This window comes from Collinsella aerofaciens (assembly GCF_015553355.1).
Taxonomy (GTDB): Bacteria; Actinomycetota; Coriobacteriia; order Coriobacteriales; family Coriobacteriaceae; genus Collinsella; species Collinsella aerofaciens_V.
In genome coordinates, this window is the sequence record NZ_JADNGN010000015.1 from 1 (window position 1) to 43716 (window position 43716).

Here is a 43716-nt window from a genome sequence, read left to right on the forward strand (position 1 = left end):
GGGTATCGGGTTCCCACATTCATCCGTACATGTACGGATGAATGTGGGAGGTGTTCGGATGAAGTCGATAATCAAGGCGTCCCAAAAAGACTGATTGGGAGCTGGGGCGTGTCGATGCGATAGTATTACGTGGTGATATTCGACAAACCGTGGGCTTCATCCGAGGGCTTTATGGAACAACACCAGCATTATCAGAGCCTGCAAGACCAGGCATACAACGCATTGCGCTCCAAGATCATCTATGCCGAGCTCAAGCCTGGCACGCGCCTTTCGGCGATTGGTCTGGAAAAGGAGACGGGAATCGGGCGCACGCCCATTCGCGAGTCCTTTGTGCGCCTGCGTGAGCAGGAGCTGGTGGAAACGCGTCCCAAAAGCGGCACTTATGTCTCAAAAATCAGCATGGAGCGCGCCGAGAACGCCTGTTTCTTGCGCGAGAAGCTCGAGAGAAGCGTGCTCATTAAATGTTGTTCGGCTGCTACGCCCGAGCAAAAGCAGCGGCTTGAGCAGATTCTTGCCGAGTCCGAGTCACTCGACCATAGCGAAACACGTCGCTTTTTCGATCTGGACAACTTGTTCCATGAGACATGTTTTGAGATTGCCGATCGTCACATGTTGTGGGATTGGATGAAGAGCATCAACACGCATTTTGAGCGATACAACTGGTTGCGTATGGTGTCGCAGGATCTGGATTGGGAGCCGATTCGTCGGCAGCATCGCCGGATTCTCGAGGCCATTAAGAGGGGCGATACCGATGCGGCGAGTTATCTGGCAGAGACGCACTTGCACCTGATGCCCGAGGAGCAGGGCCCGGTTATCGCCTTGCATCCCGACTACTTTGAGCTGCCTAAAGACTCGTCTATCTAGCCCATCATCGCATCTGCTCGAGACGTAAAAACGACGCTGCTCACCTACAGCGTTTTGCAACCGAGATTTTTAAAAAAATGCCTAAAATGGCTCAGACTGCTGACAATTGGGAAACGGGGTGCGCCATGGCGCAGATGAGAATCAAGGACATTGCCGCCGAGGCGGGCGTGAGCCCGGCCACGGTCTCGCGCTATCTCAACAACCGCCCCGGGCAGATGACCGAGGAAACCCGCGCTCGCATCGCGGCGGTTATCGAGCGCACCGGCTATCGCCCACGTGCTGCCGCGCGCAATCTGCGCAGCTCGCGCACCAACCTCATCGGTGTGATCCTGGCCGACATCGCCAACCCGTTCTCCAGCGCTATGCTCGAGGGCCTCTCCGCCAGTGCCGCCGCGCGCGGCTGCTCGCTCATGACGGCCATTAGCGGCAACGATCCCGCCAAGGAGGCCGAGTCGCTCACCAGACTTATCGATGCCGGCGTGGACGGCCTGGTCGTCAACACCTGCGGAGGCAACGACAAGGCGATCGCCGCGGCCGCGGGGCGCCTGCCCGTTGTGCTGCTCGACCGCGACGTTGCCGACGGCGGTGTCGATCTGGTGACATCTAACAACCGTGAGCTGGTCGCCGGCCTGGTAGACGCCTTGACCGCCGCTGGCAGCGAGCGCCTGTGCCTGCTCACCGAGGCAAGCGACGACAGCCCCGTGCGTCGCAAGCGCGCCGAGGCCTTTACCGACGAGCTTTTGCACCGCGGTCTTGCGGGCGAGGTCGTTACCCTGGCCGATGGCGGTGCCACGGGCGTTGGCCGTTTGGACGAGACCATCCGCGGCTATGCAGGTAAAAAGCTCGGCCTCATTGCCGTCAACGGTCTGGTCTTTCTGCGCCTGACCGAGGCACTGGCACAGCTTGGTCCCTCGCTGCCGGCAGGGCTCAAGATCGCGACGTTTGACGACTACCCCTGGAACCATGTGCTCTTTGGCGGCGTGACCACGGCCGCGCAAGACACCCTTACCATCGCCGAGCGCGTGGTCGAGCGCCTGTCCGAGCGCATCGACGTCGTCACCACCACGGTGGGTGAGGCCGCAAAGCTGGCGCCCAAACGCATCGAGATCCCCGGCCACATCGAACACCGCGCCTCGACCTCTCGCTAGTCTGTGTGATAATATATAGACAATGTCATACAGGAGGTATCCATGGCTGCGTCTGTGCTGAGTGTGCGAGTGGACTCGTCAATTAAAGACTCATTTGCTGAGCTGTGCGAAGAGCTTGGCATGACTTCGTCTGTTGCGGTCAATATGTTTATGAGGCAGATGCTGCGCGAGCGCTCTCTGCCGTTTGTTCCTTCACTTGGTAAAAGCTCTGCGAGCGAAAGCGCCGCGACGGGCATTTTGGATACTGCCCAGATTGAGTCCGCCGTCCGCGAGGCGGCCAGCTCGATTCCCGCCATCAAAACCGTGATTCTTTTTGGTTCGTATGCCCGTGGCGAGGCTCATGCCGATAGTGATATTGACTTGCGTCTCGAAGTCGATCGCGAGCAGGGCTTTGGTCTTTTCGCGCTGTCGGCATTTGGTGAGGCGGTGCGCAAAGAAACCGGGAGGCAGGTCGACCTCGTCTCGAGTGACTGTCTTGATGACGATCTTGCCGCGGCGATCGAGCGCGAAGGAGTGATCCTTTATGATCGCGCGTAAGTCAGACTGCCTTCGCGCCCAAGAGGTTTTGGAGGCCATCTCCGAAACGAACGAGCGCATCAAGGTTTTTGATATCACCGAGGATCAGTTTCTGCATGCGAATGACGTGCGGACAAGGGCGTTGGCGGACTCCCTTTTGATGTGTGCGCTTAGGGTGACGGAAGAGGCGGGCAAGTTGTCAGAACGCTCGCAGCGGCTTCATCCCGAAATTGAATGGCGTGGAATTATCGGCATGAGAAATTATCTTGCGCATGATTACGGCAATGTCGACCGCTCGGTTGTTTGGGATGCAGTGACGATGGAGTTCCCTGCGCTGGAACGAGCCTGTAGGCAAATTGTCTCCGAATCTGAACGATAGTCACTTGTCATATCTGCCTGTTCGCACACGTTTTTTGAGCGCTTGATACGCTTTAACCCTGCGGAAACATTTTTCTGCGATAGTATCTGCGATATAGACCAGTCGAAACCCGCCCGAAAGAAAGGGGAGCGACATGAACCAGCAGAACATCGATTACGTACTCCGCTCCGTAGAGCAGCGTGACATCCGCTTTGTGCGTTTGTGGTTTGTCGACATTCTCGGCCGCCTCAAGAACTTTGCCATTAGCCCCGAGGACCTTGAGGTCGCTTTTGAGGAGGGTATTGGCTTTGACGGCTCCGCCATCGAGGGCTTTGCCACGCCCGAGGAAGCCGACATGCTCGCATTCCCCGATGCTTCGACCTTCCAGATTCTGCCGTGGCGCCCGAGCCACAACGGCGTCGCTCGCGTGTTCTGCGACGTGTGCACTCCCGATTGCAAGCCGTTTGCCGGCGACCCGCGCGATGCCCTGCGCCGCATGTTCCGCAAGGCCGAGAAGGCCGGCTATCTGCTCAACGTGGGCGCCGAGCTGGAGTATTACTATTTCCCCGACGAGCACACCCCCGAGCCGCTCGACAACGTGGGCTACTTCGATCTTTCGGTAAGCGATGCCGCCCGCGACCTGCGTCGCAACACGGTCCTCACGCTCGAGAAGATGTCCGTGCCCGTGGAGTACACCTTCCACGCCGCCGGCCGCTCGCAGCACGGCATGAGTCTGCGCCACGCCGAGGCCCTGAGCATGTCCGACGCCATCACCACGGCCAAACTCATCATTAAGCAGCAGGCCTACGAGAGCGGTTGCCACGCCTCCTTTATGCCCAAGCCGTTGGCGGGCGAGGACGGCAGCGCCATGTTCCTGTGCCAGTCGCTATTCGACCACGACGGCAACAACGTCTTTTGGGGCGAGGACGACGAGAAGTATCACCTCTCCGATATCGCCAAGCACTACATGGCCGGCATTCTGGCACACGCGCGCGAGATCAGCGCTATTACTAACCCCACGGTCAACTCGTACAAGCGCATCACCACGGGCGGCGATTCCGTGCCGCAGTACGCCACGTGGGGCCTGCGCAACCGCGCGAGCATGGTCCGCATTCCGGTCTACAAGCCCGGCAAGCAGCTGTCCACGCGCATCGAGCTTCGTAGCCCCGACCCCATGGCCAACCCGTACCTGGTCAACGCCGTCACGCTGGCGGCTGGTCTGGACGGCATCGAGCGCAAGCTGGAACTCCCGCCCGAGGCAACGGCCGAGACGCTCAAGCTTACCGACCGTCAGATGCTCGAGGCCGGCTACACGCCGCTGCCGCGCTCGCTCAAAGAGGCGCTCGACGTGTTTGAGGACTCGCAGTTTATGAAGGATGCCCTCGGCGAGCACATCCACAGTTTCTTCCTTAAAAAGAAGCGCGACGAGTGGCATAAGTTTGAGTCTACGATCACCGAGTGGGAGATTAAGCACTACCTGGCGAACTCCTAATCGCGCTGGCTTGTTTCAGTACGATTGAGCTCATTTCCTTGGAGGCCGATATGTCCGATAAGAGTGCCCTGTTCATGGCGCGCACGACGCGCTTCCACGAGTTTGCCCGCAGCTTGACGACCACCCTGGGTGTCGAGGTGAGCCTGGCAACCCCCGATTCGCCGACTGCAGCGCACGACTTTGACCTGCTGATTCTCGATTCCGATGGCATCCGCAGCGACCGTATCGATCAGATTGCCAAGTGGCTTGACGACCGCGGCGGCGTCCCCATGTTGGTGATCGTCGACGACGAGGCGCTCGGTACCTTGCGCCTGCCCAATCACGCGCATGCCGACTTTGTATGCCCCACGGCGACACCCAACGAGCTCAAGGCTCGTGCGCAGCGCCTGATGGGCGAGGAGGAGACCGTCACCGCCGACGATGTGCTCAACATCGATAACCTCGAGATTAACCTGGCTACCTACCAGGTGACGCTCGATGATGAGCCCATCGACCTGACGCTGATGGAGTACTCGCTGCTGAGCTTTTTGGCGACGCACCCCAACCGCGCCTACAGCCGCGAGGTGCTGCTGCACCGCGTGTGGGGCTTTGAGTACTGCGGTGGCACGCGCACCGTCGATGTGCACATTCGACGCATCCGCTCCAAGGTAGGCCCGCAGATCGCGGCACACATCACCACCGTCCGCGGCGTGGGCTATCTGTTTAAGGACTAGATTTCCACCACAAAGGGGACAGGCACCTTTGTGGTGGTTTTGCCGTAGGCCGGGTCCTTTCGGGTCTGCAGCAGAACTTAAGCCTTCCTAAAAGATTGCGTTCTCATACACGTTCGCCCGCATATTGGGGTACAACTCAACGTGAACAATGATGGCCCGCCACATGTTTGGCGGGCCTTTGGTTATTTGACGAAAGGATCGCAGCTATGAGCGAGTACGATTCCCAGCGTCCCCAGGATGCGGGCAACGCCGGCGAGACCCAGCAGCAGCCGCGTGTGCAGGTGGAGTCGACGCCTGCCGGTAGCAACATTCCCTATGTGCAGGCCTACGACACGCAGACCGGCCAGCCGCTGGGCGGTCAGCAGGTTGTAAACAAGCACACGGTGGTCAAGACCAAGACTAAAAAGCTGCCGATCTTTATTACGGCACTCGCCGGCTGTGCCTGCGGCGCCCTGCTGGTCATTGCGCTCATTATGAGCGGCACGCTCGATATCGGCGGCGGCAAGAATGCCGTGACGGCGGGTGCTTCGGGTTCGTCGACGCAAAAGATCACGATCGACTCCGAGGACACCACGCTGGCCGAGGCCGTTTCTGCCAAGGCCCTGCCCTCCGTCGTTTCCATCACCGCCACTTCGAGCGGTAGCCAGAATGGCTCGCTTTCGCAGTCTGCCGACGAGTCGGATAGCTCGGGCAGTGTCGGTTCGGGCGTGGTGCTCGATACCGAGGGCCACATCCTCACCAACAACCACGTGGTCGATGCCTATGACCAGTACGTGGTGACCATGGACGACGGCACCACCTACGAGGCCGAGTTCGTGGGCAACGACGCCTCGAGCGACTTGGCCGTCATCAAGCTCAAGGACGCCGACGCCTCCAAGCTTACGCCGATCGAAATTGGCGACTCCTCCAAGCTCAACGTTGGCGAGTGGGTTATGGCGATCGGCTCGCCGTTCGGCAACGAGCAGTCTGTCTCCACGGGCATTGTGTCGGCGCTGTATCGCTCCACGGCCATGAGCTCTACCAGCGGTAACACTATCTACGCCAACATGATTCAGACCGATGCCGCCATCAACCCGGGCAACTCCGGCGGCGCGCTCGTCAACGACAACGGTGAGCTGGTGGGCATCAACTCGCTCATCGAGAGCTACTCGGGCTCCAGCTCGGGTGTTGGCTTTGCCATTCCGGTCAATTACGCCAAGAACATTGCCGACCAGATCATCGACGGCAAGACGCCGGTGCATCCGTACATGGGAGCTACGCTTTCGAGCGTCAATGCGCTTAACGCCCGCACCAACAAGCTGAGCACCGATAGCGGCGCGTATGTGGCGAGCGTCGTTGAGGATGGTCCTGCCGCCAAGGCCGGCATTCAGGAGGGCGATGTCATTACCAAGCTGGGCGACGACGAGATTACGAGCGCCGATGGCCTGATCATCGCGCTGCGCAGCCACGAGGTGGGCGAGAAAGTCGAAATCACGCTCATGCGCGGCAAGGAAGAGAAGAAGGTCACCGTCGAGCTGGGCTCCGATGAAGAGTTGCAGAACCAGCAGCAGGACGACAGCGCGACCGACACCGGCAACGGCGGTATTACCGACGAGCAGCTGCGCCAGTACCTGGAGGAGCTGCTAGGCCAGCAGGGCCAGGGTCAAGGCTACGGCCAGGGCTACTAGCGAGCCGTTTCGCTCATACCGATGCCAGAGGGGCTGTCCCGCCAAGTGTGGGACAGCCCCTCTTTTCTTATTGATCCGTTGGGGACGGAGGAAAACGGATCGCTTGGGGCTGACAAGAGGCCTGGTCCGGAATGGTCTGGACAGTTAGTTCAGATACGTATAAATCTGGGGCAGCTTGGGATGCGTTTTGAGCACTTTTTGATTGGGATGGGGCTCGAATGGGTGTTTGGAAGGGAGAACGGGACGTTTACATGGTCTCGAGGAGCCCAAATTAGTTGAAACAGGGGTGTTCGTGCCTGATTCAGCTCTAGGATTTATACGTATCTGAACTAACTGTCCACTCCAGTCTGGCGGCTGCCGATTCGGTGCGGTTCGAGACCGCTATTCGGTCTCATTGCGACCGGTGGTACTCTAGTATCCGTTTGAAATCGAGCGAAGGAGTGCCGCTATGGAGCAATCGAGGCTGTTTGGTGACGGCGTGGACATCGATACCGAAACGCCCGCGAGCGCGGATGCCACCGCACCGGTCGACGCCCGTGCCCAGGCGGCAGCGCGTGCGGCCGAGTTGCGCCACGAGCTCGATTACCACGCCTATCGCTACTACATGCTCGATGCGCCCGAGATCACGGACGCCGCCTTTGACAAAATGCTCGTTGAGCTGCAGGAAATCGAGGCGACCTACCCCGACCTGGTGACGCCCGACAGCTATACTCAGCGCGTAGGTGGCTACGTGAGCGAGCAGTTTACGCCGGTCACGCACATGGCACGCATGTATTCCATGGACGATGCCATGGACCTGGACGAGCTCGACGCGTGGCTCCAACGCACCGAGGATGCGCTCGGCGCCGGTAGCGTCACCTATACCTGCGAGCTCAAGATCGACGGCCTGGGCGTGGCCCTTACCTACCAAAACGGCACCTTCGTACGTGCGGCCACACGTGGCGATGGCACCACGGGCGAGGACGTGTCGCTCAACGTGCGCACCATCAAGGATGTGCCCATGCACCTGTCCGAGCCAGCGCTTGTCCACATGGGCGCCGACCGCGAGCGCACCATTGAGGTGCGCGGCGAGGTCTATATGCCCAAGGGCAGCTTTGTGCGCCTGAACGACGAGGCCGATGCCGAGGGCCGCGACCCCTTCGCCAACCCGCGCAACGCCGCCGCCGGCAGCCTGCGCCAAAAAGACCCCAAGGTCACGGCGCGCCGCGATCTGGCCACCTTTATCTACGCCATCGCCGATACCGACCCGCTGCACGTCCACAGCCAGCGCGAGTTCCTCGATTGGTTGCGTAGCGCCGGCTTTAGCGTCAACCCCAACGTGGCTCGTTGCGCCACACCGGCCGAGGTCCACGAGTTCTGTGCCCAGGCGCTCGAGCACCGCGGCGACCTGGACTACGACATCGACGGCGTGGTCGTAAAGGTCGATAGCTTTCAGCAGCAGCTCGACCTGGGCTTTACCGCCCGTGCGCCGCGCTGGGCCATTGCCTTTAAGTTCCCGCCCGAGGAAAAGCAGACCGTCTTGCGCGAAATTCGCATCCAGGTGGGCCGCACCGGTGTACTCACGCCGGTCGCCGAGTTCGACCCGGTGACGGTCGCCGGCTCTACCATCGCGCGCGCCACGCTGCACAACATCGACGAGATCCGCCGCAAAAACGTGCGCGAGGGCGACACCATCATCGTGCACAAGGCAGGCGACGTAATCCCGGAGGTCGTAGGCCCGGTGCTCGACAAGCGCCCGGCCGATTCGGTCGACTGGCACATGCCCGAGGTCTGTCCCGTGTGCGGCAGTCCCGTGGTCCACGAGGACGGCGAGGTTGCCTACCGTTGCGTGTCCATCGACTGCCCGGCGCAGCTCAAGGAGCGTCTGCTCCACTGGGTGAGCCGCGGCTGCATGGACGTTGACGGCCTGGGTGACGAGATCGTCGACAAGATGATCGCCGCCGGCCTGATCCACGACGTCGCCGACTTCTACCAGCTCACGGTCGACGATATCGCCGGGCTAGACACGGGGCGTACCTATGCCAGCTCCAACAGCAAAAAGGGCGTCAAGAAGGGCGACCCCATTCCGGTAGGCCTTAAGACGGCCGAGAAAATCATCGCCGAGCTCAACAAGTCCAAGAGCCAGCCGCTCGGTCGCGTGCTGTTTGCCCTGGGCATCCGCCACGTGGGCAAGAGCGTGGGCGAGGTTATCGCCGAGCGATTCCTGTCGATTGACAAGCTCATCTTGGCGAGCGAAGAGGATATTGCCGAGTGCGAGGGCATCGGTCCCAAGATTGCGGCGAGCGTCAAGCAGTTCCTGGCCGTGCCCGAGAACCTTGCCGTGCTGGAGCGCCTGCGTCAGGCTGGTCTGTCGCTCGAGGTCGACCTGGGCGCCGCGCACGCGCAAGCCGCAGCCGATGCTGGCGTGGCGGGCGAGCTTGCTGATGCGCAGCCGCTCGCGGGCCTGACCTTCGTGCTCACCGGCACGCTCGTCAACCGCACGCGCGACGAGGCGGGCGCGGCGCTCAAGGTGCTTGGCGCCAAGGTCTCGGGCAGTGTTTCAAAGAAGACGAGCTATCTGGTCGCCGGCCCCAAAGCGGGCTCCAAGCTCACCAAGGCCGAGCAGCTGGGCGTACCCGTGCTGGACGAGGACGCACTCGAGCAAATCTTGGCTACTGGTCAGGTGCCCCAGGCTTAGTGCATCGATAACCAAATTGAAGAACCGACCGGAAAGCATGATGCCTTCCGGTCGGTTCTTATTTGGACGGGGCAACCGGCACCGTGATCTGCGTTACGTAGGTCGCGGGGTCGTCGCTGACGATATTGTCGATGAGGGCGATCCTGCGAACCGGTGCCACCCCAGAGCGATAAGAGATTCATGCAGGGCAGAGGGACCTCACAATGACGGTTCTCCATTGCGGCGGTCTTTATATATAAACATTAACATTAACGTGTATATTTAGCAGTGAAGATATATGTTGAGAGGAGCAGTTATGGTTACCGTCGCGTTTTCGGAACTGCGCCAAAACCTTACGCAGGTGGCCGAAAAGGTTGCCAATGAGGGCGAGGAGGTTGTGGTCTTCAAGCGGAGCAAGCCGTTGTTCAAGATCGTGCCGCTCGACTATGAAAGCCCCGTTGCGGTGGAATATGACGCTGCCCAGGAGCGTGGGGGCGCAAAACCGACGTGCGGCACGGGCAAGCCCAAGTGCGACGTGGGTACGATGTGGCATCCCAAGATCACCTGGAAGGAGATCCGCGAGATGCTTGCGGAGAATGAGGACTACCAGGAGTATCTCGATATCGTGGCTAACATGCCAAAGGGAACGCCGCTCGATACGATGACGGTTGAAGATGAAAAGCGCGTCGCGAGGGAGCGCTACCTATGAGGGCATTTCTCGATACCAGTTTTCTGCTTGATTGCGTGCTTCCGGGCCGGCCGGAGCACGCAGCGGCGCAAACGATCAAGGGGCTCGTTGACGTGGGACTTATCGAGGGTGTTGTTTCGGCCTGCTCTCTCAAGGACGCGTACTACATTCTCACTAAACAGGCAGGCGAGGCGCGCGCCCGCGAGGTAGTGCGCGACTGTCTTAAGAGCTACTCGGTAGAGCCTCTCGACCAAGAAGCTTGTTTTACCTCCGCCTATTCCGATGAGCCGGACTTTGAGGACGGCTGTATCCGTGCAATGGCCGAGCGTGCCGGCGTGGACTTTATCATCACGCGTGACCGCGCCGCTTTTGTGCGCTCGACCATCAAGACCTTCTCGCCTGCAGAGTTCATCCGTGCGTTTCCGATTCCGGAGGAGTAAAACCGCCATATCGGGGACTGTCCTCGACATGGTAGTTCTCCTGTAGCCGACGCTCGTTAGCTGAGCTATACTTCATAATTATGTACACAATTATGTTAGGAGTGTGCCATGCCTGTTTGCGTTCCAATTAAAGATATGCGGGACACCGCGAAATTCTCGGAGCTCGTTGAAACTACTACTGGTCCAGTGACTGTTACAAAAAACGGCTATAGCAAATTTGTTGTACTTCGATCCGAGGACTACGACCTCATGGTTCAGGAACAGGCTAAGGCTCGCCTGATGGCTCGTATAGCTGTGGCCGAGCGGGAGCGTGCTGCCGGCACGGCGCGTGATGCCTTTGAGGCCCTCGATGACCTTGAGGCAAAATATGGCCTATAACGTCAAGATTCTGCCTACAGCTGAACAAGAAGTTGACGATATTGTTGATTATCTATTGGGGCATGGTATTTTTACCGCCCGGCACTTTCTTGATAAATACCGTAGTCAGCTCCAGCTTCTTCAAAGTGGTGTAGTTGACTACGGCTTATCGAAGTTACCCGAGCTTGCAGTGCTTGGTTACCATGCTTGCCTCGTTAATTCTTATGTAATGCTTTATTACTACGATAACGAGGACGTTGTGATTGCCCATGTTTTTCACCAAAGCCAAGATTATGCCGCATTGGTGATATCTAGAAATCGATTCGAGTTGCTGGATGATGATTAGTAAGAACCGCCTGGAAGCGCGATGCCTTCCGGGCGGTTCTTACTTTGCAGGGACAACCGGCACCGTGATCTGCGTCACGTAGGTTGTGGGGTCGTCGCTGATGATGTCGTCGATCAGGGCGATTTCGCGTTGCCCCGCTACGCTGCCAACTTGTCAAAAGCCCCGCGCCGGTTGAGCACGGTAAACGCGACAACACAGATGACTGCCGACAAAATCGATCCGCACGGCGAAGCGATGCCCATGGGAAACAACGTATCGGAATAGGCGTTCGACAGTAGCCACGCGCCGGGCACGCGAATGAGCGCCACGGCCAGCACGTTGTGCGCAAAGCCGATGTAGCTCTTGCCGTATGCAGCGAAAAAGCCGCTAAAGCAAATGTGGATGCCGGCAAAAATTGCGTCGAAAATGTAGCTGCGCATATAGCCGGTGCCGGCGGCGACCACCGCGGGGTCCTTGGCAAAAAAGCCAATAAACGCCGGCGCCACCAGCCACATCAGCACCGTGATCAGGCAACCGTACACCACCGAGATCGTCATGGCGTCCTTGAGCACCTGACGCGCGCGGTCGCCCTTGCCCGCGCCGGCATTCTGCGCCGTGAGCGCGCTGACGGTGGCGCCCATGGAACTCGGCACAATGAACAAAAAGCTGATCATCTTCTCGACCAGGCCCACGGCGGCGGCGTCGACGAGCCCTCGGTGGTTGGCGATGACGGTGATAAACATAAACGCCACCTGGATGCAGCCGTCCTGCACGGCCACGGGCACGCCGATCTTAAGAATACTACCGAGCACCTCGGGCTGGGGGCGCAGGTCGCTGCGCTTAACATGGATGTTCGTGCGGCGGCTCCTGAGCCACACGAGCGCGAGGGCAACACTGGCCGTCTGGGCGGTTACCGTGCCGAGCGCCGCGCCCACGGGGCCGAGTCCCATGTGGCCGATAAACAGAAAATCGAGCGCGATGTTGATGATGCACGCCACGCCAATCACGTACATGGGCGAGCGCGAATCGCCCAGGCCGCGAAAGATGGCCGAGAGAATGTTGTATGCGGCGATAAACGGAATGCCGACAAAGCAGATACGCAGGTAGGCGGCGGTGCCTTCGACTGCCTCGGGCGGCGTGCCAATGAGCGCTACAACCTGCGGACACAATGCAAACAGGACAGCAGCCAGCACCACCGAGACGCCCATAAAGAGCGTAATGGTGTTGCCGATGGCGGTCTCGGCGCGGTCGAAGCGACGCGAACCCACGGCGTGGCCGACGATGACCGTCGTTCCCATGGCTAGGCCCACGAGCGTCACGGTAATGATATAGAGCGTCTGAGCGCCATTGCCCACGGCGGTGATGCCGGCAGCGCCGCTAAACTGCCCCATCATGTACAGATCGGCCATGCCGTAGAGCATCTGCAAAAAGTACGAGAGCATATAGGGCAGGGCAAAGACCGCGATGGTCTTGAGGACATTGCCGTGTGTGAGGTCGTGTTCCATGGGCGGGGCACTTTCTGGCTCGGTTCGTTTAGCTACCAGTGTAGTGAAAACCCTACAACGATTGTAGAGTCAAGGTTTGTGTTGGTAGTGGGGCGAAAAAGGTCACGCTTCGAGCACGATGCCTTGATCTCTCCGTGCCCCTCACCTCGACTCAAACCATCACAACATTCGACGTTTTTTGCCAAAAACGGGAAAAGCATCGAATGTTGTGATGGTTTTTCTGCCACTCGACCGGGTGGAATCGCTTTCTTACGCACGAAGGTGTGCGGACCCGTGGGCAGGGGAATAAGGTTGGTTATCCGACTCCATTGGAGGGCTCATGGACCTGCCGATCGTCCTGTCCCATAAGACTGCCTGGCTGTACCACAACGTGGCGCGCCCGTCCGAGCCGCTCTCGCGAGCAAGCAGCCTATACGATGAGGACTCGCTTGCTAACGAGGCGGAGCCGACCGCGAGCCTGCCCAAATTGGGACTTGATGCCAAAGGGCTGAGGGCTTCAACGGCAGTTGGGATCGTTGCCGACTATCTGGTTTCGCTTGGTATTCCACGAGAAGAGCTCGATCATATCGACACGCTCGTCAACTTCGATTTTGAGCGCTCGACGCCGGCTGGATTTAGGTGCCACGTGTTTGGAGCGCCGGTACCTCCAGGCCATCTTATCGAGGTGGCAGAAGGCCTTCTGGTGGTTGATGAGGTCATGTGCTTTGTCCAAGCGGGTTCGTGGATGAGTGAGTCCGAGCAGCTGGAATATGGGTATGAAATCTGCGCCCGATACCATTTGAATCACCTGTCGACAGGCGACTATATCGAGATGGGGCAGAGGTATACCGTTGCCGACTTGATCGCTTATTGCAATGAGAACCGATCTCGTCAGGGGGCTATACGCGCGGCCGCCGCGCTCAAGCGCGTGCACGATGGCGCGCGGTCGCCCATGGAGACGGCCACCGCAATCATGGTTGTAGCAAAACGTTCCCAGGGCGGGCTGGGATACGCCAAGATCGAGCTCAACCATCGGGTCGATGTTCCCAGCGAGTTCAAGTATCTCGCAAAGGCCGGGTATTTCGAGATTGACGTATATGCGCCTGCGAGCGGTACGGGGATTGAATACAACGGCTCGGATCATCTTGATAAACAGCGCAGCGCGTCGGATGCGGAGCGTATGACCGTGCTGAGCGCGCTGGGCTTTAGGATGATCGTCCTCACCGGGACTCAGTTTGCCCACCAGCTGCAATTGCACCGGGCGATGAACGCCATCGCGCTCGCTATGGGTCTCAAGTGCGACCGAAGCGAAGCGTTCCAGAAACGTCAAAATGACCTGCGAGAATTCGTGATTCGGCACTGGGACGGCGGCCTTTAGGGGCGCTTTGGTCCTTCTGCGGGGTGCCGTGGGCAGGCAAACCATCACAACATTCGACGTTTTTTGCCAAAAACGGGAAAAGCATCGAATGTTGTGATGGTTTGCATGTTGAGGATGGGCTTGGTTAGTTCGTCTTGCTCGAAGCGGCCTGTCCTGTCGTACGGGTGTCGGCATGATTCTCTCGTGGGGTATTATGTTTTCCGAAGAATAAAAATGCCGCGTGAGGGGAGGGCTGCGTGGACGGGCGCGTGCAACATGACGGCTTTGGCCGCGATATCAACTACCTGCGCATTGCCGTTACCGACAAGTGCAATTTCCGCTGCATCTATTGCATGCCGGCCGATGGCGTGGCGCCCCGCGCGCACGACGAGCTGCTCAGCGCCGAGGAAATCGCCCGCTTTGTGCGCTTGGTGGCGGGGGAGGGCATTCGCCGCGTGCGTCTGACGGGCGGCGAGCCGCTGGTCAGCCGCCGTATTATTCCGCTCATTCGCGACATCCGCGCGATCCCGCAGATCGAGGATATCTCGCTCACCACCAACGGCGCCCTGCTGCCCAAGCTGGCGCCGCAGCTCAAAGAGGCGGGACTTAACCGCGTTAACATCTCGCTCGACACGCTCGACCCTACGCTCTTTGAAAAGATCACACGCCTGGGTCGGCTCGAGCAGACCATGGCAGGCATCGACGCGGCACTGGCTTGGGGCTTTGGGCCCGTTAAGGTCAACTGCGTTGTTGTGCGCCGGCTCAACCAGGATGTGGCGGCCCTCGCGCGGCTTACGCTCGACCGTCCCATCCACCTGCGCTTTATCGAATACATGCCCATCGGTGACGAGCGCACGAGCTCGCATTGCGCTGTGGACCCGCATGCGCCCGCGCTCAATCCCGAGTTGTGGGACGCGAGCGATACCGTGCCGAGCGATGAGCTGCGGGCGCGCATCAATGCCGGGGCCGCCGCGGCGGGGCTGGGCGAGCTCGAGCCGCTCGACATCAACGACGCTCCTGCCGGCGCGGGCCCTGCGCGCTATTGGCGCTTTCCGGGCGCGGCGGGAACGGTTGGCTTTATTAGCGCCATGTCCAACCATTTTTGTGCGAATTGCAACCGCCTGCGCCTGACGGCCGATGGCAACGTGCGTCCGTGCCTGTTCAGCGATGCCGAGTATTCGGTGCGTGAGGCGCTGCGCCGTGGTGATGATATGCAGGTACTTTCGATTTGGCGCCATGCCGTGGCCCACAAACCGCAGGAACACGCGATAATTGAGGGCACGCAACGATTTATGTCTCAAATCGGAGGATGATCATATGGCCAAGAGCAGGTACGCCGATGCCACCAAGGCCGCTCGCAGGGCCGCGATGTCTGCCCACAAAGTCACGGCTGCGGACAGCGATGCCGTTGCAGGCGCGCAGCCGGCTGCCAGCGCTGCCACCGAGCCCGCCCGTGACGCCCGTCGCGACAAGCTGACGCACGTGGACGCCAAGGGCGAGGTACGCATGGTCGACGTGTCCGACAAGGCCGAGACCCATCGCATCGCCATCGCCGAGGGCACCATCCTCATGCATCCCGAGACGCAGGCCATGGTGCTGCAGGACCGCGCCAAAAAGGGCGACGTGCTTGCCTGCGCACGCGTGGCGGGCATCATGGCCATCAAGCGCACGAGCGACATCATTCCCATGTGCCATCCGTTGCTCATTACCAAGAGCAAGTGCGACATTGTGCCCATCGCTCCGGCGGGGACGCCGGCCGAGGACGTGCCCGAGGGCTGGGCGCCGGCGCGCGCGGACGGGCAGGTTGGCTTTCACGTACTGGTTACGGCCGGCGTGACGGGCAAGACGGGTATCGAGATGGAGGCGTTGACCGGCGCGAGTGCCGCGTGCCTAACCATCTACGACATGTGCAAGGCCGTCGATCGCGGCATGGAGATCGTCGACGTGCGCCTGCTGCACAAGGAGGGCGGCCGCTCGGGCGTGTGGGACCGCGCAGAGCGTCAGGCCGCTGCCGTTGAGGCCGTGGCCGCTGACGGTGCCGCGCCCGCGAGCACGCCCGTCGCCATCGCGCCCGCAGCTCCGGCCCCGGCCGTCCCCGCGATCGCGTTTATCGGCTACCAAAACTCGGGCAAGACCACACTTGTCGAGAAGGTTATCGCCGAGCTCACCCGCCGCGGCCTGCGCGTGGGTTCGCTCAAGCATCACGGGCATCACGGCTTTGATATCGATGTACCCGCTAAGGACACCTGGCGTCATCACCAAGCGGGATCCAAGCACGTGGGGCTCATCTGCGCCACGCGCTGGGCGGAGTACGCCGATACGCGCGAGGAGGACGAGATGCCCGCGCGCGAGCTGCTGTCGCGCTACAACGATGTCGACGTGGTGATCATCGAGGGTTACAAGACCGAGGGCTTCGACAACATCGTGGTCGCGCGCTCCGGTGTCGACCGTCTGCGCGGCAAGAGCTCGCTCGACCTGGTCGACGGTCACACGCTGGCCCTTGCCTGCAACGAGGCCCTGGCGCGTCAGGCCTTCGACGCAGGCTTTGCGACCCGAGCCGTCAACATCAACGACGCCCGAGCCATCTGTGATCTTATCCAAGACCATCTTTAAGGCTCGACGCTGCGCCGGCCCCAAGCACCCCATCTCGCCCCTCAAGCCGTCGCTCGCGTACCAAAGTACGCGTCGCTCCTCTTTCGGGGCGACCTGGGGCACTTGGAACCGGCTCGCTGCGCTGCCATAACATGCCAAAAAGGGACAGGTTAATTTCGGCAGGTTTTATCTGGGCAAACGTCACTTCCACCACAAAGGGGCCAGGCACCTTTGTGGTGGTTTTTGCTTTGGTAGATGTGTGGGACATGCCTTACAATCTACCAAGTGGTTCATGACGGGCGGAAAACGGAGAGAAGGGGCTTGATGCGTCCTTAATGTTTCATGCGGATAGATTGATTTGACAGACGGTGGTGAATGCCCGCCGCCCGTATTCGCATGAAACAAGGAGTCTCCATGCTCGCCTCTCTTTTCTCAAAGCCTCAATCATCGCTGTCCGTGCAGGCCAAGCGCCTGGTGGCGATGCGCTTTCTCATCTACACCGGTTTTCAGACCAGCTACTTTATCGGCGTCATCGGAACGCTCACCTATGCGGACGATGCCTCGGTCGTCGCAACATCGCTGGCCGTCCTTTTTATGAACGTTTTCGTGATCCTGGGGTCCTTTGCGGGTGGAGCGGCGCTCGACGCTTTGGGCCCGCGCCGCCATTTTTTGCTGAGCATCGTCGGCGCGCTGACAACCGGCGCGGCAATTCTCGCCTTTGGCAGCGCGACCGAAACAGTCCTTGCCGGCGCGGTGCTCCTGGGCTTTGTGATGGGGTTTGCCCAGCCCATCGCCACGTCCTATCCGGCCTACCTCACCGACGATCCTGTCGAGCTCAAAGACATCAACTCCGCCATCGCCATGTTTTCAAACGTGAGTATCATCGTTGGCCCCACACTGGGCGGCTTTGTCGCGGCGACTGCGTCGTCGCGCGCGGTGTTCGTGCTCATGATGATCTTTACCGTACTGGCGCTCGTCGCCGGTTGGGGCTTTAGGCAAAGTGCAGGTCAGGCCGCCACACACGAAGGCAAACCCGCAATCGGCGACATCACGTCGGATAAGGTCAGCCAAAGCCCCGACCCCAACACATCTTCCCGCGCAACCTTCGCGACCAGCATCAAGACGGTCTTTACCAACAGCGCCCTCGCCCTGCTGTTCTGCATTATTTTCCTTTCAAACTTTGGCTACGGCGCCTTCGACCCGCTGGAGTCGTTCTTCTACCGCGATGTCCTGCACGTCGGTGTCGAATGGATGGGCTGGCTCTCGTCGGCCTCGGGCGTGGGCGCGGTGCTGGGCGCCGTGGCCGCGCTCCGTTTGCCGCCGCACTTGGTTAACCTTAAAACGCTGCTCGTGGCACTTATGTCCGTGGGCCTGGGAAGTCTGCTCTATGTGGGGACGCCGTACGTGGGCGTAGCCCTTGTCGGCCAGATTGTCCTTGGCGTGGCCTGGGGCGTCGTCAACCCGCTCCACAACACGATCGTGCAAACGACGGCTCCGCTCGAGCAGCTCGGTCGCGTCAACTCGGTCATGGGCTTTGGCAACATGTTCGCCGGCGTGGCCCCGCTGGCGATTGCCCCGTGGCTGGCGGCGACGTTTGGTGTGCAGCAGACGCTCATCGGGGCGGGCATGGTCGTGACGACGGTTCCCGCGGCGTTGCTGCTGTTTGGTCGCTGGCACTTGGATCGTGCCGCAAAGCCGTAAAAACCATCACAACATTCAGCGAAAATCGCGATTTTGCCGAAAAAAGTCGAATGATGTGATGGTTTGCGCTCCGGCCAGGTCACCCTTCGGGTTCGGCCACCACAAAGGGGCCAGGCTCCTTTGTGGTGGTTTTTGCTTTGACAGGTCGCGCCTGTGCCTTGGTATACCATGTACGCCGTTCACGAATACACCCCACACCGCCGCACAACCCAGAAAGGCCCCCATGGACACCACCTTCAGCCACATCAAAGCCGTGTTCTGCGATATCGACGGCACGCTGCTCACGAGCCAGCACACGGTGTCTCCGCGCACCGTGGCGGCGATTCGCGCCCTGCGCGAGCGCGGCGTGCTCTTTGGCCTGTGCACCGGGCGCGACGCCCACGCGACCGAGGCCATGTACGAGCTCTGGGGTATCGAAGGCCTGGTAGACGTGATGGTGGGCTGCGGTGGCGCCGAGGTCATCGACCGCGCGCACGACATCAACGAGCCTAGCTATCCGCTGCCGGGCGAGACCATCGCGCGCATCTGCAAGCACATGGCGGACCTTCCGGCAACGCCCGTCTGCCCCCGAGACGGCGTGTTCTACGTGCCCGAGAGCAACGCGTGCGTCGAGCACCTGTCGCGCGTCGACGGCGTGCCCTACCAGGTGGTCGATTTTGCCGAGTTCTTGCGCGAGCCGCAGCCCAAGGTGATGTTTACCATGGCGCCCGAGGTAATGCCGCGGGTGATTGAGCGGGCGTCGACGTTTGCCGATGACACTGTTAAGGCGGCGGCTCTGCAAACCACGCAGCGGCTCTACGAGTTCATGGATCCGCGCGTGTCCAAGACGCGCGGCCTTGTGCGCGTGGCGGAGCTCAACGACATGGAGCTCCAGGACATCTGCGTGTTTGGCGATGCGGACAACGACACCTGCATGGTGGCTGACGCCGGTGTGGGCGTGGCCATGGCAAATGGCAGCGATGCCACCCGTGCCGCCGCCGATTTTGTAACCGCGAGCAACGACAAAGACGGCATCGCGATCTTTATCGAGGAACACTTGCTGTAGCGTTGGGGCAGAACCACCGCAAAGGGGACAGGTGCCTTTGTGGTGGCCTCAGGCGATTTGGGCGAATTGATACCGAAAATCTGTGTGAAAATTCAAATATTGTTGTCTGAACACCATGCTTCAAACCACCGATGGGTTTAAGATATTCTCATCAGTTTGGTAGGATATTCCTCTCGGTAAATGTCCTACCGCTCATGGTCGCTTTCGACTGTTCACAGGATGCTTGCTCTTGAGCAAAATGTTGTGCAAATTAATCTAATGCCATTAAAAAATGGATAGGCAACTAAATTACCAGTAGAAACAAAAAATAAATAGCGAATAAACGAAGGTAAATCTGAGAAAATGTCAAGAGAATTGAGAATTCGCTACAAAATTGTCGGTTTTGTTGCTCAGATGTTCAAACAATCGTTACAATATGGATTACTAAACGTGCGCAATTACAGGTTGCGCAGATACGTTTGATTGTGAAAGAGCAAGATCGCGGTCTCTTGGGGAGGAGACATCGATGAAAGCGAATTCAGACAAATCTAAGCAGAACAATAAAGCGGCACATCGTGTGCTAGCAGGTGTTTTGTGCGGAGCTTCCGTTTTGAGCCTGGTACTGTCGCTCGTTATGCCCCCGATCTCGCAGGCCATCGCCAGCGACACCCAGACAGTTTCTACCGAGGAAACTGTAATGGGGTGCTCAAAGTGAAGAAGTTCGCCGCATGTAGCTTTATGGCAACTGTTCTCGTTGCAAGCACGCTGCTGTCCCCGTTCAGCGCGGCCACCTCTGCGAGCGCGGCTACCACTGTGAACAAGGGCATCTACAAGCCCACGCCTATCGGCATCGGTACGAATATCGATGTCTCTACCCCCGATCCCGGCGTGGCCACCTACGTCGGCCGCGACATGTACATCGGTGGTAAACCGAGCAACACTAAAACTCTTGATGCGAGCAACGCCCCCGCCGGCTCATATGCCGCTGAGGCGGAGGGCCTTACCGTGGTCCGTGGCAAGCTTGCCATGAATCCACTCAAAGAGAGCTGGCCCTATGAAGGTATTGGCGCTGGTTTCCGCTTTGGCACCGTTGGTTTTGGTTCCCAGTTCCGTCCTGTCGACGGCAGCACCGTGCTTGCGGTGGCTGGAATCGACAGTGCGATCACCAACATGAGCGTTGGTTACAGCGGCGACTTGCCGGGGAAGACTACCGTTGGCGCTTGGAACAAAGGCGCTTGGGTCGGCAAAGCGAGAACGGCTGACTCCGCTGGCTATGACTACACCGCGAAGATCGCCGGTCCCATTACCTATTGGAATACTAATAACGGGCGCCAGTCTGTGGTGAAAACCCAGGGTTATTGGTACGCGGGCGAGAACGCTCAGGACAGTACTCTGTTCAACCAAGTTAACTTCCTCAAGGACATTAATGGCAAGGATTATTCGAATTACAGCGGAGAGACAGGCTATCTCAACACGCTTTCTAATCAGTTGAATTCGTTTGCGAAGACGGGCAAAGTGAGCTACGGCGTTGCTCCGGCGTGCGATAAGGACAACCGCTACATCATCAACAAGTACAACAATACGGATTGTAGCTATGGCCTGGTGTTTGATGGGTCGTATAAGACCATCAATGAGGACTGCGCCGATACGTCGCTCAATGGTAAGCAATTCAAGAATAGCGAGCGTCTTATCACGTTTAAGGGCGACAACACCTCTATGCAGCAGGTGTTCACCATCGATGCTTCTCAGCTGAGCAATACATACAACAACGAGTATTATCGTGGCGTTGATTTCGCATTCGAGGACATTCCCGAGGGCGCCTCGGTTGTTGTGAACGTTACCGGATCTTCGAATATTGAGTTCCACAATGGCTGGCGCTTTTGGTGGAACGGCATCGAGATTTCGCGTGGTTACGAAACTCAATATTCCGGCAAGGCACTGGGTGAAGCATACGCGACGGCTTCCCAGTCCATCATGTGGAACTTTGTCGATACGCAAAGCCTTACCATTCGGGGCGGCATCGCGGGAGAGGACCGCGCGGACTGGGAATACGATGGCGCAACTACCGGTGCCAAGTGGACTGACGACGATCCTGCGGCGGCTATGATCGGATCGATTCTCGTTCCCAACGGAAGCTTCGACGACCATGTGACCACCAATGGTCGTGTGTACGCCGGCGCCGATTTCTCAATGAACAGCCCGAAGGTTGCCGCAGCATTTGGTGAGGGTAACTCGGCTTCCGTTATCGATATGGACCAGGAGCGTCACAACTTCCCGTGGTCTGGCTCGTATACACCGGACGGTTCCTCCATTGCATGGAGCAAGGTCGACGCTGCGGATGGTACTAAGCTGCTTCCCGGTTCCTCGTGGACGATATACGGCACTGTCAAAGATGCCAAGAACGGGACGGGTCCCATCGTTACGGTAACGGATGGCGCTGCCAACGATTACGCTTCTACTGATGGCAAGCTTCAGTTCAACTATTTGAACCAGAAGGCCGATCCGAGTAAGGAGATCTCGGATTCTAATCCGGCATTCACCTATTACATCAAAGAGGAGACGGCGCCGGAGGGTTACCAGGTTTCGGACAAGATCTACTACGCAACCATGAACAATGCTGGTGAGTCGGTGAACTATGTCCAGGGCTACGTGGATGAGAACGGGAACGAGGTTCCGTTCACACCTTCTAACACCACGGGTGCCATCGCCAACACCAAGATCACCGGTACGGTGTCTTGGGCCAAGGTGGAGAAGGACGATGCAGAACACACTCCTTTGGCTGGTTCCGAGTGGAAGCTTGCGAAACTGGGTGCCGATGGCTTGACTGAGGCGCAGTCCTGGACCGTGAGTGACCAATCGACTCCGAGCGAAACCACTTGGGCCGATACCGACGCCAAGGATGGCAAGTTCACATTGGCCGATTTGCTGCCGGGCACGTACACGCTCACGGAGACCCAGGCTCCGTTTGGCTACGAACTGAACAAGAACACCTACAAGTTCACGGTGGACAGCACAAGCGGCTCCATTACGTGGATCGAGAACGAGCAGCCGAACATCGTTGATGGCATTACGTACATCTCCGACTCGTGCTCCGTTACGTCCGTGAAAATCCCGGTGATTAAATCCGTCCGTAATACGGACTGGCCGAAGGATTCCAGCGGTAAATACGTTGCGTTCGACTTCAGCATCGAGGCTACGGGGCCAAATAAGGATAGCGCTCCTATGCCTGACTCGAAGACTATTTCCGTCGCTCCCGCAGACTCCACCAAGGTCAACGACATCGAGGCATCTTTTGGCGAAATCTCGTTCTCCAAAGAGTACCTCGCCACGAACGACGCTTCGAACCCGACGGGCGCCAAGACTTACACCTACACGGTGAAGGAGGTCGCGCCCGACGCCGATGCCATCGACAAGCTCCGCTACTCCAAGGCCGAGTACCAAGTGGCCGTCACCGTGAAAGCCGTCTTGGACGAGAAGACCGGCAAGTACACCGGCCTCACCACCTCCACCACGGTCACGCAGGTGAAGGACGACATGGGCAATACTGTGAGTAACACCATCGGCAAGGACGCCGAGCCCAACGCCATCCCCGCCTCCACCTTCACCAACGTGAAAGTCCTCACGGACCTCCCGCTCACCGGCGCGGGTTGGACCGAGAACTCCATGCTCCTCGTGGGCGCCGGTCTCATGCTTCTGGGCGGTATCGCCGCGGGAGCGTATTGGATCGCTACAAAGCGCCGCTAGGACGATTCGTCTGATGGCGCATGTAGATAGATGCTTATGAATGTCGGGCTTATTTCTGAAAGGGGAATCATGAACCGATTAGTACAAAAGCTGATCGCCGGCGCCGCCGCCGTAGCGATCGCCGTAACCGGCCTGGTGGGTGGAGCGCCCACGGCCAAGGCTGCGCCAGTCTACAGCATTACGATCAACAAGCAGTCGACGGATGCTGCCGATCACACGTTCAACGGCTGGCAGCTTGCCGAGCTGAAGGACGTTGTTGTTGGCAATGACAAGTCGATTGCCTATACGATTGATACCACCGATGCGCTCGTGAGCACCATCGAGGGCGCGATGAACTTCAATGCTGTCATTGATGGGACGGGCGATGCCCGGAACGTGCTTACTGCCTACAAGCAGGACAAGAACTTCTTTGTGTCCGAGGGCAACGCGTCGAACAACCCTATGGGCTTCCTGATCATGCGGGTGTTTAGCAATAGCGGAGCCCCTAACCTCTCCTCGCCTTGGAACAATGATGCCGCGCTGCGCACCTTTGCCCAGAACCTCGAGGACCAGACCTTCCCTGGTACTCCTGCTGCAACCGAGTTCACCACGTCTACGGCCGGCAACGCCAATGTGAAAACCTTTAACGTCCCGGGTATCTGGTTCCTGAAGGACGTTACCAATCCCGCTGCGGACAAGGAGTCCTTCTCGCTGCCCATCATTACGCCGACGAGCATTGCGGGCACCGATGTCGATGACACCGTTACCGTGAAGAACGTGATTCCGACCATCTCTAAGCATCTTGCCAATGCTGACGGCACCTACAACTATGAGCCGTCCTTCTCCGTGGGCGACACCGTGTACTACACGCTTGAGACTACCGTTCCGTACTACACCGGCTATTCGACCAAACGTGTGTTCAAGATCAACGACACTGCTAGTTCTGCCATTTCTTCGATTGTCGGTAACGTCGCCACGGGCGTAAAGGTTGAATCGGTCAAGGTTGGAGACGTTACTCTTAAGGTGAGTAGCGACTACAGTGTTTCCTATGCTGCCACTTCTGATACCGATAGTAAGTACGCCGGAGGTGTAGATACCGTCATCGACCTTGGCAACTACGTGAACCAGGTTGCGGACGCTACTGCGCTGAACGAGGGCGCAAAGGTGACCGTACTGGTGAGTGCTACCCTTGATGCAGATGCCAAGCTTTCTGACTCCACCGCCATCCAGGGCAACCCCAACAAGGACTCACTTACCTGGTCGCACAACCCCAACAACATCTCCGATGAGCAGACCATTCCTGGTAACGAGGTGAATGTCTACTCCTATAAGTTCAACATCGTGAAGACCGCCAAGGACATGACCACTAAGCTCTCGGGTGCTAAGTTCACGATCAAGGCGGGAAGCAGCTATCTCGGTTACGAGAACGGCGCATGGAAGACCCTGACCACGACTCCGACTAAGGATACTCAGGGTGGTGCCGAAGTTGGCGTGTTCGCCACCGACGATGGCGTCATCAACTTTAATGGTCTCGACGCTGGCACGTATGAGATCGAGGAGATCGTTCCTCCCAATGGTTACACCGCCGTCTCCCTGCCGAAGTTCACCTTTACGGTATCCGCTACGGTGAAGTCCGACGATCCCGAGGGCCAGAAGACCATCACTGCTGTCTCTTATGCCAAGGACGCTACCGATCCTCGCGTCTCCGTTGAGAACTCGACCATCAAGATTTGGAACGCCAAGAACCTCACCGAGCTGCCCTTGACCGGTGACCTGGGCATCAAGGTTTTCATCACCGTGGGCGTGCTGCTCATGGCTGCTGGCGCCGCCTTTGCCCTGAGTGCACGTATGCGCTCTTAATTCCCTAGCTTGATGACGCGGCGAGCGGGCGATCGTCGTCTCCTATCAGCGCCCGTGCGCCGCGTTCTCACATTCCCTTTCGCCGCACCCCGTCGCGCTTGGACCCGCGGCGGGGTGTGGTGCATTAACCGTGTCCTCGCACCCACACCCCCGGAGGTGAACCACATGAAGGCAATCAAGCCCGTATCGACGATGCGCACGCCGAGCGTCGGTTCGAACCCGGCTTCCCCCAGCCGACGTAAACCGCCCCTCGCCCTGCGCCTGCTTTCCCTTCTGTGCTTTGTCGCCGGCTTTGTTATCGTGGCCACGCCCCTCGCCCTGCGCGCCATGTCCCAGGCCGAGCAGACGGCCGCAGTTACCGCGGCCGCCAACACGGTTGATGGCTGGCCCTATCCGAAGGCGGAGGAGGCCCTCGCGGCCGCGCGCGCCTACAACGAGCAGTTGGCCGCCGGCGGTCAGGACGTTATCGGCGAGGTCGTGGATCCGTTCGGTAGTACCTCCGGCGCCTCCACCGCCTCTGGCTCTGAGGATTCCATCGCCTCGCAAGATACAACCTACCAGGGGCTTCTTAACGCGGGATCGGGCCTTATGTGCTCGGTGCGCATTCCCAAGATCGACGTGAACCTGCCCGTGTACCACGGCACCTCTACCGAGGTGCTCGCTGCGGGCGCCGGCCACCTATATGGAACATCGCTGCCCGTGGGCGGCGCGAGCACGCACGCCGTGCTTACCGGCCACCGCGGCGTGCCAGGCTCGCTCCTGTTCACGCGCTTGGATGAGCTGCAGGTTGGCGACTCGTTTTACATCGAGGTGATGGGCGAGGAACTGGGTTACAAGATCGACCGCATAGACGTGATTACGCCCGACGACGATTCCAAGTTGCGCGTGACCGCCGGCGAGGACCGCGTGACGCTCATGACCTGCACGCCCTACGGCGTGAACTCGCACCGCCTGCTCGTATCGGGCGTGCGTGCGGAGATTCCGAATGAGGTGCCCGTGCCCGAGGACGCGCAGGGCATCAACACCACCGCGGTGGCGCTGGGCGTTTTGGGCGCGCTGCTGGCGATTGTTGTGGGTCTCGTTGCGGCCGGGCACGTGCGCAAGAAGCGGCGCGCGGCGCAGCGTGCTGCCGTTGCCGCCGCGGTGACGCTGGACGCCGGCGCGGCTGCTGGCGAAGGCGGAAACGGGTGGACCGCGGGAGCCTCCAGGCCTGCGGTCCCCTTCTCCTCCTCTGCTTCAGCCTCCTCGGCTTCCCCCGATTCCGATGCTGATTCTCCCGAGTATCGCGGGCGACACCTGCGCTAGCGCCCGCGTTGGTGCTCAATATCGCTCGAAGTGCAGCGCCTTCGCTCGCTTCCTGGTCATTTGCCAGAACCGCGGCGCTATCCCGAACATGCCGTACGACGCGATGGTCGAGCTTCCCGCCTACATCGGCAAGAACGGCCCCGAGGTCATCTCGCGCGACAACATCCCGCTGTTCCAGCAGGGCCTCATGATGCAGCAGCTCAACTCCGAGAAGCTCGTGGTCGAGGCGTGCATCGAGGGTTCGTATGAGAAGGCGCTCAAGGCGTTCACGCTCAACAAGACCGTGCCGTCCATGACGGTCGCCAAGGAGATTCTCGACGACATGATCGAGGCCAACAAGGATTTCTGGCCTGAGCTTAAGTAACGAGGCCTTCGACGGCCCGACTGCGAACGGTTCGCAGCGGCCTTTGAGGTCCATAGGCTCCCCCTGGGGTCCATCCTAGGGGGGAGCCTCTCAGAAGCGCCCCGAGGGGCGCTTCTTGTGTATATGGAGGCAAAAGGGATATACAGTCTTCATATACGGCCTCCTTTTAGTAGGGTCGATTTCTCCGGTTGATTTCTGATCTCAGCTGAACATACTGAGCGGATAGGCCGTTCCCGCAGTTAGCCGAAAGCCCCCGGGGTCCCTCCCGGGCTCCGGGGCGGCATTTTCCCAGTTGAAGGAACGGTGGAGATGTGTTTCGGTGGGTCCGGTGGCCATGCTCCGCTCTCCGCCCGGCACCTCTTCCAAGGGAACCGACGAGGGCGCCGGCGCCCAGTATGTCTAAGTGAACGGTTCTTTGGGCAATACTGCTTATGATTTTACGACTGATGATAAGGGCGAAATCAGCGTCAAGGGCCTCGATGCTGGCGCTTACACGGTCGAGGAGACCCATACGCTCCCCGGCTATAACACCGTGCCCAAATTCACGTTCACCATTACTGCCACGGGTCTTAATCAGAATGAGGGCGAGAATACGTTGACGGTGACCACATCCAAGAATGGTTCTGGTCTCGTCACCAATTCCTCTTCTGGTGGCGGCACCGTTACCCTTACCGTCAAGAACAAGAAGGGCTCTAACCTTCCCCTCACCGGTCTCAACGGCGTGACCTTCACTTGGATCGCTGGTGGCGCGGTGCTGTGCATCGGCGTGGCGCACCTCATCCGCAGCCGTAAGCAGGCTGAGGAGTCCGAGCACGAGTAACGCTCGCTCACCCATCACTTTGGCAGGTGGGATGTGATGGCCATGAGACTTGCGGACACTTTTCTCGTCCATCCACGTTCTTGCTTTGCCATTCTCTTTTTGGGGCAGACTCCGCACTGGAGTCTGCCCCGTTTTTTTGGACAACGCAGCCAGCCTCCACCGTCCGATGCGGACTCATCCGTCATCGCGTTTCTTGACTCGTATGAGGTTCGGTTTAAGGTCCGTAGGCGCACGCGCGGTGCGGACGGTAGAAGGCATTTGCGCCGCAACAAGCGCAAATAAGAATGCCCGGGGTTAGAGGCCCGGGCATTTAACAAAACCAGAAAACTAGGCCGCCCGCGCTCCCAAACATTTACGCGGGGTGCGTCGTTTTCTATTGACATTGTATCCCGAATCGCCCCGCCGATCCGGGACATTTTGAAAACTCAAATGCTGGCCTACGCACGAAAGGAATCTCGTTAATTCCGAAAATTATGTATAATTCCAATTAAAAATGGAATCAAACGAAAACGATGGAAATGAACGAAGCGCTAATCTACTTACAAGAAGCACTAGGCCTCTCCGCCAAGACCAAAACTTGGCCTGGATCCGCACGCTTGCCGCTGCATCTGCGGGCGATTGAGGTCCGCGCTGTTGACGCAAACGGTTTTTCGTTTTTGCTTGCAAGTTTGCCTACGGGCGTCGGGCTTCCCGAGGCTAAGAGAGTCTATAGCCAGCTAGCCTTGCGCGCGGAGACTCCTGTTGTCGTTTCGTTTCCTGATGCCGATGCACGTCAGCGCAAAGCATTGGTCGCACAAGGGATTCCCTTTGTCTGCCCAGGTAGACAGGCTTTTCTTCCATTTATGGGCACAGCCTGCACGGAGAGGGGCGGTGCCCGCTTTCGCAATCACGCGACCAAGATGTCACCCAACGCGCAGGCTGCCGCAATTTGGGGAGCAGCCCAGGAGCCATATCGTCCCTATGACCTTTGTCGTGCGCTTGGGATCTCGGCAAGCCGTGCGAGTGAGGCCATAACCGAGCTTGTCGACAGGGGGCTCGCGAGGCGCGAGCGTCGCGAGCGGCGTGTCGTCGTGCTCCCTATCGCCGTCGATCTTTTGCTCAGCGAGCACATGGCAGAGCTCTCCTCGCCTGTCTCGAAGGTCTTTTTTGCAAGGAAGACGCCGCAGATCGACTATCTTGTTGACGCCGGGGAGACGGCGCTCGCTGCGCGTTCGATGCTCGCTGTGCCGGGCATGGAACAAAAGGCCGTCTTAAGAAGTGCATGGCGTCAACTGAGCGACCTCGAAGTCGCAGACGGGGAGTTGCCGGATAACGAAACGGCGATGATCCAAGTGTGGCGCTATGCGCCCGTGTTTGCCGACTCCTCCCGCGTCGATGACATTTCGCTTGCGCTATCTTTGGCGGCAATCGACGATGAGCGAATTCAGCTCGAAGTCGATCGCATGTTTGGAAAGGAATATCCATGGCAAGAAGCGCTGTAGAAGGTCTCCAAGAATTTCAGCAGCATATGCAAAAAGCTGCAGGATCGTATGCCCTTATCGGCGGCACGGCATGTGACATTTTGCTCGCGGAGGCGGGACTTCCGTTTAGGATGACTCACGATTTTGATGTTGTAATTGTCGCCGATGACCGGTTGCCTCAGACGGCAGAAGCTATATGGACTTTGGTGCATGATGGCGGTTACCGCTGCGGCTGGGGCGAAGGCAAAGGCTCATGTTTTTATCGGTTTACAGAGCCTAAGAGGCCGGGTTACCCCCGTATGATCGAACTCTTTGCGAAGTGCCCCGACTTTCTAAAGGGTCGTGCGGGGATTGATGTGGCACCAATTCACGTTGATGAAAACATAAGCAGTCTTTCGGCAATTTTGTTGGACGATGCTTACTACGGCTTGTTCCTTCAGGGAATCCGGACCGTAGGCGGCGTTTCGGTCCTGGGTACAGAATACATTGTCCCGTTCAAAGCGAAGGCGTATCTCGACCTAAAAGCTAGAAGGGAAGCGGGGGAGAACGTTGATTCGAATAAGGTAAAAAAGCATAAACGCGATGCGCTGAGGCTTGCTCAGCTGCTTGGCGAGTCGGAAGGCGTCGACCTGCGCGGAGAACTGAAGGACGATATGCTTGCGTTTGTTAAAGATTGCGAGGTGGGCGACGTCAATCTGAAACAGATTGGGGTTGCGGGCGTAACGATGGCGCAGTTGCTCGAGACGATGAAAGCAACATATGGCTTGATTGGTTGAGTGGGGTTACGTGGCCCGGACGGTGCAGTCTAGTTGCGTTGTCCGGCGCATGAGCTCGCTAATCGGGTATTATTTGTTTAGACAACTTGAGTTGTAGAGGAGTGACCGGCGATGGTGCAGGGCGCCAAACATATGAAGAGCAATAACGCCGCGGCCAACGGTGGCTCAAGCCCTCAGCCCAAACCTCAACAAAAGCCCAAGCGCCGCCGCAAGCGGCTGCCGCGCTGGGCCGACCGTCTCATCACCATCGTCATCATCCTTATCGGCGTGGGCCTTATGACCTGGCCGTGGATCTTGGACCGGCTCGAGGCCTCGGGCGTGTTCAACCAGATCAGCACGGTGTCCAGCACCGTGGACGCGCTGTCTGCCGAGGAGCGCGAGCGCATCCTGCTCCAGGCGCGCTCCTTTAACGAGCAGCTGGCGGGCGAGGCCACCGAGCTTCCCGCCGACCAGATCGAGCCCTACGCCCAGCAGCTCATCTTTGACCGTGACCCCATGATGAGTTGGGTCGAGATCCCCTCCATCGACGTGAGCATGCCTATCTACCACGGCACGAGCGAGGAAGTCCTTATGGCGGGCGTCGGCCACCTGGAGGGCACGAGCCTGCCGGTGGGCGGCACCTCGACGCATTGCGTGCTCACCGCGCACTCGGGCATGCGCAACCTGAGTATGTTCGACGACATCCATTCGCTGGAGCCCGGCGACCTGGTGCTGCTGCACACCATGAACAAGACGCTCGCCTACAAGATGGTGAACTCCGAGGTCGTGCTGCCCGAGGAGATGGAGTCGCTGACCATCGAGCCCGGCGCCGACAAGGTGACGCTCGTCACCTGCACGCCCTACGGCGTGAACGACCATCGCCTGTTGGTGCACTGCGTGCGCACCAAGTACGACAAGAAGGACGTCGACAAGCAAAAGTCGCTGGCCGGCCGCCACTGGGGCAAGCGCGAGTTTGCCGTGCTCATCGTGGTCATAGCCATTGTGCTGTTGCTGCTGGACATCGTGATCCACGCGGTCCGCAAGCGCCGCAAGGCCAAGGCCTCGGCATAAGGCATCGTTCAGAACCGCCACAAAGGGGACAGGCACCTTTGTGGTGGTCGGGACTTCCAAACCATCACAACATTCGATGAAAATCTCGATTTTGGCGAAAAGCGTCGAATGTTGTGATGGTTTTCGTTATGGACGGTGCGGTTTCGCTGCAGAACCGACAGCCCGCCGCCTGCCAGCCCGCCGCCCTCGTTACGTTTTCGCTGCATTTGGGTAAAGCGCCTGCTCCAAGCCGGCGTTGCCTTGTATACTAGAGCGGTTTATCTGTTATGCGGAAGGGAGCGCCTATGGCACTCAGCGAGAAAGACGTGCGCGGCATCGCCGAGTACGCAAAGATCGCACTGACCGATGACGAGCTCACCCAGATGACGTCCTACATGAACGACGCCGTCCAGATGCTCGAGCCCGTCCTGCAATATGACTTGCCCGACGTGGAGCCCACGTTCCATCCCATCGGAAGCCTGTCCAACGTGATGGGCGATGACCTGCGCGAGCCCGAGCGCGACCTGCCGCTCGACGTCGCGCTCGAAAACGCCGGCAGCGCGCGCGACCGCTACTTCCGCGTGCCGTCCATTTTGGGAGAGGGGGAGAGCGAGTAATGGCACAGAGCTTCGATTCCCTTACCGCCGCCCAGATTGCCGCGGGCGTTGCCGCCGGCGACTTTACCGCTACCGAGGTGGCCCAGGCCTCTCTTGCCGCCATCGAGGCGCGCGAGGGCGGGGTCCAGGCATTCCTGCAGGTGGCGCCCGAGCTTGCGCTCGAGGCTGCTGCGCGCGTGGATGCCGACCGTGCCGCAGGCAAGCCGCTGCCCCCGCTCGCGGGCGTGCCGCTGGCCATTAAGGACAACATGAACCTCGTGGGCACGCGCACCACCTGCGCTTCTCGCATGCTCGAGAACTACCAGAGCGTCTACACCGCCACCTGCGTCCAGCGCATGCTCGATGCCGGCTGCCTGCCCATGGGCAAGGCCAACATGGACGAGTTTGCCTTTGGCAGCTCCACCGAGAGCTCGGCGTTCCACCGCACCAACAACCCCTGGGATACCGAGCGCGTGCCCGGCGGTTCCTCGGGCGGCTCCGCTGCAGCCGTCGCCGCGGGCGAAGTCGCGCTCTCGCTGGGCTCGGACACCGGCGGTTCCATTCGCCAGCCGGCGTCGCTGTGCGGCGTGGTGGGCTTTAAGCCCACGTATGGCGCCGTGAGCCGTTACGGCGTGGTTGCCTTTGGCTCGTCGCTCGACCAGGTGGGGCCCTTTGGCCGCACGGTCGAGGATGTCGCGCTGGCCATGAACGCGCTTACCGGCGCGGGCCACGATCCATACGACTGCACCAGCCAGGATTGCGCCGTCGACTTTACCGAGCATCTCAACGACAGCATCGAGGGCAAGCGCGTGGGCATCATCCCCGCGTTTATGGAGGCCGAGGGCCTGACGCCCGAGGTCAAGGCCGCTGTTCAGCGCGCCGCCCAGGAGTTGCAGAACCAGGGCGCCGAGCTGGTCGAGGTCGACCTGCCGCACCTGGACGCCGCTATCGCCGCATACTACGTCATCGGCCCGGCCGAGGCGTTCTCCAACCTGGCTCGTTTCGACGGCATTCGCTACGGCTACCAGGAGGAGGGCTGCGTCAACCTGTCCGACCAGAGCTCGCTTTCGCGCGCCCACGGCTTTGGCGCCGAGGCCAAGCGCCGTCAGATGCTCGGCGCCTACCTGCTGAGCTCGGGCGTGTACGACAAGTACTACTACGCTGCGCAAAAGGCCCGCACGCTCATCACGCAGGACTACGACGCCGCGTATGCCAAGGTGGACACCATCCTCATGCCCGCCTCGCCGCGCACGGCCTTTAAGTTTGGCGAGATCAGCGACCCCACGCAGATGTACCTTTCGGACCTGTACACCATTTCGCTCAACATTTGCGGCAACGGCGGTATCTCGGTGCCGCTGGGCTTGGGCGAGGATACTCAGTTGCCCGTTTCTGCCCAGCTGGTTGGTCCGGCCTTTAAGGACCGTCAGCTGCTCACGTTTGCCCGCGCCCTGGAGCGCGGCTTTGCCGATGCCGCCACGGGTGCGCCCGCGCTTTCCGTCGCGCCCGATTTTGCCGGGAAGGGAGGCGAGCTGTAATGAAGGAGCTTTCCGAGGTCCTGCAGGATTGGGAGGCCGTGATCGGCCTGGAGATCCATACCGAGCTCACCGCACTCGATACCAAGATGTTCTGCAACTGCAAGCTCAGCCACGATGACGAGCCCAACGCAAACGTGTGCCCGGTGTGCCTGGGCCTGCCCGGCGCCCTGCCGGTGCCTAACAAGCGCGCCATCGAGAGCATCGTCAAGGCCGGCCTTGCCACCAACTGCGAGATCCAGCGTCACTCGATGTTCTACCGCAAGCACTACTTCTATCCCGACATGGCCAAGAACTTCCAGACCACGCAGGGTCCGGTCGCCTTTGCCATGTACGGTCACCTTGATCTGGATGTGACCGGTCGCGGTGCCGCCGAGCGCCCCGACTGCGCGTTTGGCGAGGCCGAGGCTCAGAGCCTGGCGAGCGCCTCGGCCAACGCCGAGGGCCTGTCCACGTCCATGACGTCGACCATGCGCGAGGGCAATCAGCGCGCCGGCCATCTGGCCAGCTACGACGCGTCCAACCTGCAGATGCCCGAGCGCCGCGAGGACGGTTCCTACACGGTGCCCATCCGCATTCTGCGCATCCACATGGAGGAGGATGCCGCCAAGATGGTGCACGTGGGCGGTGCCGAGGGCCGCATCACCGCCGCGGCCGAGTCGCTCGTCGACTACAACCGCTGCGGCACGCCTTTGATTGAGCTCGTGACTGAGCCCGACTTGCGTACGCCCGAGGAAGCGCGTCTGTTTATGGAAAAGCTCCGTCGCATCTTTGTGACGCTGGGCATTTCGGACTGCTCCATGGAGAAGGGCTCCATGCGCTGCGACGGCAACGTGTCGCTGCGTCGCCGCGGCGAGACCAAGCTGGGCACCAAGACCGAGCTCAAGAACCTCAACTCGTTCAAGGGCCTGCACGACGGCCTTGCCTACGAGATTTGCCGCCAGGCCGAGGTACTCGAGGAGGGCGGCATCATCTATCAGGAGACCCGCCACTGGGAGCCCAGCCGCAAGCGCACCGTGGTCATGCGTGTGAAGGAGACGGCCGACGACTATCGTCTGTTCCCCGACCCCGATCTGGCGCCGTTCGATCTGGACGATGAGTTCATCGACCGTTGCCGAGGCGAGATCCCCGAGCTGCCCGATGCCAAGCGTGCCCGTTTTGAGACTGACTTTGGCATTAAGGCGGCCGATGCCGAGCAGATCGCCGGCGACCCCGAGTTTGCTGACTTCTTTGAGGCCGCCGCTGCCGGTATGGCTGGCAAGGAGGCCCAGACGGTCGCAAACTTGCTGGTGAACGAGATGATCGCCTACCTTAAGGGCGCGGGCGTGTCGCTCGTCGAGTCCGGCATCGCGCCGGCTCAGGTGGCAGCGCTGGCCAAGCTGCTGGCGACCGATGCCATCAGCTCCAACCAGGCGCACGAGGTCTTTGAGGCTATGGCTCAGACCGGCGACGACCCCAACAAGATCGTCGACGAGCGCGGTATGCGTCAGGTGAGCGATGCCGGCGCGCTGCAACCGATCGTGGACGAGGTGCTGGCTAACTGTGCCGATCAGGCGCAGCAGTATCGCGACGGCAACCAGAAGGTCATCGGCTTTTTGGTGGGCCAGTGCATGAAGGCGAGCCGCGGCAAGGGCAACCCGAAGCTCTTCAACGAGTTGCTGAGAACGTCGCTCTCATAAGCGGAGCCCGGGAGCCCCGGCAGGGCGGGTGCTTCCTCAAAATTTCAAACAGTCCTGCGCAAGATGAAGGCCACATTAAGTGGCCTTCTTTGCGTGCGGAACTTATTTTGAGCAAGCACCCGCCCTGCCGGGGCTCCCGGGTTCTGGCAACGACTCGGCCGTTCGGGTCAGGTGGGGCTGAATGGAATAGAGTGAATGGGCGCGCCGTTGGCGCGTCCATTTTTGTGCGGGTGACAAAGGGACTGTCCCTTTGTCACATTGCAATAAATGTGATGAAAGTGTGGCGAAATGAACTTAAAACTTCCGTAAATGTGATAAATGTCACGTTTTACCTAGGGTAAAATGTGGGAAATATCACGTTTACGGAAGTTTCTTTGCGGGAGGTTCGGCCATGCAGCGAGATATCATTGCCAAGCTTAACGCTTGGAAAGCGTCAGAATATCGTAAGCCGCTTATCCTTAAGGGGGCGCGCCAGGTTGGAAAGACGTGGGCGCTTAAGGAGTTCGGCCGAACCTCGTACATCAATTATGTGTATCTGACGCTCGAGGAGCCGTCGCCTGGGGTACAGAGCGAGTACGCTCAGTTTTTCGAAGGTACGCGCGATCCTCGACGGATCATCTCAAATCTTTCCCTGGCACTTGGACAGCCTATCGATCCTGGCGAGACGCTGCTTATTATTGATGAGATCCAGGATTGTCCTTCTGCAGTCGGTGCCCTTAAATACTTCTGTGACGAGGCCCCCGAGTATCACGTCGCATGCGCAGGGTCTTTGTTGGGCGTTCGCTTGTCCCGTGAGACCAGCGCTTTTCCGGTGGGAAAGGTCGAGTTCATGGAGATGCGCCCCATGAGCTTTTCCGAGTTTCTGAAAGCCGAGGGCGCTGCAAACTACGACGAATACCTTGGCGGCCTGGATCAGATCGAGACAGTGCCCGATTTCTTCCATGTCCGTCTCGTCGAGCATCTTCGTCGTTATTTTGCATGCGGCGGCATGCCAGAGGCTCTTGGCCGGTGGGCGGAGACGGGCGATATCGTTCAGGTCGATAAGGTGTTGTCTGATCTCTTGGATTCCTACGAGCGCGATTTTGCCAAGCATGGTGGCCGTGCGCAGTTCGCCAAGCTTTCGCAAATATGGAACTCGATTCCAGCTCAGTTGGCGCGCGAGAACAAAAAGTTCGTTTGGGGTGCGGTGCGCGAGGGGGCTCGTGCTCGAGAATACGAGGATGCTCTGGAATGGCTTGCCGATGCTGGGCTCATCACGGCGGTTCGCCTTAATGCTGCCGGTGGTGTGCCGCTCTCTGCGTACGATGACCTCAAGGCATTTAAAGTCTACTGTCTTGATGTCGGCTTGCTGCGCCGCATGGCAAGGCTGGATGCGTCCGCTTTTGCCATCTCGGATGCGCTATTTTCGGAGTTCAAAGGTTCGTTCGCCGAGAACTATGTGCTTCAGGCATTACTTTCACAGTTAGATGCTGCTCCGCGTTATTGGACAAACGAGAAGCCGAAGCACGAAGTCGATTTTTTGATTCAAGTCGGAAACGAAATCGTTCCCGTCGAGGTCAAATCGGGAGAGGTCGTTCATTCCAAGAGCCTTAAGTACTATGCCGACAAGCATGCGGAGACGACTCCATTGAGGGTCCGCTACTCACTTAAGAACCTAAAGCTCGACGACGGGGTGCTCAACATTCCGTTGTATTTGGCTGATCGATCTGTCCCTCTTATCAAAAAGGCGCTTGATTGTGCGCATCTTGACGTTTAGATCCTGGGTGAGCTGACGGGCGGCGGCTAATTAATCGCTCCGTTACGGCCAGGGAGCTTGGGCCTTAGCGATGCTTGCTTCGCCAAGCGGTGGGGGTGGTGCCGGTGTGTTGTTTGAAGGCTTGGGTGAAGGCGGCCTGTTGAGGGTAGCCTAGACGCTCTGCTACCTGCGCTATCGTGAGCGCGCTATCGGCCAAAAGGTCCTGCGCCCGCTCCATACGGCGTCTGCGAATGTAGGTGCCCAGGGACTCGCCAGTTTGGGCCTTAAAGGTGGCGCATAGTTTGGAGCGGCTTGTGTAGAGCCTCTCGGCCACCTCGTTGATACCCACACGTCTGCCTTTGTCGAGCGCGCGCTCAATCATTGCCGTTGCTTCTTCGGCAATGGTTATGCTGACGCGTGTGTCTGCCGCCTGCCGCGCCTGCTTGTGGGCCGCGCGCGAACAGGCGAGCTCCGCGACCATGGTCTCCACGATGCCCTGCATATAGACGTGTCCGCCTAGGGTGTGAGCGCGGTCCTCGTTAATCCGGCGCAGCGTGTGGCAGATGGCAGACGTCGCCTCCTCGTGCCATGGCTCGGCAAACGCCTCAAAGATTCCCGCGAACTCGGTGGGATAGCGGTGCTCCAGTTCGTCAAAATATCCAGGCAAAAAGAGCACCGAGCGCGAGTGATAGAGCTCCCCCGCAAACAGCGGGCTTAATTCCTCGCCACAGTTATCTTGGATAAAGCTGCAAACGGCATTGTTTGGCCACGGTCCATGCAATGGTTTGAGGTTCGCGGGCGTTATGCCAGCCTCGGGCATGCATGTAAGTGTGGGCGCGCTGACCTCGCTCACGCAGGCATATGGCTCGGGTGTGTATTCGGCCAGGTACATATCGTGCGTCGGGGTGATGAAATGCTCCATGACGATGCAGGCAGGGGAGAGGGGCATGATCCATGCGCGTCCGTGCGCCCGATCGTTTGCCACCTCGCCGGTAAGGACAGCGCCCTTGCCGGAAAGCTCCAGGCCAAACTGCTCAAACTGTGGTGCGTAGAGCTCGGTTATGTCGGTCGCTGCCCGCCGTATTTGCAAAAGCGTCCCTTTCCTTTGCAGAAACGTCCACGCCTGGCTTGATTGTGAGCCATGGCTAACACATCAATGATAAGATGATTGAGGTTAACTCTCAAGCCGTTAGAAAGGAATCTCATGGCAAAGGGATCAAAAAGGGAAGGTGGAGGCATCGGCGAGTTGCTCGCGTATGCCGGTGACCGTAAATTCCTAACGTATTTGGGCATGGCGCTCTCGGCGCTCTCGCAGCTGCTGAGCTTTGGCCCGTACGTGTGCATTTGGCTTGTCGCTCGCGACCTGATCGCCGTGGCGCCCAACTGGAGCGAAGCCACTAACATCGCGATGTACGGTTGGTGGGCCGTGGGGTTTGCGCTGGCAAGCATCGTAGCTTATTTCGTGGGGCTCATGTGCACGCACCTGTCTGCGTTTCGCTGCGCGTCCAATATCCGCAAGACTACGAGCGAGCACCTGCTTAAGCTGCCGCTCGGCTACTTTGACACGCACGCCACCGGTGAGCTGCGCCGTATTGTAGACGGATGCGCCGCCTCCACCGAGACCCTGCTCGCGCACATGCTGCCCGATATCGCCGGCGCCGCCGCCATGGTCGTGGGCTTGCTCGTGCTGCTTTTCGCCCTCGATTGGCGCTTGGGCGCGGCATGCCTTATCTCGGTCGTCGTTTCGTTTGGCGCCATGGCCACCATGATGAGCGGCGAAGGCGCCGAGTTCATGAAGGCCTACATGGGAGCGCTGGTCAAGATGAACAAGACCGGCACCGAATACGTACGCGGCATCCCCGTGGTCAAGGTGTTTCAGCAGACGGTCTACTCCTTTAAGGCCTTCCACGATGCAATCGCCGAATACGCCGACATGGCGCAAAACTATGCGGGCACGTTCTGCCGAGGTCCGCAGGTACTCAACCTTACCGCGCTCAATGGTCTTGTGGCATTCCTGTTGCCCGTGGCGTTGCTGTTGGCGCCAGGCGAGACGGACTTCGCGCATTTTATGACCAACTTCACGTTTTACGCGATATTTTCGGCCGTGGTACCGACGGCCATGACCAAGCTCATGTTTGTGGGCGAGGCCTCTCAGATGAGTGCCGATTCGTTGGCTCGTATTCGAAGCGTCATGGATTCCAAGCAGCTTTCCGTGCCCGCACAACCCAAGCACCCTGCCGGCGGCGACGTGCGATTTGAGGACGTGAGCTTTACGTACGAAGGTGCCGAAGCACCTGCCGTTAGCCATGTAAGTTTCAGCGTTTCCGCTGGTAGCACCCTCGCCCTGGTGGGTCCCTCTGGTGGCGGTAAGTCAACCTGCGCAAGCCTGATCCCGCGTTTTTGGGATGTTTCCTCGGGTCGAGTGCTCGTAGGCGGTGTGGACGTTCGCGATATGGATCCGCACGAGCTTATGGACCAGGTCGCCTTCGTGTTCCAGACCAACCAGCTGTTCCGGCAAACACTTGCCGATAACGTGCGCGCCTCCAAGCCTACGGCTACTGACGACGAAGTGCGTGCGGCCCTCTCCGCAGCTCAGTGCGACGACATTGTGGCCAAGCTCCCACAGGGCATCAATACCATGCTCGGTGCCGGCGGAGCATATCTTTCGGGCGGCGAGGTCCAGCGCGTGGCACTCGCCCGCGCGATCCTTAAAGACGCGCCTATCGTGGTGCTCGATGAGGCTACGGCGTTTGCCGATCCCGAGAACGAGGCGCTTATCCAACGTGCTTTTAGCAAACTGGCGGCGGGTCGCACGGTCATTATGATCGCGCACCGACTCTCGACTGTAGTGGGCGCAGACCAAATCGTGGTGCTCAACCAGGGCAGCGTGCAGGAGTCGGGTACCCATGCCGAGTTGCTGTCCCAAAATGGCCTGTATGCCAAGATGTGGGCCGAGTACGAACAGGCCGCGAGCTGGAAAATCACTGCAGCGACCGCGGATGCCACCGTCACGAAGGGAGGCGAGGCCTAAATGTTCGCCTCATTCCAAAAGAAGTATTTCCTATCCGATAAAGGCGTCGCCGGCGTAAAACGCGGCATTTTCTGGACCACGCTCACCAATCTCATCACCATGGCCGGCATGGGCTTTTTATTCCAGGTTATGGCCGGCTTTGTCGAGCATCTCGTCAGCGGGGCTGACCTGCCGGATGCCCTGCCGATCGTGGGCGGCCTCCTGGTCTTTTTCGTGTTGCTCTTTGCCTCTAACTGGCAGCAGTATTACTACACCTACTGCATCTTTTACGAGGAGTGCGGCAAGCAGCGTATGGAGATTGCCGAGCGCTTGCGCAAACTGCCGCTGTCGTTTTTTGGTCGTCGTGATCTGGCCGATTTAACCGAGACCATCATGGGCGACGTCCAGGCCATGGAGCACGCCTACAGCCACGTGCTGGGAGAGCTTTGGGGTGCCATCATCGCAAGCGCCATTGTCTTCGTGGCATCGCTGTTCTTTTGCTGGCAGCTGGCGATTGCGGCGTTTTGGAGCGTTCCCGTGGCCTTTGCCGTGTTGTATCTAACACGCGGCCCCATGACTCCGGTGTTTGATCGCGTGCGTGCCGAGAAGGTCAAGGTTACCGAGGCTATTCAAGAGACGCTCGACTGCGTTCGCGAGATTCGCGCCACCAACCAGGAGGCCCATTATCTTGAGGGACTCAACGCCGTGATCGATGCCGAGGAGCGCGAGACCACCAAGGGCGAGCTCGTTAACGGGCTTTTGGTCAACTCCGCCTTTGCCATCCTGCGTCTGGGCATTGCCACCACGCTGGTCACGGGCGCCGCGATGGTCGCCTCCGGGCAGGTCGACTTTTTGGTGTTGTTTGCCTTCCTGCTTATGGTGAGCCGTATCTATGCGCCCTTTGACCAGGCATTAATGTTAATGTCCGAGCTGTTTGCCGCCGAGTCGTCTGCCAAGCGCATGCGTTCCATCATGGAAGAGCCTGTGGCGCGGGGCAGCGAGAACTTTGAGCCTGCGGGCCACGATGTGGTGTTCGATCACGTGGCATTTGGCTATGGTGCGGGCGAGGACGGCCGCGCCGGCGAGAAAGTTCTTACCGATGTGAGCTTTACCGCCAAGGAAGGCGAAGTTACGGCGCTGGTCGGTCCTTCGGGTTCCGGTAAGTCTACGGTGAGCCGCCTGGCCGCGCGCTTTTGGGATGCCACTGCGGGCAAGGTTACCGTGGGCGGTGTGGATGTTGCGGGCGTCGACCCCGAGGTGCTCCTGCGCGACTACGCCATTGTGTTCCAAGACGTGTTGCTCTTTGACGACACGGTGATGGGAAACATCCGCCTCGGGCGTCGTGACGCCACCGATGAGGAAGTGCTTGCGGCCGCGCGTGCCGCTAACTGCGACGAGTTCGTGAACCGCATGCCGCAGGGCTACGACACCATGATCGGCGAGAACGGCTCCAAACTCTCCGGTGGCGAGCGCCAGCGCATCTCCATCGCCCGCGCGCTGCTCAAAGATGCGCCCATCGTGCTGTTGGACGAGGCGACGGCGAGCTTGGACGTGGAGAACGAGACCGTGGTTCAGCAGGCACTCTCCCGTCTGCTCGCAGGTAAGACGGTTATCGTTATTGCCCACCGTATGCGTACGGTGGAAAATGCCGACAAAATCGTTGTACTCAAGGATGGTGTGGTCGCCGAGCAGGACACTCCGGCGCAGCTCAAGGCGGCAGGTGGAGAATTCGCCCGCATGGTTGCGCTGCAAAAGGAAGCGGCGGACTGGCGGCTATAGGAATGTGACAAAGGGACAATCCCTTTGTCATATTGAGTTCATCCCCATAGTTTCCAAAAAGTTAGCCATTGTTTACCAAATAGTTATACTAAACTATTTTCAAAAGCGTGCTCGAGCAAACTAATGAACTCGGGTGCTAAGGCACCATGCCGCGCTTGTGCGGCAAAAGGGAGAAGCAACATGAAGAAGTCGACGTTTAACACCCTGCTTGTCGGTGGCGGTTTTCTGCTTGGTACGGCCGGCATCAAGCTGCTCACCAGCGCTCCGGTAAAGAACGCCTGCGTGCAGGGCATCGCGTGCGGTATGCGCGTCAAGAACTGCTACCAGGACATGGTCGAGCAGGCCAAGGCCAATGTCGATGACATGGTTGCCGAGGCTGCCTACATCACCCAGAGCGAGGCCGCTGCTGACGAGGCAGCCGAGTAACGCTCCCAGGCACAAACTATGAGATTCTCGATTATCAGCGAGATCCCCGGCAGGACCCGTCTTCAATTGGCGGGTCCTGTGCCAGAGAGCGATCTCGATGCACTTCTTAAGCTTGGCGGCGACATCGATGGCGTGCACAAGGTGCGCGTTTATGGCCGTATTGGCCAGATGGCGCTGGAGTACGACGAGCCGCGCCGCGCAAGCGTGCTCGACGCCCTAGGCGCACTCGATGCTCAAGCTATCGCCGATGCCAAGTCGGGCTACGTGATGCAACTCGAGCCGCGCAAGCACAAACTCGTTATGGACCTGGCGACACTTATCGGCGCCCACTACGCGCGCCGCTGGTTCCTGCCTACGCCGCTGCGTGCCATCTTTGTCGTGGCCGGTTACATGGCATTTTTGCGCGCTGCCCTTCATGAGCTGGCGCAGCCGCGCCTGACCGTTCCTGTGCTCGACGCTTCGGCCATCGGCATTTCGTTCGTCAAGCGTGATGTCGACACCGCGGGCCAGACGATGTTCCTGCTCAACGTGGGCGAGCTGCTCGAGGACTACACCCGCGCCATGAGCGAAAACGAGCTCATCAACTCGCTGCTCGATGTTCCCGACAAGGCGCAAAAGGTCGTCGGCGATACGGAGGTAAGCGTTGCTGCGACCGAGCTCGAGCCCGGCGATCTGGTCGCCGTGCGCACCGGCATGTCCATCTGCATTGACGGCGTGGTCGAGCAGGGGAGCGCCATGGTCAACCAGGCGACCCTGACCGGCGAACCGCTGGCCGTCGAGCGCAGCGTGGGCGACGACGTGTTCGCCGGCACCGTCGTGGAGGACGGCAGCATCTTGGTGCGCGTGCGCGCCAACACGGCGCAGACCAAGCTCCGCTCAATCGTCTCGCTCGTGCAGACGGCCGACTCACTCAAGTCCGAGGGCCAGTCGCATATGGAGGACCTCGCCAACAAGATCGTCCCGTGGAACTTCCTGCTCGCGGGCCTGGTCGCGCTCACTACGCGCAGCCTCATCAAGACCTCGGCGGCGCTGATGGTCGACTACTCGTGCGCGCTCAAGCTCACGGGTTCCGTTGCCGTCATGACTGCCATGAGCGACGCCGCCAAGATGGGCGTCATGGTCAAGGGCGCGAAGTACTTTGAGTCGTTTGCCAAGGCCGATACCATTGTCTTTGATAAGACCGGTACGCTGACCGAGGCCCAGCCGCGCCTAGCTTGCGTGCTCACCACCGATAGCTGGAGTGAGGACGAGATTCTGCGCCTTTCCGCTTGCTTGGAGGAGCATTTCCCGCATCCGGTGGCACGCGCCGTGGTCAATGCGGCGCGCGAGCGCGGGCTCGAGCACCGCGAGCGCCATGCCGCCGTCGAGTACATCGTGGCGCACGGCATCGCTTCGTCCATCGAAGGGCGTCGCGCCATCATCGGTTCGGCGCACTTTGTATTCGAGGATGAGGGTGCGCAGCTCGAGTCCAACATTAAGGAGCAAATCGAGTCCCAGATGCAGGGCCTGTCGCCGCTGTATCTGGCGGTCGACGGTACCGTTGTGGGTGTGCTCGGTATCGAGGACCCGCTTAAGCCCGGGGTCCGCGAGGCCATCGCCGACCTGCATGCGTTGGGCGTTAAGCACGTGGTCATGCTCACGGGCGACTCGGAGCGCACAGCCGAGCGCATTGCTCGCGAGGCAGGTGTCGACGAGTTTAAGGCCGAGCTGCTGCCCGAGGACAAGTACGCGTATGTGGAGCGCATTAAGGGCGAGGGGCGCCACGTTGCCATGGTGGGCGACGGCGTCAACGATTCGCCGGCGCTCGGTTTGGCCGACGTGGGGCTGGCAATGGGTGGTGGAAGCGACATTGCCAAGGAGGTCGCCGATATCATCCTGACCGATACGGATCTCGCCGCGATCGTGCGCCTGCGCCGCATGAGTCAGGGGCTTATCGACCGTCTGACGAGTTCGTATTCCAAGGTGATGCTCACCAACTCGGCGCTGTTGGCATTGGGTATTACCGGCATGATTACTCCGCAGGCGTCGTCGCTGCTGCACAACGGCTCAACGATCGCCTACAGCCTGGGCAACGCAAAGGCTTACCTGCGCTAGCGGACGTGTTCGCCCACGTTATCTGGCCTGCGCCCAGACGGCATCGGTGTCGTCCGGACGCAGGCCTTTTGGGTTGATTTCCGATCTCAGCCGAACACATTAGGCGGACAGGCCGTTCCCGCAGCTAGCCGAACGCCCCCGAGGCC

At 59.5% G+C, this 43716-nt stretch carries 35 protein-coding genes; 33 read left to right on the top strand and 2 right to left on the bottom strand.

The genetic code is table 11. From position 1 onward, the window contains the following. Positions 1-171 precede the first annotated feature (171 nt). The 12 genes from I2D57_RS05130 to I2D57_RS05185 all read left to right on the top strand — a co-directional run bounded on the left by I2D57_RS05130 (position 172) and on the right by I2D57_RS05185 (position 11245). Entirely contained in the window at positions 172-864 is a 693-nt protein-coding gene (locus I2D57_RS05130; RefSeq protein WP_117745681.1) for a GntR family transcriptional regulator, read from the top strand. 125 nt (positions 865-989) lie between these two features. After that, positions 990-2012, top strand: a complete 1023-nt coding sequence (locus I2D57_RS05135; protein WP_195361714.1) for a LacI family DNA-binding transcriptional regulator — start codon at positions 990-992, stop codon at positions 2010-2012. Positions 2013-2054: 42 nt separating this feature from the next. Then, positions 2055-2549, top strand: coding sequence for a type II toxin-antitoxin system RelB/DinJ family antitoxin (locus I2D57_RS05140; RefSeq protein ID WP_195361715.1), 495 nt, complete (start codon positions 2055-2057; stop codon positions 2547-2549). Further along, the gene (locus tag I2D57_RS05145; RefSeq protein WP_148346544.1) at positions 2536-2907 is read left to right on the top strand and encodes a HepT-like ribonuclease domain-containing protein; all 372 of its coding nucleotides are present in this window, start codon (positions 2536-2538) and stop codon (positions 2905-2907) included. Before I2D57_RS05140 ends, I2D57_RS05145 begins: the two co-directional genes overlap by 14 nt. Positions 2908-3040: 133 nt before the next feature. Further along, a complete protein-coding gene (locus tag I2D57_RS05150) occupies positions 3041-4378 on the top strand; it encodes a glutamine synthetase family protein (protein ID WP_195361716.1) in 1338 nt (445 codons plus the stop codon). A gap of 50 nt (positions 4379-4428) precedes the next feature. Beyond that, on the top strand, positions 4429-5091 hold the full coding sequence (locus I2D57_RS05155) for a response regulator transcription factor (RefSeq protein WP_195361717.1): 663 nt from the start codon (positions 4429-4431) through the stop codon (positions 5089-5091). Positions 5092-5297: 206 nt separating this feature from the next. Beyond that, a complete protein-coding gene (locus tag I2D57_RS05160) occupies positions 5298-6758 on the top strand; it encodes a S1C family serine protease (protein WP_195361718.1) in 1461 nt (486 codons plus the stop codon). Positions 6759-7206: 448 nt separating this feature from the next. After that, complete coding sequence (gene ligA, locus I2D57_RS05165) at positions 7207-9435, top strand: NAD-dependent DNA ligase LigA (protein WP_195361719.1); 2229 nt, start codon at positions 7207-7209, stop codon at positions 9433-9435. A gap of 295 nt (positions 9436-9730) precedes the next feature. Then, on the top strand, positions 9731-10123 hold the full coding sequence (locus tag I2D57_RS05170; RefSeq protein WP_195361720.1) for a type II toxin-antitoxin system Phd/YefM family antitoxin: 393 nt from the start codon (positions 9731-9733) through the stop codon (positions 10121-10123). Further along, positions 10120-10542: a PIN domain-containing protein gene (locus tag I2D57_RS05175; RefSeq protein ID WP_195361721.1), complete on the top strand. Its 423-nt coding sequence runs from the start codon at positions 10120-10122 to the stop codon at positions 10540-10542. The genes I2D57_RS05170 and I2D57_RS05175 overlap by 4 nt, the downstream gene beginning before the upstream one ends. 108 nt (positions 10543-10650) lie before the next feature. Further along, positions 10651-10920, top strand: a complete 270-nt coding sequence (locus tag I2D57_RS05180; RefSeq protein ID WP_117635874.1) for a type II toxin-antitoxin system prevent-host-death family antitoxin — start codon at positions 10651-10653, stop codon at positions 10918-10920. Then, positions 10910-11245: a type II toxin-antitoxin system RelE/ParE family toxin gene (locus tag I2D57_RS05185; RefSeq protein ID WP_117745690.1), complete on the top strand. Its 336-nt coding sequence runs from the start codon at positions 10910-10912 to the stop codon at positions 11243-11245. The genes I2D57_RS05180 and I2D57_RS05185 overlap by 11 nt, the downstream gene beginning before the upstream one ends. Before the next feature lie 137 nt (positions 11246-11382). Here the strand turns inward: I2D57_RS05185 and I2D57_RS05190 are convergent, their stop codons facing one another. Then, a complete protein-coding gene (locus I2D57_RS05190; protein ID WP_195361722.1) occupies positions 11383-12729 on the bottom strand; it encodes an MATE family efflux transporter in 1347 nt (448 codons plus the stop codon). A gap of 319 nt (positions 12730-13048) precedes the next feature. On the opposite strand from I2D57_RS05190, the gene I2D57_RS05195 reads away from it, so the two are divergent. From I2D57_RS05195 to I2D57_RS05275, 17 genes are all read left to right on the top strand, one after another. Then, complete coding sequence (locus I2D57_RS05195) at positions 13049-14086, top strand: hypothetical protein (RefSeq protein WP_195361723.1); 1038 nt, start codon at positions 13049-13051, stop codon at positions 14084-14086. Between the two features lie 236 nt (positions 14087-14322). Further along, the gene (moaA, locus tag I2D57_RS05200) at positions 14323-15378 is read left to right on the top strand and encodes a GTP 3',8-cyclase MoaA (RefSeq protein ID WP_271748792.1); all 1056 of its coding nucleotides are present in this window, start codon (positions 14323-14325) and stop codon (positions 15376-15378) included. A 4-nt stretch (positions 15379-15382) separates the two neighbouring features. Beyond that, on the top strand, positions 15383-16678 hold the full coding sequence (mobB, locus tag I2D57_RS10100) for a molybdopterin-guanine dinucleotide biosynthesis protein B (RefSeq protein ID WP_195361724.1): 1296 nt from the start codon (positions 15383-15385) through the stop codon (positions 16676-16678). Between the two features lie 393 nt (positions 16679-17071). Beyond that, positions 17072-18358, top strand: a complete 1287-nt coding sequence (locus I2D57_RS05210; protein ID WP_195361725.1) for an MFS transporter — start codon at positions 17072-17074, stop codon at positions 18356-18358. Between the two features lie 223 nt (positions 18359-18581). Beyond that, on the top strand, positions 18582-19403 hold the full coding sequence (locus tag I2D57_RS05215) for an HAD family hydrolase (protein ID WP_195361726.1): 822 nt from the start codon (positions 18582-18584) through the stop codon (positions 19401-19403). Between the two features lie 681 nt (positions 19404-20084). Then, on the top strand, positions 20085-23126 hold the full coding sequence (locus tag I2D57_RS05220; RefSeq protein WP_195361727.1) for a SpaA isopeptide-forming pilin-related protein: 3042 nt from the start codon (positions 20085-20087) through the stop codon (positions 23124-23126). 69 nt (positions 23127-23195) lie between these two features. Then, a complete protein-coding gene (locus I2D57_RS05225) occupies positions 23196-24965 on the top strand; it encodes a SpaA isopeptide-forming pilin-related protein (RefSeq protein ID WP_195361728.1) in 1770 nt (589 codons plus the stop codon). Between the two features lie 165 nt (positions 24966-25130). Continuing rightward, on the top strand, positions 25131-26270 hold the full coding sequence (locus I2D57_RS05230; RefSeq protein WP_195361729.1) for a class C sortase: 1140 nt from the start codon (positions 25131-25133) through the stop codon (positions 26268-26270). Continuing rightward, a complete protein-coding gene (locus I2D57_RS05235) occupies positions 26230-26634 on the top strand; it encodes a family 4 glycosyl hydrolase (RefSeq protein WP_229055639.1) in 405 nt (134 codons plus the stop codon). The genes I2D57_RS05230 and I2D57_RS05235 overlap by 41 nt, the downstream gene beginning before the upstream one ends. A 415-nt stretch (positions 26635-27049) precedes the next feature. Then, entirely contained in the window at positions 27050-27454 is a 405-nt protein-coding gene (locus tag I2D57_RS05240) for a prealbumin-like fold domain-containing protein (RefSeq protein WP_195361730.1), read from the top strand. Positions 27455-27966: 512 nt separating this feature from the next. Further along, positions 27967-28935 (top strand): MarR family transcriptional regulator, encoded by a 969-nt coding sequence (locus tag I2D57_RS05245; RefSeq protein ID WP_195361731.1) that lies wholly within the window; start codon positions 27967-27969, stop codon positions 28933-28935. Then, a complete protein-coding gene (locus I2D57_RS05250; protein WP_195361732.1) occupies positions 28917-29690 on the top strand; it encodes a hypothetical protein in 774 nt (257 codons plus the stop codon). Before I2D57_RS05245 ends, I2D57_RS05250 begins: the two co-directional genes overlap by 19 nt. A 132-nt stretch (positions 29691-29822) precedes the next feature. Further along, a complete protein-coding gene (locus tag I2D57_RS05255; protein ID WP_195361733.1) occupies positions 29823-30740 on the top strand; it encodes a class C sortase in 918 nt (305 codons plus the stop codon). Between the two features lie 284 nt (positions 30741-31024). Further along, positions 31025-31336: an Asp-tRNA(Asn)/Glu-tRNA(Gln) amidotransferase subunit GatC gene (gene gatC / locus I2D57_RS05260; RefSeq protein ID WP_055250987.1), complete on the top strand. Its 312-nt coding sequence runs from the start codon at positions 31025-31027 to the stop codon at positions 31334-31336. Next, positions 31336-32850: an Asp-tRNA(Asn)/Glu-tRNA(Gln) amidotransferase subunit GatA gene (gene gatA / locus I2D57_RS05265; RefSeq protein WP_195361734.1), complete on the top strand. Its 1515-nt coding sequence runs from the start codon at positions 31336-31338 to the stop codon at positions 32848-32850. The genes gatC and gatA overlap by 1 nt, the downstream gene beginning before the upstream one ends. Then, positions 32850-34526 (top strand): Asp-tRNA(Asn)/Glu-tRNA(Gln) amidotransferase subunit GatB, encoded by a 1677-nt coding sequence (gene gatB, locus I2D57_RS05270; protein ID WP_195361735.1) that lies wholly within the window; start codon positions 32850-32852, stop codon positions 34524-34526. Before gatA ends, gatB begins: the two co-directional genes overlap by 1 nt. A gap of 391 nt (positions 34527-34917) precedes the next feature. Continuing rightward, positions 34918-36282, top strand: a complete 1365-nt coding sequence (locus tag I2D57_RS05275; protein ID WP_195361736.1) for an ATP-binding protein — start codon at positions 34918-34920, stop codon at positions 36280-36282. A 64-nt stretch (positions 36283-36346) separates the two neighbouring features. Here the strand turns inward: I2D57_RS05275 and I2D57_RS05280 are convergent, their stop codons facing one another. Then, positions 36347-37351, bottom strand: a complete 1005-nt coding sequence (locus I2D57_RS05280; RefSeq protein ID WP_195361737.1) for a helix-turn-helix domain-containing protein — start codon at positions 37349-37351, stop codon at positions 36347-36349. A gap of 114 nt (positions 37352-37465) precedes the next feature. Between I2D57_RS05280 and I2D57_RS05285 the strand changes: the two genes are divergently transcribed. The 4 genes from I2D57_RS05285 to I2D57_RS05300 all read left to right on the top strand — a co-directional run bounded on the left by I2D57_RS05285 (position 37466) and on the right by I2D57_RS05300 (position 43570). Beyond that, positions 37466-39292, top strand: coding sequence for an ABC transporter ATP-binding protein (locus I2D57_RS05285; RefSeq protein ID WP_195361738.1), 1827 nt, complete (start codon positions 37466-37468; stop codon positions 39290-39292). Continuing rightward, entirely contained in the window at positions 39293-41050 is a 1758-nt protein-coding gene (locus tag I2D57_RS05290; protein ID WP_195361739.1) for an ABC transporter ATP-binding protein, read from the top strand. Between the two features lie 180 nt (positions 41051-41230). Continuing rightward, positions 41231-41476, top strand: a complete 246-nt coding sequence (locus I2D57_RS05295) for a DUF6110 family protein (RefSeq protein ID WP_022094642.1) — start codon at positions 41231-41233, stop codon at positions 41474-41476. Between the two features lie 78 nt (positions 41477-41554). Beyond that, entirely contained in the window at positions 41555-43570 is a 2016-nt protein-coding gene (locus I2D57_RS05300) for a heavy metal translocating P-type ATPase (protein WP_271748796.1), read from the top strand. Positions 43571-43716: the final 146 nt, after the last annotated feature.

Bases quoted from the DNA above. Each gene is read 5' to 3' on its own strand.
- I2D57_RS05130 (WP_117745681.1), top strand. From the start codon at position 172: ATGGAACAACACCAGCATTATCAGAGCCTGCAAGACCAGGCATACAAC.
- I2D57_RS05135 (WP_195361714.1), top strand. From the start codon at position 990: ATGGCGCAGATGAGAATCAAGGACATTGCCGCCGAGGCGGGCGTGAGC.
- I2D57_RS05140 (WP_195361715.1), top strand. From the start codon at position 2,055: ATGGCTGCGTCTGTGCTGAGTGTGCGAGTGGACTCGTCAATTAAAGAC.
- I2D57_RS05145 (WP_148346544.1), top strand. From the start codon at position 2,536: ATGATCGCGCGTAAGTCAGACTGCCTTCGCGCCCAAGAGGTTTTGGAG.
- I2D57_RS05150 (WP_195361716.1), top strand. From the start codon at position 3,041: ATGAACCAGCAGAACATCGATTACGTACTCCGCTCCGTAGAGCAGCGT.
- I2D57_RS05155 (WP_195361717.1), top strand. From the start codon at position 4,429: ATGTCCGATAAGAGTGCCCTGTTCATGGCGCGCACGACGCGCTTCCAC.
- I2D57_RS05160 (WP_195361718.1), top strand. From the start codon at position 5,298: ATGAGCGAGTACGATTCCCAGCGTCCCCAGGATGCGGGCAACGCCGGC.
- ligA (WP_195361719.1), top strand. From the start codon at position 7,207: ATGGAGCAATCGAGGCTGTTTGGTGACGGCGTGGACATCGATACCGAA.
- I2D57_RS05170 (WP_195361720.1), top strand. From the start codon at position 9,731: ATGGTTACCGTCGCGTTTTCGGAACTGCGCCAAAACCTTACGCAGGTG.
- I2D57_RS05175 (WP_195361721.1), top strand. From the start codon at position 10,120: ATGAGGGCATTTCTCGATACCAGTTTTCTGCTTGATTGCGTGCTTCCG.
- I2D57_RS05180 (WP_117635874.1), top strand. From the start codon at position 10,651: ATGCCTGTTTGCGTTCCAATTAAAGATATGCGGGACACCGCGAAATTC.
- I2D57_RS05185 (WP_117745690.1), top strand. From the start codon at position 10,910: ATGGCCTATAACGTCAAGATTCTGCCTACAGCTGAACAAGAAGTTGAC.
- I2D57_RS05190 (WP_195361722.1), bottom strand. From the start codon at position 12,729: ATGGAACACGACCTCACACACGGCAATGTCCTCAAGACCATCGCGGTC.
- I2D57_RS05195 (WP_195361723.1), top strand. From the start codon at position 13,049: ATGGACCTGCCGATCGTCCTGTCCCATAAGACTGCCTGGCTGTACCAC.
- mobB (WP_195361724.1), top strand. From the start codon at position 15,383: ATGGCCAAGAGCAGGTACGCCGATGCCACCAAGGCCGCTCGCAGGGCC.
- I2D57_RS05210 (WP_195361725.1), top strand. From the start codon at position 17,072: ATGCTCGCCTCTCTTTTCTCAAAGCCTCAATCATCGCTGTCCGTGCAG.
- I2D57_RS05215 (WP_195361726.1), top strand. From the start codon at position 18,582: ATGGACACCACCTTCAGCCACATCAAAGCCGTGTTCTGCGATATCGAC.
- I2D57_RS05225 (WP_195361728.1), top strand. From the start codon at position 23,196: ATGAACCGATTAGTACAAAAGCTGATCGCCGGCGCCGCCGCCGTAGCG.
- I2D57_RS05230 (WP_195361729.1), top strand. From the start codon at position 25,131: ATGAAGGCAATCAAGCCCGTATCGACGATGCGCACGCCGAGCGTCGGT.
- I2D57_RS05235 (WP_229055639.1), top strand. From the start codon at position 26,230: ATGCTGATTCTCCCGAGTATCGCGGGCGACACCTGCGCTAGCGCCCGC.
- I2D57_RS05245 (WP_195361731.1), top strand. From the start codon at position 27,967: ATGGAAATGAACGAAGCGCTAATCTACTTACAAGAAGCACTAGGCCTC.
- I2D57_RS05250 (WP_195361732.1), top strand. From the start codon at position 28,917: ATGGCAAGAAGCGCTGTAGAAGGTCTCCAAGAATTTCAGCAGCATATG.
- I2D57_RS05255 (WP_195361733.1), top strand. From the start codon at position 29,823: ATGAAGAGCAATAACGCCGCGGCCAACGGTGGCTCAAGCCCTCAGCCC.
- gatC (WP_055250987.1), top strand. From the start codon at position 31,025: ATGGCACTCAGCGAGAAAGACGTGCGCGGCATCGCCGAGTACGCAAAG.
- gatA (WP_195361734.1), top strand. From the start codon at position 31,336: ATGGCACAGAGCTTCGATTCCCTTACCGCCGCCCAGATTGCCGCGGGC.
- gatB (WP_195361735.1), top strand. From the start codon at position 32,850: ATGAAGGAGCTTTCCGAGGTCCTGCAGGATTGGGAGGCCGTGATCGGC.
- I2D57_RS05275 (WP_195361736.1), top strand. From the start codon at position 34,918: ATGCAGCGAGATATCATTGCCAAGCTTAACGCTTGGAAAGCGTCAGAA.
- I2D57_RS05285 (WP_195361738.1), top strand. From the start codon at position 37,466: ATGGCAAAGGGATCAAAAAGGGAAGGTGGAGGCATCGGCGAGTTGCTC.
- I2D57_RS05290 (WP_195361739.1), top strand. From the start codon at position 39,293: ATGTTCGCCTCATTCCAAAAGAAGTATTTCCTATCCGATAAAGGCGTC.
- I2D57_RS05295 (WP_022094642.1), top strand. From the start codon at position 41,231: ATGAAGAAGTCGACGTTTAACACCCTGCTTGTCGGTGGCGGTTTTCTG.